The organism is Mycobacterium simiae (assembly GCF_008370645.1).
In the GTDB taxonomy this organism is placed as follows: domain Bacteria; phylum Actinomycetota; class Actinomycetes; order Mycobacteriales; family Mycobacteriaceae; genus Mycobacterium; species Mycobacterium simiae_A.
In genome coordinates, this window is sequence record NZ_VTZN01000021.1 from 1 (window position 1) to 46,439 (window position 46,439).

The window sequence follows — 46,439 nt, forward strand, 5'->3', positions numbered from 1 at the left end:
ACCACGCCCACCGACCAGGATCCCCGCCGCCGACTACTACGAACCGACCGTGACACAAGGCATTTGCTCGAATGACGAATGACCCTACCGAGCCACGACAACACCACCGTAACGTCCCAGCGCGTGGAGACCAAGGTGCTCAGAAAGGCAGTGCTGCTGGCCTGCCGGGCGCCGTCGGTGCACAACAGCCAACCCTGGCGGTGGGTAGTCGAAGGTAACGCCAAAGACCGCACCGCTCACTTGTTCGTCGATCGCCACCGAACCGTCCCAGCCACCGACCATTCCGGCCGTGAAGCACTCATGAGCTGCGGCGCAGTGCTCGACCACCTCCGCATCGCCGTGACTGCCGCGCACTGGCAGGCCAGCATCACTCGCTTCCCCGATCCGAAGAACTTCGACCATTTGGCCACAGTCGAATTCAGCCCCATCGATCACGTCAGCGACGCCCAGCATAAGCGCGCCCAGGCGATTCTGCAGCGGCGCACCGATCGGCTTCCGTTTGACCGCCCCAGCTATTGGCACCTCTTCGAACCCGTCCTGCTCGGCATCGTCGACAATGACGCTGCGCTGCTGCATGTCCTCGCCGACGAGCAACGGCCACACTTGGTGCAGGCGTCACAGCTCAGCGAAGCACTGCGACGCGATGATCCGTCGTACCATGCCGAACTTGATTGGTGGACTTCACCATTCGCATTAGCTGAGGGCGTGCCACCAAGCGCGCTGGCATCCGACACCGAACGCCTCCGCGTCGACGTAGCCCGGGATTTCCCGGTCCGCAGTCACCAGGATCGCCGTGCCGGAATCACCGCGGACTGGTCGAAGATCCTTGTACTGTCGACACCTGATGACACCCGGGCTGACGTATTGCGTTGCGGCGAAGTGCTATCCAGCGTGTTACTCGAATGCACCATGGCCGGCTTGGCGACCTGCACGTTGTCCCATCTGATCGAATCGAGCGAAAGCCGCGACATCGTCCGCAACATGATCGGCCAACGTGGCGAGCCCCAAGTCTTGATCCGCGTCGGCATCACACCGCCGATCGACGACCTTCTTGCTCCCACCCCGCGGCGGCCACTAGACCGCGTCCTGGAAATCCGCCAAACGACCGAGAAAGGTTAAGTCGATGCTCGACGACCCAGTTACGTATCTGTCAGACGACGAGAGTTGGAAACTGCTGAGCGGCGCCGCACTAGGCCGGCTGGTTACCAGCATTGCCGGCCAGCCCGAAATCTTCCCGGTCAATTATGTTGTGCAGGATCGCACCGTGCTTTTCCGAACAGCGGAGGGTACCAAACTCTTTCTCGCCGTGACGAATAGCCCAGTGGCGTTCGAGGCCGACGATCACACCACCACCGAAGGCTGGAGCGTGATCGTCAAAGGGCGGGCACAGGTACTGAAAACTGACGCCGAGATCCAGCGGGCCGAACAGGCCAAATTGTCGCCGTGGATCGCGACATTGAAGCTCCACTACATGCGGGTGATCCCGTCCGAAATCACGGGCCGTCACTTCAAGTTCGGACCGGAGCCGGACCGCGCCGAAACGTTTGCGTGACGCAGTTCAGTGAGCGCAGCTCAACGACGATCAGCGCGTCGAGTTCGCGAGTGTCAAAGCCGTTGAGCCGGCGGTGCAGGGCCCAGGCGATTCTGGCGCCCTGCACTTTCGTACGCTCGACCGCCGGGCCCCGATACATCGCATCAACTGTGTCGTTCGAGATGGTCAGCCAGCGGACGAAGTGGTGATCGCGCAGTGGAGTCCGCTCGTGGAGGTCTCGGTGCGCAGTCAAAGCGCAACCCGGTAAAGTCCGGCACCGAATAGGACGGTCTACCAGAAGTCGCACATGATCGGCAGGTGCGCCTCCAGGCCGCTAGCCCGCAGTTCGGCGAACGGCTCCCGCAGCAGCTGGTCGGAGCAGGCCCGGCCGTAGAAGCGCCGCGGCAGCGCCTCGACGTCGGTTCCCCGATCACCGAACCGTTGGAGATCGAGAAGACGCGCGAAGCCGTGCGGGCGGACGTGTTCGGCGCCTGTAGCTACCCACAGATGCTGCTGCGAGTGGGCTGGGCGCCGATCAACGCCGACCCTTTGCCGGCAACGCCGCGACGCGAACTCGCCGAAGTCGTCGAATGGCCTCCGCAGCTATGGGAGGAGCGGGGCTGACCAGCGCAACACGGTCCCGTTGCCGGCTGTGCTCTCGACGGTGAAATCACCACCGACCTCCTCGGCGCGACGACGTAGGTTAGTCAGGCCGCTGGCGGTGAATTCAGCGGGCATCCCGCAACCGTTATCGCTCACCTCGATGCAGAAGTCGTCGTCCACCTTGACCCGAACCGTCAACGTGGTCGCGTGTGCGTGCCGTACCGCGTTGCTGACCGCTTCCCTGACCACCGCCTCGGCCTGATCAGCCAGCGCGCTGTCCACTACCGATAGCGGCCCGACGAATTGGACTGTCGTGCGCAACCCGGAGCCGGCGAATTGGGCGACGGCGGCGTCGATTCGCTGCCGGAGCCGCGTGATGCCCTGTGACGCCCCGTGCAGGTCGAAAATCGTCGTCCGGATCTCTTGGATGACGCCCTGCAAGTCGTCTATCGCCTCCGAGAGTCGTTGCTGGACTTCGGGAACACGTGCCCGCGGCACGGCACCTTGCAACGCCAGACCGATGGCAAACAGCCGTTGGATCACTTGGTCGTGTAGATCACGCGCGATGCGGTCCCGCTCGGTCACTACGTCGAGTTCGCGCATCCGACGCTGGGAGCTGGCCAGCTGAAGGGCCAGGGCAGCCTGATCGGCGAAGGCACCCATCATCTCCAGCTGTTCATCGGTAGCGGGTCCTGGACTGCTGTGGCGCAGCAACACAACGACGCCGGCGACGGTGTCGGTAGCCCGCAGCGGCAGCAGCAGAGCCGGACCCGCCACGTCAAGACCGTCCAAGCCGATCTCGTCGACCTGTTTCGGCGTGCTGTTGCCGAAGACATCTTCGAGTGCGGTGCCCGCCACTGGAACGGTTCGCCCGCCAGCGAAAGCCACAGCGCTGCCGACGGTTTCGATCACCAAAAGCTCCGACACGTCGACTGCCGGCGCGTTCTCGTCCAGCGGAATGGCCACCAGGGCCGCATCGGCCTCGGTCAGCTTGAGCGCTTCCTCGGCGACAAGCCGGAACACCGTTGCGGGTTCGGCGCCGGAGAGCAATTCGGTGGCGATGTCGCGGGTGGCCTCGATCCACGACTGCCGCGCGGTGGCCTGTTGGTAAAGCCGGGCGTTCGCGATGGCGATACCCGCGGCCGCCGCGAACGCCTGAACCAGCAACTCGTCGTCGTCGCTGAACGGCTGACCGTTGGTCTTGTCCGTCAGATACAACGTGCCCAGCGATACGTCACCCACCCGAACCGGCACCCCGAGAAAGGTGCGCATGGCCGGATGGTTCGACGGAAAACCCACCGAGGCCGGATGCAACGAGATGTCGTCCAGTCGCAAGGGCTTGGGCTCGTCGATAAGCAGGCCGATGATCCCCAAGCCTTGAGGTAGGTGGCCGATGCGCTGAACGGTCTGGTCGTCGACACCCTCGTAGACGAACTGCAACACCCGCTTGTCCCGGTCGTGCACCTCCAGGGCGCCATAGCGAGCGTCGACCAGATTGGTCGCCGAGTGCACAATCGTGCGCAAGGTGGCGTCAAGGTCTAAACCCGAGGTGACGACGAGCATCGCCTCCACTAGCCCGTCGAGGCGGTCGCGGCCGTCCACGATCTGCTCGACCCTGTGCTGCACCTCAACCAGCAGTTCACGCAGTCGTAGCTGGGAGAGCGTCTGGCGCAGCGGACGCATATCGTCTAAGGCGGTGCTCGCCTCGACGGGAAGACTGTCTTCAATCATGCTGCGCGTTATCTAATCACCAGGCAAGCGCGAGCGCTTCAATTGCGTTGCGAAGACCGCGGCCTGCGTTCGGCGCTCCATACCCAGTTTGGCCAGCAGTCGCGACACGTAGTTCTTCACCGTCTTTTCCGCCAAGAACATCCGATCGGCGATCTGCTTATTGGTGAGACCCTCGCTTAGCAGGCTCAGCAGCGTCCGCTCCTGATCGGTGAGACCTGACAACGGGTCCGGCTGCCTGACGGTGGCACCGCGTAACTTGGACATCAGCGCCGCCGCGGCCTTATTGTCGAGCAGTGACCGCCCCGCACCCACATCTTTAACAGCGCGAGCCAATTCCATTCCCTTGATGTCCTTGACCACATACCCGCTGGCCCCAGCCAGAATCGCATCCATCATCGCCTCGTCGGAGGTGTAGGATGTCAGAATCAGACAGCGTAGATTTGGCATGCGGGACAACAAATCTCGGCACAATTCGATGCCGTTGCCGTCGGGCAAGCGGACGTCGAGCACTGCCACCTCCGGCTTGACCGCCGGAATCCGGGCCATCGCGTCGGCGACGGAGCCCGCCTCTCCGACGATATCGAGTTGAGGGTCCGCGTCGAGCAGGTCGATCAGGCCGCGCCGCACCACCTCGTGATCGTCGACCAAGAAGACAGTTACCAAGGCCTTGCTCCTGACATCCGCTTGCCTACAGGTTGCCGCTCCGCACCGTGAGCACCGAACATCCCGCCACATAGACGTTGCACAGCTGCGCAGCGTGCGAATCCGTGACATAAAGCTGGTCCGGCTTTGCGTTGGCAGCCAGGTAACGGCAGGCATGTCCTCGAATAATGGCCGACTCGACCGCAACACCGGGGTACAGCCGCGTCCATCGAGCTAGGCGGCGGCTCAGTTGAGCTTGCGCCAAACGGTTTCCGTCGTCGGACTCGGTGGGTGTTTCGGCTATGCGCAAGAACAGGGCCCGCAGCGGGACTTTGCGCAGCCTTGCCTCTTCGAACGCATGTCGCAGCACCGAACCGTTGTTCACTTCCGCGACGACCCTGTTGACTTTGGGTGCTGCTAATGCGCCGGGGGATGCCTGGATGACAGCAACCGGACATAGCGCCGCCCCAGCCAGGGTCGCCGCGAGCGAGCCCTCGCCCCGGCGGGCGTGGTTGAGCCCGATCGACCCCACACAAACCATCACCGCCGATCGGGATTCCTCCATCAGCTTTGCGAGCGGCCTTCCCCGCAACACCTCGGTCTCAACCTTGACTGGATGCCCGGTAGCTTCGATAGCGCGGGAGACATCGAATAATGCCGCGTGCGCCGCGCCTTGGCGACCAGCGCGGCCATCGCCGCCTGAGGGCTCCAGCGGGTCGATGACGTAAACCAGACGCAGGGGAATATCCCGACCGACCGCCTCATCGATCGCCCACAGCGCCGCCTGGGTAGCCGCCTTCGATCCGTCGATACCGACGACGACTGCCGGAGCGGACGGATTGCTCATCGGGCCTCCTCTGCTGAGGGCGTTGGCTAACCAGCACGTTATTGGCCAGAAACCGGGAGTCTCCAGGGGCATTGGTCCCGATATCGGTGCCATTGGTCCCTATGAACGGCACGCGGCGAGCCTTTGCTATTACCAGTGCCTATTACCAGTGCTGCGTTAGACAAATTGGATGCTATGCGCCGACTCGGCATGTGAATCATGTGTGATGCGCCCGCCGACACCGCCAGTCGCCCCGACAGGCGCTTCAGGAGAGCTCAAAAAGGCTGCTCAGCAGCTATCGTCCGCATCCCAGTCCGGTCAACAATCATCGCGTCCCCTCGTGGGAAGAGGATGGGCGCAGGGCGTCGCCCCGTAGCACTACATCCGGTCATGGGCGCGAGATCAGCCGGGAGGTGCGGAATCGCTTGCTGCGTAGCCGCACTCGGAATCGTGCTGCCGTTGACGACGTTGATCGCCAGTCATTCGGTTGCCTATGCGCTGGTTTTGACCGGCACCACGGCAGTCGTCGTGCTGCTGGGGCTGCCGCTCGCCCGGCACCTGTCGAGCACCCCGTCCAACGCTGCCCGACCATCTGCCGCATCGCACCGCGATGGAGGACCAGATGGCCGCCGTTATTGACCGCTATTCCACCCGCTGGGGCGGATGGGAAGGCAAGGAGGACAAGTCATCATGACCGGTGCCGTGATCGGTGTCATCGTGCCAGGGGTTGTCGGCATCATCATGCTGGCTGCACTTGCCGTGCCCTTGCTGGCTGTGCTGCGCGAGTACCAGCGCGGAGTGGTGTTTCGGATGAGCCATGTGCGCCCACACTATCAGCCCGGGCTGCGGCTGCTGATTCCTCTGGTGGACAAGATGGTCCGAGTCGACCAGCGGCTGGTCACGTTGACCATTCCGCCTCAGGAGGTGATTACCCGCGACAACCTGCCAGCCCGGGTCAACGGCGTCGTCATGTACCAGGTGACGGAACCGATGAAAGCGATACTGCCGGTAGAGAACTACGCGGTGGCTAGCGTGCAGATCGCACAGACCACGCTGCGATCACTGCCGGGCCGGGTGGACCTAGATACGCTGCTGGCACACCGGAGGACCTCAACAACGATCTGCGCAGCATCATCGAAAAGACGACCGAACCATGGGATGTACAGGTGCAGGTAGTCGAAATCAATACGTAGAGCTCCCGGAGTCGATGCAACGGGCAATGGCCCGCGAAGCCGAGGCCGAACGCGAGCGACGCGCAAAGGTCATCACCGCCCGTGGCGAGCTACAGGCATCAGAGAAGTGACGGCAAACGGCCGAGATATTGTCCAAGAGCCCCGGATCGTTGCAATTGCGCTATTTACAGACGCTTCTCGAGTTGGGAGCGGATCCTAATTCAACGGTGGTGTTCCCGCTACCGGTCGACATCATCGCGCCGTTTTTACGCCACCCTGAAATCTTGGAGGGCATTACCAGGTTCGGCAAAGACAGCGTCAACCACAGTGGCTAAGCACATGCCAGCCGGCGGTGAGCGAACTCACCGACAAGACCAAAGTTCGGCTTAACGTCCCCGTGATCAAAAGTCCGCAGCTGCGGCGACCTGAAGCCCTACTGTGGCGCAGACCAGTTGTAACCTGCTGCTATGCGTCGGGCACGGGATGAAAGGCCCCCCGAATACTGATCCCTTAGATAAAGCTGCCCCTTGGCAACCGTTGATCTGTTGTAGGCTGGCCGCGGCCCGACTTGCCATATATGGCAACGCTTCTGGTGGTCGGCGCCCCACGCGGTCCACCCGCTTGTGACAACCCCGCGAGCCAGCGCCGGTTCTTGGGCGTTTACCGACATCCGCCGCAAGGTCACCGCCAGCCTAGGGGGGCTGTGAAGTAATGGATTACGCATTCTTGCCACCGGAGATCAACTCCGCGCGGATGTACAGCGGGCCCGGGCCCGGCTCCTTGCTGGCGGCTGCGCGAAGCTGGGACATGATCGCCGTGGAGTTGACGTCGGCGGCCGATGGCTATGGCTCGGTGCTTTCCTGCCTCACCGCGATGTACTGGTGGGGCCCGGCATCGGCGGCGATGCTGGCCACTGCAACCCCTTTGGTGGAATGGCTGCAGTCCACCGCCTCGCAGGCCGAGCAGTCCGCCAATCAGGCCAGAGCGGCGGCGGTAGCCTTCGAGCAGGCCTACGCGATGACGGTTCCGCCACCGGCGATCGCAGCAAATCGCGCTCAGCTCCAAGTGCTGATCGCTACCAACTTCTTCGGCCAGAACACCGCGGCAATCGCAGCTACCGAAGCGCAGTACGCGGAGATGTGGGCCCAGGATGCAGCTGCGATGTACGGCTACGCCACCAACTCTGCGGCCGCGACCCAGCTGACGCCGTTCTGCTCACCCCAACAGAGCACCAACCCCGACGGGCTACCCGCACAACGCTCTGCGGTCAATCAAGCCGTCAGCAGCTCCACCGGAAGCGCGGCAACGGTGTTGTCGAGGTTGTCTGCTCTGGTGCCCCAAGCACTGCAGGCCGTGGGGGATTGGCCAAACATCCTCCCGGAGGACTTCACGATCCTTGACGCCATCTTCGCCGTATACGCGACGGTCGGTGTCTCGCAGGATGTCGAGTCGTTTGCCGCCGGGATCATTGGCGCCGAAAACAGCCTGGGATTGTTAGGCACCGGGGAGAATCCGGCAGAGTTGGTGCCAGGCGGGCTCTCCCCGGTATTTTCTGCGGCGGAAAAGGGTGCTGGCGCCGGCCTGTCGAACGCGGTAACTGTCAGTATGAGCCGGGCGGGTTCGATCGGGCCGTTGTCTGTACCGCCGTCGTGGACCGCACCCTCGGCCGGCCCCGCCGCCGCGATATCGGGCAGCGGCTTGACCACGATACCGGGTACTGAAGTAGCCGATCACGGCATGCCAGGGGCACCCGGGATGCCAACGGGGACAATGAAGCGCGCCTCTAGTGTCGTACCCCGCTATGGGGTTCGGCTCACGGTGATGTCGCGCCCGCCGGCGGCCGGGTGACAGCTCTTTCTTAGACCCGCGCCTGCGCTACCTGGGCGCCGTGTCGTCCGGATACCCGCAGCACACCAGCATGGTACCGACGTCGACGCGCGACGCGGACGTGCCCAAGCACGCCGTGGTCGAACTTAATCTTGTCTTAGGAAATTCGACCTTGATTTTGTCGACCGTCGCTTAATATTCAGTGCAACCGGCCTGCGTGGTCGGCTGCGGCTTGCCAGTTCCAGGGCATCCGAAACCGAAAGTCACCCACATGCCCTCCGCGAATGGCCCGCCCCACCAGTCAGCAAGCGGTGCTGCCGGAAGCGAGTTCTGACGGCCGCGGGTCCGCAATAGCGCTGACCCACTGCTGTTTTGGGCTATGGATCGCCCGCATAGACCGAGCCTCCCCGCAATTCACGACACCGTCAATGCCGCACTCAGTCACGAAGACATCGAGCCGATCGCGGCCAGTTCATCACACGCAAGCAAGAAGGTAAGGAGCTGTGACACAATGGATTACGCCCTGTTGCCACCCGAGGTCAACTCCGCTCGGATGTACACCGGTCCGGGCGCGGCCTCAATGTTAGCGGCGGCTGGAAGCTGGGACATGCTGGCCGCCGAGCTGGACACCACCGCCCAGACCTACGAATCGGTGGTGTCTAGCCTGGTCGCCTTGGACTGGTACGGTCCCGCGGCGGAGTCGATGGCAGCCCAAACCGCACCCTACATAAGTTGGCTGTACGCAACCGCCACCCAGTCCAAGCAGACAGCCATGCAAGCGATGGCCGCGGCGGCAGCCTACGACCAGGCATTTGCGATGACGGTGCCACCGCCGGTGATCGCCGCCAACCGCATCCAGTTGATGGCCCTGATAGCGACAAACTTCTTCGGTCAGAACACGGCAGCGATCGCGGCCACCGAGGCGCAGTACGCCGAGATGTGGGCCCAAGACGCCACCGCGATGTACGGCTACGCCAGCAGCTCGACGGCGGCGGCGCAGCTAGTGCCGTTTTCCTCCCCGTCACAGATCACCAACTCGGCTGGACTGAGCGCTCAAAGCGCCGCGGTAGCCCAAGCCAACGCCAGCGCAGCCGCCGCCGACCCGGTGTCACAGCTGGTGGCGGTCGTAAGCCAATCCCTGCAGGGGTTGCAGGCATGGGCCACCGGCATTGTTCCGGAAGACTTCGCCGTGCTCGATGCCATCTTCGCCATCTACGCGACGTTCAGCGCGATTGACAGTGTCGAGTCGATCGCCGACGGCATCATCGGAGACGAAGCCGATTTGGCGCCGTTGTTGACCAGCGCAGCGGAGACCCTGCCAGCCGAGGCTTCGGTGCTTGCGGCGGCGCAACAGCCGGTCGGTGCAGGACTGGGGCCCAACGCTGTGCTCGCCAGCGCGGGCCGGGCAGGTTCGATCGGGCAACTGTCGGTGCCGGCGAGCTGGGCCGCGCCGGCGACGCGGACCGTGGCGGCATTGGCGCCCGCCGGCTTGACCACGATTACGGGAACCGAAGAGGCCGCTGCCGGCACGCCGGGTGTTCCGGGAATGGCGGTGCCGGCGCCCTCGCGAGCTTCCGGCGTGCTTCCCCGCTACGGGGTCCGACTCACGGTGATGGCACATCCGCCGGCGGCCGGGTGAGTCGGCTCCTTAGTCGGATGGCGGCTCGGCCGGCGCGAAATTCCAATTGTCGGGGTTCTTTGGCGAATACACCACCGGAAGCACCTGTCCCGTGGCCGGCCACTGGTCGACGTCGACGGCCATCCGCCGATACACGGCGTACTCGTTGACAGCGGGTCCGTTGATGACGCCGGAGATGGTGACGAATTGCTCGCCAGTTTCCTCCGGTCGCCCGCTGACACCGGTCACCAACAGCGTGCCGCTGGCCAGGGCGCCGCGCGGGCCGGGGCGAATGAACCGCGGAGCAAGAAACACCGCGAGGACCGCAACCAATATGAAGAGCACACCCCATTCCCATCCCACCCCGCCATGGTAGGACTGCTCGCATGACTGCGGAGGATCTGCGCCTTGCGCTGGACCTCGCCGACCGCGCCGACGCGGTGACGCGCGCCCGGTTCGGCGCTCTCGACCTGCATGTCGACACTAAGCCGGACCTGACCCCGGTTACCGACGCCGACCGCGCGGTCGAAACACAGCTCCGTGAAACACTCGGGCGAGAACGGCCCGGCGACCGTATCCTTGGTGAAGAGTTCGGCGGAACAACCACCTTCAGTGGGCGGCAGTGGATCATCGACCCGATCGACGGCACCAAGAACTTCGTGCGCGGTGTGCCGGTGTGGGCCAGTTTGATCGCCCTGCTCCAAGATGGCATCCCGTGCGTCGGTGTCGTGACCGCGCCCGCGCTACACCGCCGGTGGTGGGCCGCGCACAGCCACGGCGCCTTTGCGTCAGTCAACGGCACCCAGCCGCGCCGGCTGTCGGTTTCCTCAGTGGCAGAACTGGATTCGGCGAGCTTATCGTTTTCGAGTCTGTCGGGGTGGGAGCAGCGCGGCTTACGCGAACGTTTCATCGAGCTAACCGATGCGCTGTGGCGGGTGCGTGCTTTCGGCGACTTCCTGTCTTACTGCCTGGTGGCCGAGGGCGCCGTCGATATCGCTGTCGAACCTGAGGTGTCGGTGTGGGACCTGGCGGCATTAGACATCCTGGTACGCGAGGCGGGCGGGCAACTCACCGACTTGAACGGCACCCCCGGCCCGCACGGCGGCAGCGCCGTTGCGACCAACGGCCTGCTGCACAGACCGGTCCTGGGGAGGCTTTACGCGAACTAGCCTGACGGTTAGGAACCAGTACGGATCGACACTGGTCATCGCGACTGGTATGCCGTGCGGCGTTACGCCTCAACCGATGACGAACGCTGCTCAGCGTGCGGATTCCAGTTGGCGCGGTGGTATGCCGGCCCGGCCGGACAGCGGAGCCGGCGCCGGCTGCCTGGTTGACCAGCTTGTTGTGGTGTGAGGTATGCAACACGTGCTAGCTATCTTACTCCGGAGTAAGATAGCGTTCATCCGCATTGCCCCAACGACCGAGGCTGCTGACATGACCGACACACTTCCCGCTGCTACACCTGCTTCCGGCCCCGATTCGGGCTCATCGCGGCCGCCCAGCAAACAACGCGGCCGCACGACCGGTGTCGGCCTGCAGCCGCACAAACGGACCGGGATCGACGTCGCGCTGGCGGTCCTCACCCCGATCGTCGGCCAGGAATTTTTAGACAAATACCACCTGCGCGATCCACTGAACCGGTCCCTGCGCTACGGCGTGAAAACCGTATTTTCGACAGCCGGGGCGGCCAGCCGTCAATTCAAGCGGGTGCAGAACCTCCGGGGTGGCCCGACCCGGCTCCAGCCCAGCGGCAGCGACTACTTCGACCTCACCCCCGACGACGACCAGAAGATGATCATCGAGACCGTCGATGAGTTCGCCACCGAGATACTGCGTCCCGCCGCGCACGACGCCGACGATGCCGCGACCTATCCGGCCGACCTCATCACCAAGGCCGCCGAATTGGGCATCACCGCGATTAACATTCCTGAGGACTTCGACGGGATCGCCGAGCATCGCTCCAGCGTGACCAACGTGCTGGTGGCCGAGGCGCTGGCGTACGGCGACATGGGACTGGCGTTGCCGATCCTGGCCCCCGGTGGGGTGGCGGCCGCGCTGACCCGCTGGGGCAGCTCCGATCAGCAGGCCACCTACCTCACCGAGTTCGCCGGCGACAACGTCCCGCAGGCGTGTGTGGCTATGGCCGAACCGCAACCGTTATTCGACCCCACCCGGCTACAGACCACCGCGGTGCGCACCCCCTCGGGCTACCGGCTCGACGGCGTGAAATCGCTGGTCCCGGCGGCGGCCGAGGCCGAACTTCTTATCGTCGCGGCCCAGCTGAACGGCAAGCCAGCGCTGTTCATCGTCGAGTCGTCGACCAAAGGGCTGACCGTGAAAGCGGACCCGAGTATGGGCATTCGGGCCGCCGCGTTGGGCCAGGTCGAGCTCTCCGGGGTGTCTGTCCCACTGAGCGCCAGACTGGGCGAAGACCAGGCCAGCGACGACGACTACTCCGAGGCGATCGCGCTGGCCCGGCTGGGCTGGGCCGCGTTGGCGGTCGGCACGTCACACGCGGTGCTCGACTACGTCATCCCATACGTCAAGGAACGCCACGCCTTCGGCGAGCCCATCGCGCGTCGGCAAGCCGTGGCATTCATGTGCGCCAACATCGCGATCGAGTTGGACGCACTACGGCTCATCACGTGGCGCGGCGCGTCCCGCGCCGACCAGGGCCTGCCCTTTGCTCGCGAGGCTGCGCTGGCCAAGCGGCTCGGCACCGACAAGGGCATGCAAATCGGCCTGGACGGGGTGCAGCTGCTCGGCGGTCACGGCTACACCAAGGAGCACCCAGTCGAACGCTGGTACCGCGATTTACGGGTCATCGGCCTCGCCGAGGGTGTTGTCGTCATCTGAATCGTTATCTGAAACGAGCCGAAAGTCTAGTTATGGCAATCAATCTGGAACTACCTCGCAAACTGCAAGCCGTGATGACACTGACGTATCAGGGCGCCGCCGAAATCATGCGGCCGGTCTCACGCAAGTACGATCTGAAGGAACACGCGTACCCCGTCGAGCTCGACACGATGATGAGTCTGTTCGAAGGCGTGGCGGACGCCAAGTCGACTGCCTTCGCCGGCGCCGACGCGCTCGGCGACACCGAGTCCAGCGGGGACAACCACAACGGCGGCAACATGGCCGCGCTGCTGCAAACCCTGGAGGCTAGCTGGGGGGACGTCGCGTTGATGTTGACGGTCCCCTACCAGGGTCTGGGCAACGCGGCCATCTCCGCGGTAGCCACCGAAGAGCAACTTGAGCGGCTGGGCAAGGTGTGGGCCGCGATGGCTATCACCGAACCAGGATTCGGCTCGGACTCGGCCGCTGTGTCGACGACCGCCACGCTGGATGGCGACGAGTATGTGATCAACGGCGAAAAGATCTTCGTCACCGCCGGATCGCGCGCCACCCACATCGTCGTGTGGGCAACCCTGGACAAGTCAAAGGGCCGCGCGGCGATCAAGTCGTTCATCGTGCCGCGCGAGCATCCCGGTGTCACGGTCGAGCGGCTTGAGCACAAACTCGGTATCAAGGGTTCCGACACTGCGGTAATCCGTTTTGACAACGCCCGCATCCCCAAAGGCAACCTACTAGGCAACCCTGAAATCGACGTCAGCAAAAGCTTTTCCGGGGTCATGGAGACCTTCGACAACACCCGGCCGATCGTTGCCGCCATGGCCGTCGGGGTTGGACGCGCCGCGTTGGAGGAGATCCGCAAGATTTTGACCAACGCCGGGGTCGAGATCGACTACGACAGACCCTCGTGCGTCCAAAGCGCAGCCGCAGCCGAGTTCTTGCGGATGGAGGCTGACTGGGAGGCCAGCTACTTGTTGGCCTTGCGTGCTGCATGGCAGGCCGACAACAACATCCCCAACTCCAAAGAAGCGTCGATGAGCAAAGCCAAGGCCGGCCGGATGGCCAGCGACGTCACCTGTAAAAGCGTCGAATTGGCCGGCACCACGGGCTATTCCGAGCAGACGCTGCTGGAGAAGTGGGCGCGCGACTCGAAGATTCTGGATATTTTCGAGGGGACTCAGCAGATACAGCAGCTGGTAGTCGCCCGTCGACTGTTGGGTTTGTCGTCGGCTGAACTCAAGTGACCGAGAGCCACACTGACCCCTTGAGGTCGGCGCCGCGAGCAACTGTCACTGTAGTCACAGGACTCTCTGCGGGCCAGGGTGTCCGTTCTGCCCACCTCATCGCGACAAAGTCGTTGCCGGCGTGGATTTGTCGTTTGCAGACGGGCGTCGATCTCTCACAGTCCGACCAGACGATCGCACTGCTCCCGCAACTGCTGCCCCAAGGAATCGTCGAGGGCCAGCGCGGACGGCTCCCGAGTCGTGTTGTCCTCGAAGTACTGTCCGGTTGTGGCCGCCAAGCCGGCGTCGGCGGCCAAATACGCTAGACGGCGACCGCCCTCCTCGGGCGAAATCATGGTGAATCGTTTCACCAGCGCCAGAACTGGTCGCGCGAACCACGGTGCTCTGTCCCAAATATTGGTGGCCACCATCCCCGGGTGCAGCACGTTCACCGTCACCCCGGTGTCGGCCAACTCGCGAGCCAGGTCGCGGGTGTACAGCACGTTGGCGAGTTTGGATCGCGAGTATGCCTTGATCGTGCTGTAGCCATGGCGGTACCCGAGATCGTCGAAGTCCAAGGTGCCCCGATAGTGAGCGGTCGATGCGGTGATCACGATCCGCGCGGGCGCGCTGGCGATCATCAGCGGCTTGAGCAGCTCGGTGAGAAGGTACGGCGCTAGGTGGTTGACGGCGAAGGTAGCTTCGTAACCGTCCTGCGTCTCGGTTCGTGTGGCATAGACCGTGCCAGCATTGTTGATCAGGACGTCGATATGGTCATAGTTATCCCGCACCTTAGCGGCAAGTGCGCGAACGGAATTCAGCGAGGCGAAGTCGCAGGCCAGGGTGTCCACGCGGGCTGCGCCGGCGCTGGACACTCGAGCCGCCGCGGCTTCGAGTTTGCTTTGACTGCGTCCCGTGAGCACCAGGTGATTTCCCGAGGCCAGCTGTGTTGCGCATTCCAGCCCGATGCCCGCAGTGGCTCCGGTAATGAGGATCCGCGTCGGTTGAGTCACCGCACCGCCTGAGCGCCGGTGTGGACAACAACGGTCGCCACGACAGTTTCCTCCTGCCCGCCGACCTTATGCGACGGCCAGCCTCTTCGAGCAGGGTACGCCGTCGATGTGATCGCGGGCGGCGGCGTCCACGGCGCTGCTCCTGGTCTGCCGGTCGACGAGCCGACGCGTTCGCGGGGCGGCCTGTGGCACGGGTAGCGGTGCGTTCTAGATTGGGACGTCGGGGCTGAAAGCGGTTGACGCGGCTTGACAAGGAGGCGGCATGCGCGCGATACGGGTAACTCGACTGGACGGCCCGGATGCGGTGGAGTTGGCAGAGATCGACGAACCCGCCGGCAACGGCGTGGTGGTCGATGTCCATGCTGCCGGCGCGGCGTTCCCGGACGCGTTGCTTACCCGCGGCCGGTACCAGTACAAGCCAGAGCCACCGTTTGTACTCGGAGCCGAGATCGCTGGGGTGGTTCGATCAGCCCCGCACGGTGCTCGCGTGCGCGCCGGCGATCGAGTCGTCGGCCTCACCATGCTTACCGGCGGTATGGCCGACGTCGCAGTACTCTCCCCCGACCGGGTGTTCACGCTACCGGACAATGTGAGCTTCGAAGCCGGCGCCGGCCTGCTGTTCAACGACCTGACGGTGTATTTCGCCTTGAGTGTCCGTGGCCGGTTGCAGCGCGGCGAAACTGTACTGGTGCATGGGGCTGCCGGCGGCATCGGCACGTCGGCGCTGCGGCTGGCGCCAGTGCTCGGGGCGTCGCGCACCATCGCGGTGGTCAGCACCGAAGACAAGGGTGCCATCGCGACGGCGGCCGGGGCGACCGATGTGGTTTTGGCGGAGGGATTTAGGGACGCGGTCAAGGAGTTAACCAGCGGTCGCGGCGTTGACGTCGTCGTCGACCCGGTCGGTGGCGACCGGTTCACCGATTCCCTGCGCTCACTAGCCCCAGCGGGACGCCTGCTGGTCATCGGCTTCACCGGCGGTGAGATACCGACGGTCAAGGTAAACCGGCTGCTGCTCAACAACATTGACGTGGTTGGCGTTGGCTGGGGGGCGTGGACACTGACCCATCCCGGCGCGTTGGCGCAGCAGTGGGGCGCACTCGAACAGCTGCTCAGTTCGGGCGAGCTGACTCCCCCCGAGCCGGTGGTTTACCCGCTCGAGCAAGCCGGCGCGGCGGTCGCATCGCTGGAGAACCGCACCGCCCAAGGCAAGGTTGTGGTGCGCCTACGCGACTAGAAGTTGCAGAGCTTAAACAAGATTCGCGAAATCGCCGGCAATCGACTTGGCCGCCCCGTAGCAAGCGTAGAGGAAGAAGCCGAGAAATATCAGCAACCCCGTATTGGCAGCGATCGGATAGCCGCATGCGTTGACAATTCTGTCACCGTGCCGAGTGTTGCCAACGGATTTACCCCAGTCGTGTTCAGCCCGCCTGGCAGTGACGGCAAGCGCTAGCCACCGACATCGGCCGGGGCATCGCTGATGCCCTGTTGAGGCCGCCATTAGTTGTCGTTTTCGCCAACTTTGGTTGACAGACTGGCGCTCAGTGATTCAGCGCAAGGTCTTGCGCTCGTCGAAAACAAAAAGTAATGTCACTTTCACTTTCGTTGCTTCGCGGACCTCGTCGAAGGTCGTTCGATCCCTGGGAGCTCACGCATGGAATCCTTCGTCCACCTGCGAAAAGGCAGGACGCCACGGCGCCTGCACGCCGACCTCGACGGCCTCAAGGACGACGAGCTGGGCCGTGGTGGCTTCGTGGGCCGGACCGCAAACATCTACCGTCGCCATGATCCCACCGCGTACCGAGTTGTCGGCCCGTTGTGTCCTGTCGACATGTTGGCCGGCGAGCTGAAACCTAGTGACGCCGTCGATGCCAACGGCGGGCCGCTGCTGATGTTCAGCAACGACGAGTGCCGCGTGCTGCTGAGCCGCCGCCACGAACCGATGCCGTATTACGCCCGCCACGTCGACGGAGACCTGTTGTGCTTTGTGCACCGAGGCACCGGTCTGCTGGAAACCGAGTTCGGGCCGCTGCGCTACCGGGAGGGCGACTGGATCTACATTCCCAAGGCGTGCACCTGGCGCCACGCGCCGGATAACGAGACCACATTGCTGATGATTGAGGCCAGCAACGAGTTTCGGGTACCCCCACCCGGCCCGCTGGGACGCCACTTCCCCTTCGACCCGGCGCAGGCCACCATCCCCGAGCCGGCGCCGATCGACAACGCTTTAGGGCTGGACGGTCGCGACGAATATGAGGTCCGACTGGTCCACCAGGGCGGCCCCACAACGCTTTTCTACCAACACAATCCGATCGACGTCGAGGGCTGGCGTGGTGACAATTTCGCGTTCACGTTCAACATCGCCGATTACAACGTCATCACCTCCGACAGCGTCCACCTGCCGCCGACGGTGCATCTGTTCATGCAGGCCAGAGGTGTCTACGTGATGAACTTCCTACCCAAACCCGCTGAAGGCGTTGCCGGCACCGAGCGCTCGCCCTGGTATCACCGCAACGTCGACTACGACGAGGTCGCCTTCTTCCACGGCGGCTCGCTCTACGGCGTCCCGATGCCCGCAGGCATGATTTCCCATGCGCCGCAGGGAGTTCACCACGGCCTGCCGGAGCGGGCGCGCCAACATGCGCGCCGTAGCTTCGACGAGTATTCCACCGTCGACTGGCAAGTCGTCGCCATCGACACCCGCCGGCGGCTAACCCCGTCGGCTGAGGTGCTGGCCCACGATCTGGGGCAGCACTGATCATGACGACGGAACACGAATACGATCGAATCCCCTATCTCATCGCATTCCAGAATGATTCGGGTGTCCGTGACGCATATGGCGGGTTGGCCGAGATCACCGTGCTGGAGAGCTATCTGCTCAAGCCCACTACGCCCTCGGACACGGTGCTGGTGTTCATGCATCCGATCGGCGGCGGCGCCTACCTGCCGATGGTCAGTGCGCTAGCCCGGGCCGGCCATCACGTGATCTACTGCAACAGCCGATTCCGCGGCACCGATTCGGCGCTGGTGATGGAGAAGGTGGTCCAGGACCTCGGTGAGTGCATCAAGGATGCAAAGACTCGGTTGGGCTACCAGAAGGTGGTGTTGGCCGGATGGAGCGGCGGCGGTTCGCTCTCGGTGTTCTACCAGCAGCAGGCTCAACAGCCCACGATCAGGTCGAGCCCGTCGGGAGACGGTCCCGACCTCACCGCGCTAGACCTAGCGACAGCTGACGGCATCATGTTGCTCGCCGCCCACATCAGCAGACACGGCACCCTGACCGAATGGTTGGACGCGTCCATCCTCGACGAATCCGACCCCACCAAGCGCGATCCCGAGCTGGATCTGTACAACCCGGACAACCCCAACCAGCCGCCCTACAGCCAGGAATTTTTGGCCAGATACCGGCAGGCCCAGATCGACCGAAACCGCCGCATTACTGCATGGGTCAAAAGCAGGTTAGCCGAGCTGTCCGCCCAGGGCCGCCCAGATGACGAGTTCTGCTTCGTTGTGCACGGCACCATGGCCGACCCACGGTGGATAGACCCTAGCGTCGACCCGAACGAACGGACCCCGGGCAGCTGCTACCTGGGTGACCCGCAGGTGGTGAACATGAGTCCCACTACGCCGGGCCGCTTCTGCTCACTACGCAGCTGGTTGTCGCAATGGAGCTACGACGACGCGCGCGGCGACGGCGTGGCATGCGCGCGGGACCTGGCAGTACCCGCGCTGGTGATCGGTAACCTGGCTGATGACGCCTGCACGCCCAGCCACACTCGACGGCTCTTCGACGCCATCGGGCATTCCGATAAGGAGAAGTACGAAATCCCCGGCGCTACACACTATTACGCCGGTCCGGGCCAGCGCGACAAGCTGCGCCAGGCTGTCGACGTCGTCACCGACTGGCTGATCCGACACGACTTTGCGAGCACCGAATGACCGGACCGCTGACCGGCGTCCGGGTACTCGAGCTCGGCACCTTGATCGCCGGCCCGTTCGCGGGGCGGCTGCTTGGCGACATGGGCGCCGACGTCATCAAAGTGGAACCCCCAGCTGCCCCGGACCCGTTGCGCACCTGGGGCCAGGCCGAAGTCGACGGGCACCACGTCTTCTGGACAGTGCACGCGCGCAACAAGCGGGCCATCACTTTAGACCTGCGCCGGCCCCGTGGACGCGAGCTGTTTCTCGACCTGGTCGAGAAATCCGACATTGTCGTGGAAAACTTCCGGCCCGGAACGCTGGAGAAGTGGAACCTGGGCTACGACATCCTCAGCGCGCGCAATGCGGGCATCATTCTGGTTCGGGTATCGGGCTACGGCCAGAGCGGACCCGACGCGCACAAAGCCGGGTACGCCTCGGTGGCCGAGGCGGTCAGTGGGCTACGTCATCTCAACGGCTTCCCCGGCGGGCCGCCGCCCCGGCTCGCGCTGTCGCTGGGCGACAGCCTGGCCGGCATGTTCGGCGCCCAGGGCGCACTGGCTGCCCTCTACCGCCGTACAGTCACCGGCAAAGGCCAAGTGGTCGATGTCGCACTGACCGAATCCTGTTTGGCTATGCAGGAATCCACGATTCCCGATTACGACGCCGCCGGGGTGGTGCGCGGACCGTCAGGCACCCGTCTGGAGGGCATCGCGCCGTCCAACATCTACCGCAGCGCCGACGGGTCTTGGGTGGTGATCGCGGCCAATCAGGACACCGTGTTCGACCGCCTGTGCACCGCAATGGGGCGCGCGGAATTGGTCACCGACCAGCGATTCGCCAGCCACGGTGCCCGGGGACGCAACCAAGATGAATTGGACAAGATCATCGGCGCCTGGGCAGCCGAGCGCCAACCCGGCGAGATTATCGAAACGCTTTCTCGCGCGGGAGTGATCGCCGGGCCGATCAACACGGTCGCGGAGGTGGTCAACGACCCGCAGCTGCGGGCCCGCGGCATGCTGGTCGAGCACTACGACGAAAGGGTCGGACGAAACGTTCTCGGGCCGGGGATCGTGCCGGTACTTTCCGAGTCGCCCGGCGGGGTCCGCCACGCCGGCCCCGCGCGACCGGGTCAACATAACGCCGATGTCTATCTCGGGCTGCTGGGTAAGAGCACCGCCGAGCTGGAAGAATTGCGGACCGAGGGGGTGCTGTGACCCAGCACGTGGCCATTCGTGAAGTGGCGCTGCGCGACGGCCTACAGATCGAGAAACCAGTCCCGTTGTGCGCCAAACTGGAATTGCTGGCCGCGGTAGCCGCCACCGGGGTCCGCGAGGTGGAAGCTTGCGCGTTCGTGTCACCGTCGAAGGTGCCGTCGATGGCGGATGCCGCCGAACTCGCGGCCGAACTGGGCCATTACCCCGACATCGAGTTTTCGGCGCTGGTGGCCAGTCCAAACGGTGCCAAACGCGCGATCGCCGCGGGCCTGCGCTCGATCGAATACGTGGTATCGGCTAGCGACTCGTTCAGCAAGGCCAACGTCGGGCGTGGCAGTGCCGAAGCAACCAACCAGATCAGCGAGATCTTGGCCATCGCCCATCACAGCGACGTCTCCGTCGAAATCGTCGTCGCCACGGCGTGGGACTGTCCGTTCGAAGGGCCTACCCCACCGCAGCGGGTCCTCGACATCGCGACGGTCGCCTGTGACCACGGAGTAGACCGGTTCTCCATTGCCGACACCATCGGTACCGCTACCCCGGGACGGGTGAGCTCCCTTATCGCACAAGTGCTTCCAGTGATCGGCGGCATTCCGCTGGGCGGGCACTTCCACAACACCCGCGGCACCGGGCTGGCCAGCGCGTATGCGGCGGTCAGCTCCGGTGTCACCCGGCTGGATGCCTCGGTCGGCGGACTAGGTGGTTGTCCGTTCGCGCCCGGCGCCACCGGCAATATCGCCACCGAAGATTTGGTGTATCTGCTGACCGACAGCGGTTTCGAAGTCGACGTCGACCTGAAGGCGGCAATCGGGGCCGCTGAAGTCGCCAGAGCCGTTGTCGGCCATGATTTGCCGAGTGCACTGCTGCGCGCGGGAGACCGGATCCGCAACTGATGCCCGTCGAACTGCTCAGTTCCAAAGGCCGCCAAACTCGGCAGGCCATCGAACAGGCGGCCCGGAAGCTGTTCGCCGAGCGCGGCTTTCACGGCACCACGCTCGCCGATATCACAGCTGCGGCGGGAAAATCGCCAGCTGTGTTCTACCGGTACTTCACCGACAAGGAAGATCTTCTGGCGGCCCTGGCGGAATCGTTTCTGCACGACGTCGTCGCCCCTTCCGGGCTGAGCGTGCACCTGCCGGATACCCCTGACGACGACGCGTTCTTCACCTCGGTGGTCACCGGTTACTGGAGTATTTTCAAACACCACATCGGCATCATGATTGCCGTTGCTCAGCTGGCCGCCACCCAGCAGCGCTTCGCCGATGTCCAGAACCAATTCCGGCGCTTAGGTATAGACATCGTGGCCGCTTCGGTGCGCCGCGCCCACGAGCAGGGTTACGCTACGGAGCTCAACGCGGAGCACACCGCGGCGGCCATCGCGTTGTTGTTCGAAAACTTCACCACCGTGTTCGTCGGCACGCCGAGCCCTCGGGGACTCGGCCTGGACATCAGCGATGAGGAAGCGATCAGGACCTTGTCGACGATCTGGAAGAAAACCTTGTACGGTGCCTAAGGAGATATAGACGTGGATTTCACTCTGCCCGAACACCTTCCGAGTCTCCTTTGCGAGATCGATGAGTTTATCGAGGCCGAGATCAAGCCGCTGGAGCGCGAACATATCCAGTACTTCGACCAGCGCCGCGAGCATGCCCGCACCGACTGGGACAACGGTGGTATTCCGCGGCGGGAGTGGGAGGACCTGCTTGCCGAGATGCGCAGACGCGCCGACCAGGCAGGCTGGCTGCGCTACGGCCTGCCGTCCCAGTTCGGCGGTCGCGATGGAAGCAACGTCGACATGGCTGTCATCCGGGAGCACTTGGCGCACAAAGGCTTGGGCCTGCACAACGACCTGCAGAACGAGTCCTCCATAGTCGGCAACTTCGCGCAGGTGATCATGATGGACCGGTTTGGCACCGACGCGCAGCAGCAAGAATGGACCGAGGCGCTCATCACCGGCGAGCGGTCGCTGGCATTCGGGCTGACCGAGCCAAGGCACGGATCGGATGCCACCTGGCTTGAGACCCACGCCGAACGGGACGGCCAAGGTTGGGTGATCAACGGCGCCAAGCGGTTTATCACCGGCGTGCACCGCGCCACCCATGTCCTGGTGTTTGCCCGCACCTCGGGCGAGCCCGGTCAGGCCCGGGGCATCACCGCGTTCCTCGTGCCCACCGCCGCCCCCGGCTTCACCGTGCCGTACTACTGGTGGACGTTCAACATGCCTACCGATCACGGAGAGGTCGAGCTCACCGAAGTTCGAGTGCCCAACAACGCGGTGCTGGGCGAGGTGGACCGCGGCCTCGACGTTGGCCAGAATTTCCTGCACGAGAACAGGATTCGGCAAGCAGCCAGCAGCCTAGGCGCCGCGCAGTACTGCATCGACCGGGCCGTGGACTATGCCAACGAACGCACGGTGTTCGGTAAGCCGCTGTCGGCGAACCAGGGGATCCAGTGGCCCCTCGTCGAACTGCAAACCGAGGCCCAGATGGTGCGGCTGCTGGTGTATTACGCGGCCGACCAACTGGACGGCAATCACCACATGGAAGTGTCGGACAAAGTTGCGATGGCCAATTATCGGGCGAACCGGCTGGTGTGTGAGGCCGCCGACCGGGCCATGCAGGTCTTCGGCGGCGTCGGCTACAGCCGGCATGAGCCGTTCGAGCACATCTACCGTCATCACCGTCGCTACCGGATCACCGAGGGCGCCGAGGAGATTCAGATACGCCGGGTGGCGCAGCGGTTGTTCAAGTTCGGCAAAAAGTGACCGGCCTGGACGGCTTGCCCGCGCTGTTGCACCCGGTGCTGGGCGCCCCGGTGACCGTCGAGGGCCTGCAAGCACTCACTGGCGGGGCCAGCAGGACTACCTGGGCGTTCGACGCGGTCACAGAGCACGGCCGTCGGTCGCTGATCCTGCGCATCGGGCCGCCCGACGATGTGCACGCCGGCATGGAGCTCGAAGCCCGCATGCAGGCCGCCGCCGCAGCCGCCGGGGCGCCGGTGCCGACCATCCTGGCAGCCAGCGACTCCGTGGCGGCACTGGGCAATCCATTTCTGATCTGCGAAGCGGTCGCCGGCCAGACCATCGTCCGGCGCATCCAGCGCCGGCTGGATGGCTCAGGACGGCAGCGGCTGCTGCGCCAGTGCGCACAGGCACTGGCCGCGATTCACCGGGCCGACTCGAGTGATGCCGGCCTTACCCGCGAGGACCCGATGGTGCAGTGGCGCCAGCGCCTTGATGACATGGGCGACACCACTGCCACCTTCGAATGGGCGTTCCGCTGGCTGGTGGCCCATCGGCCACTGCCCTCCGCGCCGGTCCTGGTGCACGGCGACTACCGGATGGGAAACCTCATTGTCGACGGATCCGACCTGGCCGCCGTTTTGGATTGGGAGTTGGTACACGTCGGTGAGGCATACGAGGATTTGGCCTGGTTCTGTGTGCGAGCGTGGCGGTTCGGGGCTCCGGCCAGCCACGCCGCCGGCGGCTTGGGCAGCATCGAGGATTTCCTGCAGGCCTACCAGCAGGCCGGCGGGGCTGCCGTCGACCGAGAGGTGTTTCGCTGGTGGCAGGTGCTGGCCACGCTGCGTTGGGGAGTCATCTGTCGTTACCAGGCGGAGCGCCATTTGAGCGGGCAGACCCGTTCGGTGGAGTTGGCCACGATCGGCCGTCGGGTTTGTGAGACCGAATGGGACCTGCTGGAGCTAGTCCAGGAGGTGAGTCATGACCGGGCTCTATGGCCGTCCGACCGCGGCTGAACTGGTGGCCGCTGTCGCGGAGTTCCTGGAGGGCGACGTGCGCGCAGCGACCACTGGACAGGTCAGCTTTCATACGAGGGTCGCCGCCAACGCCTTGCGCATGGTCGAGCGCGAGCTGCTCAGCCCTGGGGAATCGGGAGTTGGCGCCGCGCTGGCCGGTCTGGGTTTTGTCGACGAGGCCGGCCTTGCCGCTGCTATCCGCGCCGGCGATTTAGACGGCCGCGCCGAGGAGGTCACCGCCTGTCTACGCACTCTGGTAAGACATCGATTGGCGGTCGCCCACCCCGGATACGACAGCGGATAGGAACCAGCCAGATGCCCGCACTCACGGCCGAGGCCATTGCCGAGGTGGCCGACCAACTGTTCGCGGCCATCGAGAACAGCGACCGGGCGGCCGTGGACCGGATGTGGAGCGACGACATCGTGGTGTGGCGGGTCGGAGCCCGTCGGGACAATGACAAGGCCCGGGCATTACGCGTCATCGATTGGCTCATTTCGGTTACCACCGAACGTCGCTATCAGCTGCTGGACCGTCAAATCTTCGGCCCGGTCTCCGGTGGGCCTGGCGCCGGTTTCGTCCAGCAACACGTGCTACGCGCGACAGGCAGGGCCGGCCAGTCGATTGCCCTGCGGGTGTGCATCGTGATCAAGCTGAACGCGCAAGGCCGGATCAATCGCATCGACGAGTACTTTGACCCGGCCGAGCTGGCGCCCCTGCTCGGCTAGCCGCCGGGGTGGCTGAGCAGCGTGCCGCCGGTGCCGCCGGTGCCGCTGGCGCCGTTGCCGACCGGGCCGATCCCGCCGTCACCGCCAGCCCCGCCGTTGCCAAACAAGATCCCGCCCGGCCCACCATTAGCCCCGCTCCCCGCAGCGCCGCTGACCCCGTCACCGATCAGCGGGCGGCCCAACAACATCTGGGTGGGCGCATTCACCACGCTCAACACATTCTGCTCGACGTTAACCGCCTCGGCGCTGGCATATGACCCCGCACCCGCGTGCAGAACGCTCACAAACTGCTGATGAAACAAGCCCGCCTGGGCACCAAGCGCCTGATAGCTCTCAGCATGCGCCACGAACAATGCTGCGATCCCCCACTGACACCTCGTCAGCGCCGGCCGCCAGCAACCCCGTCGTCGAAACCGCCGCAGCCGCGTTGGCTCCGCTGAGCGTCGAACCAATCCGAGCTAGTTCTGTCGCTGCTGCCGCGACGAACTCGGGAGCCACGATCACAAACGACATGCTCTCAATCCCCTCACCCCAGCATCGAAGGCCCGCGGTGACCGGCCAACTGGGTGTCTCGCTAGTGGAACAAGCCTGACTCTTGGTTTTGCGCATTGAACAACCCGGATACCTGATTGCCCAGGTTCGCAAAGCCCGAGTTGAACGTGTCAACAACTCCTTCCGTGATGGTGCCCGCGTTGAAGAAGCCGGAAATGTACTGTCCTGTGCTGTTGACGAATCCGGACATATGGGCCGGGCCGGTGTAGGTGGGGCCGGTGTTTCGGAAGCCTGAGCTATAGGCCCCCGAGTTGAGGAAACCAGAACCGAAGTTGCCATGATTCTCAAAGCCCGAGGAGCCAATGGTGCCCTGGATGACTTGGCCCCCGATGATAGTGGTGATGTTGTCGGCAGAATCGATGCCGGAGTTATTGAGGCCTTGGTTGGCGAAACCCGATTGATTGACTCCGCCACGGCCAAAGGCTCCATCGGCGGCGTTGGAGAAGCCTGAGTTCAATACGTGTTGATCGAAGGGGCTGACCGGACCGGTGTTCAGGTTGCCCGCGTTCAGAATGCCGGTATTGACACCGCCGGAGTTTCCGTAGCCGGTGTTGATGTCGCCCGAGTTGAAGTCACCCGTGTTGGTGCTGCCGCCGTTGAAGCTGCCGAAATTCGCGGTACCCGAGTCGAAGAACCCGGTGTTGGTGGCGCCGGAGTTGAACAGGCCGGTGTTGGTAGCGCCCGAGTTGAACAGGCCGGTGTTGGTGGCGCCGGAGTTGAACAGGCCGGTGTTGGTGATGCCCGAGTTGAAGAAGCCGGTGCTGAAGCTTCCAGAGTTCGCTACGCCCGTGTTGAGAAAACCGGAGTTTCCGACGCCGGTGTTCCACACGCCCGAAGTGCCAAATTGTAGGCTCAGTGGCCCGACGCCCTGACCCGAGTTCGCGATTCCCCAGTTGCCGTCGCCGGAGTTGAAGAAGCCGATATTATCGTTGCCAGAATTGAAGAGCCCGATATTTCCGGTGCCGCTATTGAGCCCGTTGAAGTTTATGCCGATTTGATTGTTACCGGACAGCCCGAAGCCGATGTTGTTGTTTCCCTTGTTTCCAAAGCCGATGTTGGTGTTGCCATGATTGCCGGAGCCAAGGTTAGCGACGCCGAGGTTGCCGCTGCCGACGTTGTTAGAGCCCGTGTTTCCGCTACCGAAGTTGGTGTTGCCGGTGTTCCCGAGGCCCAGATTGGCGCTGCCGGTGTTCCCGCTGCCCAGGTTGCTGTTGCCGGTATTGCCGGAGCCGAAGTTTTCGCTGCCCGCGTTCCCGCTGCCCAGGTTGAGGTGCCCGTGGTTGCCTAAGCCAACGTTGGCATTGCCGGTGTTTCCGCTCCCCAGGTTGGTGTTGCCGTAGTTGCCGCTGCCCAGGTTGTAATCACCGATATTGCCGCTGCCCAGGTTGAACCTAGCCAGGAGTTGGGCCCCGGCGTCTCCCCTTCCCGACGCTCCGTTTCCGCTGCCGAGGTTGAGCAGGCCGAAGTTGCCGTTGCCCAGGTTGTAGCTGCCGGTGTTACCGCTGCCCAGGTTCAGTAAGCCGATGTTGCCGAGGCCCAGGTTGAAGGCGCCGAGGTTGCCGGGGGTCAGGTTAATGGTGCCCCCGATGTACGGGACGTTGATATACAGGCCTCGCGGCGTCAGGTCGAACGGAGACAACGACGCGGCCGCTGCCGACGCGCCCGCGTAATAGTTCGACATTGCGGCCACATCCTGGGCCCACATCTGTTCGTAGTTGGCTTCGGAAGCGGCAATCGCCGGTGCATTCTGACCGAACACATTCGAGAGCACCAACGACATCAGCTCGGAGCGATTGGCCGCCACCAACGCCGGATGCACCGTAGCTGCGCGCGCCACGTCGAACACGGCCACGACCGCGTTGGCTTGGCTCGACGTCCGCCCAGCCTGTGCCGCTGCAGCGTTCAGCCAAGCAGCGTAGATCGCCGCGGCGCCCGTCATCGCCCGCGCCGCCGGTCCCTGCCAGAACTGGGCCACCAGCTCCGACGTCGCCGAAGAAAAGCCGGCGGCCGCCGACTCGAGTTCGCTGGCCAACCCGTTCCAAGCTTCCGCGGCCGCCACCATCGGCCCTGAGCCCGCGCCGGCGAACATCAACCCCGAGTTGACCTCTGGCGGCAATACCGAGAAATGCACTAGAGCCCTTCCGTTCACCACGCGTTACGACCGAAGCGAGACGTACTTGCCGGCGAGATCGCCGATGTGCTGCAGCGCTCTTCCGGTCGCGAAGCCACATTATGCCTCCCCAAAATAGGCGTCTAGCAGAAGATTAAGAACAGATTCTTGCTTGATGCGAAACTTTGCACTTGCGGACCGTGGCATCATCGGACGTCGTAGACGCAGTTTCGAGCAAGAGGGGCAGCGATGGCGACGTACACCCGCTCCACTGTCTGGACCGGCGAAGAACATCCACGACACCGCGTGCAGGCCACCACACTGACCGTTGCCGACGGTGGACGATTTCGGGTGACGCGAGTCGGTGACGGCCACGGGGTGCCAGTGGTGATGGTTCCGGGCATGTTCGACAACCGCCGGCTCTACTTGTGGGCCGACGGCGGTGGGTTGGCGGTAATGTTGGCGGACAACGGGTTTGACGCATGGATTGTCGAGCGGCGCGGAACCGGTGGTATTACGGCAGCAGCGGGGACTCGGGCGGGCTGGGAGCAGCTGGTTTACGTCGACATGCCGGCTGTGCAGGAGCTGGTGGCGGCAGCCAACGACCGCCCAGCGTTTTGGATAGGTCATTCCTTCGGCGGTGTAGCGCTCGCCCGCGCGGTCGCCGAGACGATGCAGCAAACTCAGCTCGCGGGGCTTGTGTTGTTCAACGCGGCCATCGATATCCCGCTGCTGGCCAACCCGATCGTCGCCGCGACAGTGCGAGGGCGCATCTGGGGAGGTTCTTTCCCGGCGCGGCGGTTGCGGCTGGGGCCGGAAAACGAACCGGTCGCCGCCCTTCAGGATGCGATTTGCTGGGGACGAGCGGAGCGGAGCTGGGGCGAGTTATCGGAATCGCTGAGCATGGTCGATTTACCGGTGCTCGCATTCACCGCTCCGCGGGACGTGATTGCTCCGCCCAGCCGTTGTGATCGGCTCGCCAATTTGTTTGCCAGCACCGACCGGCGGGTGCAATCGGCCGGGCGCCGCCAAGGATTTGGCCGCAACCACACGCATGAAAGCACACTGCTGCACCCCGCCGCCGCCGCCGATGTGTTTCCGTTTCTCCAAGACTGGCTGACCACACGCACCGGTGAATTCCCGTCGGTAAACACCGATACACTCGACTCGACACGTCGTCATCGACTTGACTACACCGTCGAATTCGATGCACCGGCCGTTCGGGTCTTTGAAGTCCTCAGTCGCAAATGGTCGACGTTGTGGCCGGTACGCCAACGGCGAGTGCGCGACGGCCTGGACCGCTGCGAACCCGACGGCCTGCGCTCAGTCAGAGCGCAGCGCGTGCTTGGACTCTGGCCAATCCAAGAAGAGATCGTCGGCTACCGACCGTGCCGGTTGATCGAATACCGCGTCGTCCGCGGACCCGTCCGCAATCACATCGGTCGCATCGAACTCGTTGACCGCCCCGATGGCGGTACCCGCCTGCACTACCGCATCGACTTCGATACCCCACCATGGCTGCCCGGGTACCTGGTGGCCGCTGCCATCGACAGGACCTGGCGACGCTGGAGCCTGCTCCGCCTGCACCGGGCGGTAGCTCACAACACGCAGCTTCGCGGTACAGGTATGGGAAAATGATCAAGCAATACGCGGGGGGCTGCTCGGTCAAGTAGACAGTAAGGCACGATGACGACGCTCGAAACGCTGCTCAACGATCCCGATGCCGTCGGGGCATGGACGGTCGCTCCAGATCACTCGGCCGTCCGCTTCACGATTAAGAACATGTGGGGCTTGTTCGCCGTCAAAGGCAAATTCACCGAGTTCAGCGGCCGCGGCGAGCTGTCCGACGACGGCGCGGTGTCCGGGCATTTGGAAATCGACGTCGCATCCTTGCGCACCGGCGTAGGCCCGCGCGACAAGCACCTGCTGTCCGCTGACTTCTTTGACGCCGACCGCTGCCCCGAAATCCGGGTGGTGGTGACCGCACTGCATCCGCTCAAAGGCAGACACGCGGAGCTGCGGGCGAACTTCACCATCAAAAGCATCACCGACCCGGTGCCAATGCGTGTCGCCGTGACCGACTTCGAAGACGGCTCGGTGCGGATATCCGGTGAAGCCGAAATCGACCGCACTCAATTCGGGCTGGGCTGGAACAAGCTGGGCATCATCGCTGCAACGGCGACCGCGTCGGCAGAGCTCGTTTTCGTGAAGGCGTCCTAGCTTGGGGCTAGGCCCCAGAAAGCCGCCCAACCCAGCGACCACGGGTCCAGTCAAGCACACCACATCACCAAACAGTCAGTGCCACAGGCTAACCCGAGGTCGACTCGCCCCCCAAGGCAACTGGCATGCAAAATCGAGGCTAAAGCAGCCGGTTATCGGCTGGCCGGATACAGTTTGGCCTCATCGAGCCGATAGAAAGGTTCCGAGTTGTTCTCCATACACACTTAGAGATTCAGCCGTCAGCATGTCAGCATGTGCGCAATCGACCGAGCACTCGGTGATTTCGCCGTTGACGTACGGACGCCAGCTCTGCCGAAGGGGTGAATCGCATTCACTCACGCTGCGTGCGGCCGAAAATATGACTACCCCGCCGTTGAATACGCCGGGTGTACGTTCTTGTAGACACAAATCGCGGTTGGCGTTCATGTTTTTCATTAGTGCCCCAACCAGCCGCCTGGACGGGAGTACAACGTCTCCCGCACGCCCACTGGATCGCGAGATCTCTTCCAGGACTTCACGTTCAACGAGCTCATCATCGTGCTCCAGCGCGCTGCCGTTGAGGCGAGGAGCAGAGTCAAGGAGGATCAAGCGCGGGACCGACCCTCCTCGCCGCTGAAGTTCGACGGCCACCTCATGGGCCACGAGTCCACCAAAAGACCAACCGAGGAGGTGGTACGGACCGGAAGGACGAAATGCTTGGATCCGGTCGGCATAATTTTTCGCCATGTCGGAAATTGATTGAGGTTCAACTTCTCCATACTGCGCGACTTGCTGGATGCCGATGATCGGGCACTGCAAATACTGGGCCAATCCCCGATACGACCAGCTAACGCCACCGCCGGGATGAATGCAGAACAACGGCGCACCGGTGCCCTCGTTCAGGGTTTCAAGTGGGAAGAGTTCGTCGACTGGCCCCCCGTATTCGCCCAGTCGACGGCTCATGCCTCCCACCGTTGAGTCCGCGAAGAGCATGCGTACCGAAAGATCGGTATCGAATTTGGTGTTGACCGCGGCGATCACCCGCATCGCTGATAGCGAATCCCCACCCAAATCGAAAAACGAGTCGTCGACCCCAACGCGTTCTAAGCCCAATACCTGGGCATAGATGTCGGCCATTATCTCCTCGGTCGGGGTGGATGGGGCCCGGTACCGACCGGTGTCGGAGTACTCCGGGGCCGGCAAGGACCGAGCGTCAAGTTTGCCATTGCCTGTCAGTGGCAACGCCGGCAACGCGGTCACCGCGGAAGGAACCATGTACGCCGGAAGCCGCTCGGTCAACGCCGCGCGCAACTGGACCGGATCTGCAGTTCCGGTCACGTAACCGACCAAGCGCTTTTGCCCGGGGAGGTCCTCTCGGACAACCACCACCGCCTGGTCAACCCCGGTGAATTCGGCCAGGGCTGCCCGAATTTCGCCGAGTTCGACCCGGTACCCGCGGATTTTCACCTGCTCATCGGCACGCCCCAGGTACTGCAGTTGACCGTCAGCACCCCAACGCGCCAGGTCCCCGGTGCGATACAACCGAGTGCCGATCCCGCCGAATGGATTAGCCACAAACCGCGACCCGGTTAAGCCCGCCCGGCGCCAGTATCCGCAGCCGACCCCGGCACCAGCCACATACAGCTCCCCGGCCACACCAACCGGCACGGGACGTAACCATTGATCCAACACAACCAACGCCGCCCCCGATACCGGCGAACCGATCGGCGCATCTCCTGAACCTGCCGTCAACGGCGCACTCACCGTCACACACATTGCGGTTTCCGTTGGGCCGTAGGCATTTATCATCTTGCGCCCAGGCGCCCATCGCCGTACCAGCTCAGCCGGGCATGTCTCACCTACCACTACCAACGTCGGAGTCGCCAACTCCTGCGGGGACAACTCCCCCAGTGCCGATGGTGTCTGCGTGAGCACGTCAACGTGTTGGGACTGCAGCAGGGCATGAAACGCCTCAGCCGAGCACACGACGGCCTCGGGTACCACTACCAGCCGCCCTCCGTGGAGCAACGCACCCCACATCTCCCACACCGAGACGTCGAACGCATACGAATGACACTGCGTCCACACCTGCCCAGCCCTCGGTACTATGCCCGCGTCCAGGGATGCAAACAGCTGGATGACATTGCGGTGGGTGATTCCCACGCCCTTGGGGACACCCGTGGTGCCCGAGGTGTAGATGATGTAAGCGAGGTCGTCAGGGGTCGGCGATGGCAAGCTGTCGCAGGGATAACTCGAAATCCGGGGATCTTCGGCGTCGATGACAACAACATCATGGCCGTCCAACCGGTCGCGCAGCGTTGCGGAGGCAATCGCGATCACCGGCGCGGCATCCGCGATCATGAAAGCAATGCGGGTATCGGGGTGGTTGGGATCAATAGGCAGGTAGGCGGCCCCGGATTTGAGTACGGCCAGAATCGATGCGATGGCCTGGATGGAAGGCTCCAGCAGCACTGCCACCACATCGCCGGGGCCCACACGATTGTCGGTCAACAGCCGCGCCAACTGATTAGCCGCCGCATCAAGTTCACGGTAGGTAAAGGAACACTGCCCGCACACCACGGCGACCGTCTCGGGGGTCCGCACAGCCTGGCCAGCAAACAACTCCGGAATCGACGCCGCGGTGGACACCGGGCGGGTCAACACCGCTCGGTTGCCGATCGCGTCTAGGTGAGCGCGCTCGGCATCATCGAGCACATCGATTGATGACAAGCGCTGGTGGGGATCGGTGGTCATCGCCTCCAACATCCGCTCGATCCGCTCGATGAGAGTCCGGATAGTAGCGGGGTCGTAGACATCGGTGCGAAACTTGACGTCGCCCGCGATCCCGGCAGGTCTACCGGTGTCGGTGAAGCGTTCGGCTACGGAAAGTACCAGGTCCATCGGGGAACTCTGGGTGTCGATAGGTATGGGCGTGACTTCTAGATCGCCTATCGCCGGCTCCGCGGCGGCGTTGTTTTGCCAGGCCAACACCACCTGGACCAACGGGTGATGGCTGAGGCTTCGGACGGGGTTGAGCCGATCCACCAGCACCTCAAACGGAACTTCTTGATGCTCGTAGGCCGCTAAGCTGCCCGAGCGTACCTGGGCTAGCAGTTCGCTGACGGTGGAATCACCGGCCAGAGCGACGCGCAACACCAGGGTGTTGACGAACATGCCCACCAAGTCGTCGAGGGCGTGGTCAGCGCGGCCGGCTACCGCGATGCCGATTGGCACATCGTCGGTGGCGCACAACTGGGCCAGCAGTGCGGCCAACGCGGCCTGGATCACCATGAAGCTGGTCGCATTGTGTTCCCGAGCCAGCCGGGCCACCCGCTGCTGCAACCCCGCCGACCACTCCACACCCACGCTGGCGCCGCGGTGATCAGCCACTGGCGGATAGCGACGATCAGTGGGCAACGACAACCGTTCGGGTAACCCTGCTAGCGCACGTTCCCAATAGGCCAACTGGGCAGCGATACCGCTGTGGGGATCCTCCAGCTCACCCAGGCGCTCGCGCTGCCACAACGTGTAATCGACATACTGCACCGCCAACGGCGCCCAACCCGGCGCCTGTCCCGCACACCGGCTGGCGTAGGCCACCCCCAGATCGGCCATCAACGGCCGCAGCGACCAACCATCCGCGGCAATATGGTGCACCACGAGCACCAGCACATGCTCGTCGTCGGCCACCGCGAAAAGCATTGCCCGCAAAGGGATCTCGACCGCCAAATCAAACGCATAACCGGCGACGTCGTCAACGGCCGCACGCACCCCTTCCGCGTTGCACCCCGTGGCGTCAATGACCTGCCACCCGAAATCAGCCTGGTCAGCGGCCAGCACCACTTGTTGCGGTACCCCCTCGGCGGCGACGAACACCGTCCGCAGGCTCTCATGACGGGCCACCACATCGGCCAACGCCGCCTGCAACGCCTGCCCATCAAGCTCGCCGGCGAGCCGCAGCGCCACCGCAATGTTGTAAACCGGTGAGGGCCCCTCGAATTGATCGAAAAACCACAACCGGCGCTGCGCAAACGACAACGGAATTACCGCGGGCCGCACCCACGGGCGCAACGCCACCGGGGTCTGCCCTTGGCTATGTGCGGCAAGCCAATCGGCCAACTGGCATACGGTGGGTGCTTCGAATACGGCCCGCAGCGGAACCTCATTTTGCAGTTCGGCTTGTATCCGTGCCACCAACCGGGTCGCCGACAATGAATGCCCGCCCAGGTCAAAAAATCCGTCATCAATCCCGACCCGGTTCAGCCCCAAAACCTCGGCGAACAACGCGGCCAACATCTGTTCCTGCTGATCACGCGGTGCCCGATGCGCCGTCCCACTGGCAAAGTCCGGAGCCGGCAACGCCTGCCGATCGAGTTTGCCGTTCGGGGTCAGCGGCAACGCCTCGACGATCATGATCGCCGCAGGGACCATATACCCCGGCAACTGGGTTGCCGTATACCGGCGCAGCTCCGCGGCCCGGTCTAGTGACGACGGGTCGTTGACATAGTCGCCTAGGTGCCTCGGTGCGGTGGCTGGCAGATACAAGTCGGACAGTGCCGCAGACGGTTCGTTACTGGGTGAGTCGCCAACTCGGGTGAATATGAGATCGATCAGACCGGCGACGGGCGACAGAGTCACCGCGACGGCGTATCCCAGTTTCTTCCCGAGCAAAACACACTGGTGCGGCAGCACCGCGTCACTGGTGGGCGTGGCGACACACCGTTGCGCGGCCCGGACCCGCTCGCTGGCCGCGGCCAAGGCCTGTGCCATCGCCACATCCGGCCCTATCCCGCTGTGCGGCACTCCGGTCACCCGCAACCCGCCGGGTGGCTGCTGGGACTGTAGATACTCGCCTAACGCGGTCAGACTTGCGAACCGCTCCCACGGTTGGGCTGGGAGGTCAGCTAGCGAGCGCACGACTACCGGTGTTTTGCGTAACACCACCTCGTATCGGTAGCCGCTGAGTTCGTTGACTGACTCCATCTGTTTTAGCTGCACGTCAACGGCCGCAATGTCGGGAAGATGCTGCGGCAGGGCGACAAAGAATTCCGGCGCCAACAACAGTTCTTGCTCGGCGACCATCTCGCGAAGCACCCGCTCATGCGTTAGCGCGAGGGCCTGTTCGCCATCAGCGCCATCAGCGCACAGCATTCCGGTGGTGAACGCTTCCAACAGCGTCAGGTTGCGGACATCACCGATAAGAATGGCCCCGCCCGGCGCCAGTAGCCGCATCGCCAGCTGCAGGACATCAAGCAGATACCTGGCGCTCGGAAAGTACTGGACCACCGAGTTGAGTACCACCGCATCGAAATGACCCACCGGCAACCCGTCGGCAACGTGTGCTGGCTGCACCCGCAACTGCACCTTGTTGGACCACGGCACCGAGGCCAGTGCCGCTTGCAGTGACTGGATCGTCGTCGCGGAGAAGTCGGTGCCCCAGTACTCGACGCAGTCGGGGGCCAGCCGGGCAAGTAACAGTCCGCTACCAACACCAATCTCCAAGATCCGCGCGGCGCGCAGCCCGCGAATGCGGTTCACCACCGCCGCCCGCCATTCCTGCATTTGCTCCAAAGGAATCGGCGCCCCGGAGTAACTGCTGTTCCAACCCCGGAAGTCCTCGCCCAGCTGGCTCGGCGCCTCATCCGTCAACCCCGAGGAATCTTCGCCGCTGTACAGCCGCCGCCACTGCTCCACCAGCTCCGCTTCCCGGCCCGGTTCCCTGGTCAGCGTCGCCTGCCTATCAAGCACGACGTAACCCACCAAATGCTGCTCGCTCGCGCCGGCGAAGGTGCGAGCGGTGACTACCGCTTGGGCTACCCGAGGATGGCTCGCCAGCACCGCCTCGACCTCGCCACATTCGATCCGATATCCGCGGATCTTGACTTGTTCGTCGGCGCGGCCCACGTAGTGGAGCTGTCCATCGCCACGCCACAGCACCACGTCTCCGGTCCGGTACATGCGCATACCGGGCGCTTCCGCGCCACCGAACGGGCAGGCCAGAAACCTGGATGCGGTCAGGGCTGGTCGGCGCCAATAGCCGGCGCCGACTCCGGTACCAGCCACGTACAACTCTCCGGGCACGCCGACTGGCACCGGCCGCAACCAGCGATCGAGCACAAACAAGCCTGCTCCGGGAAGCGGGGTGCCAATTGGCGGTACTCCTGAACCGGCGACCAACGGTGCACTCATGGTCGCGTTGACCGTCGTCTCGGTGGGGCCGTAAGTGTTGATCATGACCCGGCCTGGCGCCCACTGATCTATCAGTTCTGCCGGACAGGCCTCCGCTCCGACCACCAGCGTCAGCGCCTCCAAACCTTGCGGCGACAACGCCCGGAGAGCCGACGGGGTCTGACTTAACACGTCGACCTTTTCGGCCACCAGCAACGCATGCAGATCCTCCGGCGAGCGCGCAACCGGTTCAGTTACCACCACCAGCCGCCCGCCGTGTAACAGCGCGCCCCAGATTTCCTCGACAGAAGCATCGAAGGCATAGGAATGCCATTGCGCCCATACACCCGCTACCGGCACATGCGTGCTCAGGTTCCCCGTGAATTGGGTGACGTTGTGGTGGGTGACGGCTACGCCCTTGGGGACGCCGGTGGTTCCCGAGGTGTAGATCAGGTAGGCGATATTCTCTGCAGCGGGTATGGGCAATTCGGTTGCCGGATAGTCCTGAGTGGCGGGATCGTCGATATCGATTACCCGCAGTTCGTGCTCGGCGAGCCGGTCGCGAAGGGCGGCGGTGGTGGTGATCGCCGCCGCCGGCGCGGTATCGCGGAGCATGAATGCGATCCGTGTGTCGGGATACGCCGGGTCGATTGGCACATACGCGGCGCCGGTCTTGAGCACCGCCAGCAGTGCGATGATGGCTTGCCCGGACCGTTCAAACAACAACGCCACGGCATGACCAGGTCCCACACCCACACCGACCAATCGATGCGCGAGGCGGTTGGCCGCCTCGTCGAGCTCTCGATAGGTCCACGATTGCGCCGCACACACCAACGCGACAGCATCCGGTGTTTCGCCCACGCGGGCTGCGAACAGCCCCGGAATCGACACCGGCCCGGCGGCCGCGGCCTGGGCCAGCGCCGCGCGGTTGCCCCACCCATCCAGCTGGGCATGCTCAGATTCGTCCAGCACATCAATCGACGACAGCGACCGTCCAGGATCAGCGGTCATCGCTTCCAACAGCCGCTCCAACCGCGCAACTAGGGTCTGGATGCTCCCCGCATCAAAAACATCGGTGCGAAACTCCACTGCCCCACCGATCCCGGCCGGCTGGCCACTGCTGGTCCAGCGTTCGCCCAGGTAGAAAACCAAATCCATCCGGCCCGCGTGGGTATCCGCCGGCAGCGGTGTGACTTCTAGATCACCCAGACTCAATCCCGCCAGCAAATCGCCGGCAGTGTTGGCCCCGGTGAAGTTTTGCCAGGCGAGCATGACCTGGATGAGCGGGTGATGGGTTAGCGATCGGGTGGGGTTGAGCCGCTCGACAAGTACTTCGAAAGGCACGTCTTGATGGTCGAAAGCCTGCAGACAGCGTGCTCGTACCTGGGCAAGCAGCTCGCTGGAGGTGGGGTTGCCGGTCATCTGAATCCGCAAGACCAAGGCGTTGACGAACATGCCCACCAAGTCGTCGAGGGCGTGGTCAGCGCGGCCGGCTACCGCGATGCCGATTGGCACATCGTCGGTGGCGCACAACTGGGCCAGCAGTGCGGCCAACGCGGCCTGGATCACCATGAAGCTGGTCGCATTGTGTTCCCGAGCCAGCCGGGCCACCCGCTGCTGCAACCCCGCCGACCACTCCACACCCACGCTGGCGCCGCGGTGATCAGCCACTGGCGGATAGCGACGATCAGTGGGCAACGACAACCGTTCGGGTAACCCTGCTAGCGCACGTTCCCAATAGGCCAACTGGGCAGCGATACCGCTGTGGGGATCCTCCAGCTCACCCAGGCGCTCGCGCTGCCACAACGTGTAATCGACATACTGCACCGCCAACGGCGCCCAACCCGGCGCCTGTCCCGCACACCGGCTGGCGTAGGCCACCCCCAGATCGGCCATCAACGGCCGCAGCGACCAACCATCCGCGGCAATATGGTGCACCACGAGCACCAGCACATGCTCGTCGTCGGCCACCGCGAAAAGCATTGCCCGCAAAGGGATCTCGACCGCCAAATCAAACGCATAACCGGCGACGTCGTCAACGGCCGCACGCACCCCTTCCGCGTTGCACCCCGTGGCGTCAATGACCTGCCACCCGAAATCAGCCTGGTCAGCGGCCAGCACCACTTGTTGCGGTACCCCCTCGGCGGCGACGAACACCGTCCGCAGGCTCTCATGACGGGCCACCACATCGGCCAACGCCGCCTGCAACGCCTGCCCATCAAGCTCGCCGGCGAGCCGCAGCGCCACCGCAATGTTGTAAACCGGTGAGGGCCCCTCGAATTGATCGAAAAACCACAACCGGCGCTGCGCAAACGACAACGGAATTACCGCGGGCCGCACCCACGGGCGCAACGCCAGCGCGCGGGATTTGCCCACTCCGATATGTGCGGCCAGCAGACCCACCGTGGGTGCCTCGAACACCGTACGCACCGACAGGTCTGCATCCAGGGTGGCGTTGATTGCGGTGATCACTCGCATCGCCAGCAGCGAGTCGCCGCCCAAGTCGAAGAAGGACTCGTCGATGCCAACTCGCTGTAAGCCCAGCACCCTGGCATAGACGGCGGTGAGGATCTCCTCGGTGGGGGTGGTCGGCGGGCGGTAACGATCGGTGTCGGTGTAGTCCGGTGCCGGCAGCGCGCGGGTGTCGAGTTTGCCGTTGACCGTCAGCGGGAAGCTCGAGATGACCACGACCGCCGCCGGGACCAGGTATGCCGGCAGTTTGTCGGCCAGGGCCGCACGCACCTCGACCGGCGCTGCGGTACCGGTCACATAACCCACCAAGCGCTTGTCCCCGGGACGGTCCTCGCGAGCGATTGCGACGGCGCGCTCAACCCCGGCTACCTCCGCCAAGGCGGCCGTAACCTCACCGAGCTCGACGCGGTATCCGCGAATCTTGACCTGGTCGTCGGTGCGCCCCAGATGGTGCAGCTGCCCGTCAGTGCCCCATCGCACCAAGTCCCCCGTGCGATACATACGTTGTCCTAGCATTCCGCCACCACCAAATGGGCACGCCACAAATCGCGACGCGGTCAACCCCGCGCGTCGCCAGTAGCCACACCCGATCCCCGTGCCGGCCACATACAGCTCGCCGGCCACACCCACCGGTACCAGCCGCAACCGCCCATCCAAAACAAAAAACGCCGTTCCCGCCAGGGGGGTACCGATCGGCGGTTTTCCTGAACCCGCGGTCAACGGCGCGCTCGCGGACGCATACCACGTCTCGGTCGGACCGTAGGCGTTGATCATCACCCGGCCCGGGGCCCACTTGTCCACGAGCTCTGCTGGGCACGCCTCCCCCGCAACGATCAAGGACACAGATTCCAGCCCGTCGGGCGTTAAGGCGCGAACCGCTGAGGGGGTTTGGTTGAGGATGGTGACCCGCTCCGACACCAATAGGGCGTGCAGTTCTTCGGGCGAGCCCACCACGGCCTCGGGGACGACGACCAACCGCCCACCGTTCAGCAACGCGCCACAGATCTCCCACACCGAGACGTCGAAACCGTACGAATGCCACTGCGTCCAGACCTGTTCGTCGGCCGGCTCCGGCAGGCCGAAAAAGAGAGTCTCCATGGCTCGGGTGACGGTCTGATGGGCAACTGCGACCCCTTTGGGCGCGCCGGTGGTGCCCGAGGTGTAGATCAGGTAGGCAATATTGTCTGCGGCCGGGATCGGCAACCCCACGCCCGGACACTGCTGAATCGCCGGATCCTCGATATCGAGCACCATCAGGTCGTGCCCATCCAAACGAGAACGCAGCCGCGCGGTGCTAATCGCGGCCACCGGCGCGGCATCGGCAAGCATGAACCCGACCCGCGCATCGGGATACAGCGGGTCGATCGGCAAATACGCCGCCCCCGTCTTGAGCACCGCCACAATCGCGATCACCGCCTCCGCGGAACGCTCAAACAGCAACGCCACCACATCACCACAACCCACGCCCACCCCAACCAACCGGTGCGCCAACCGGTTAGCGGCCTCATCGAGCTCCCGATATGTCCACGATCGCCCCGCAAACACCAGCGCCACCGCATCCGGAGTCGCCCCCACCTGAGTGGCGAACAACCCCGGGATCGACAACGCCGCCAACCCCGCCGCGACCGGCCGGGCCAACACCGCCCGGTGACCCCACTCGTCCAACCACGCAAGCTCACCGGCATCCAACACATCGATCGACGACACCAATCCCCCCGGATCGGCAGCCATCGCCACCAACACCCGCTGCCACCGCCTGACGAGCGTCTCGATGCTGGCGGCAGTGAAAACGTCGGTCCGAAACGCCACCCAAACACCCAGCTGGTCGCCTGGCACGACTTGGATCGACAGCGGGTAGTGGGTGGAAGAGTGATGGCTGACCTCGGTGACGGCCAGGTCCGCAGCGCCGAGGGATGCGGTGGTGTCGACGGGATAGTTCTCGTAGACGAAAAGGGTGTCGAACAGCTGTTCATGACCGGTTACCCGGTGGATCTCACTCAGTGCCAGGTGCTCGTACTCGAGGGTGCTGTTGTGCAACGTTTGCAATTGGTTCAGTAACTGCGCCGCAGTGGTATTCGCGGTGAAGCGGGCCCGCACTGGCACGGTGTTGACGAACAGACCCGCCATCGATTCGACATCGGCCAACTCCGCCGGTCTACCCGCGACTGCCATACCGAACACCACGTCGTGCTGGCCGGTCAGCCACACCAACAGCTGCGCCCAGGCAGACTGCAGCACCGTGCTCACCGTGGTGTGGCAGCAACGCGCCAGCTCCGTGATTGCTCGCATGACGTAGGTGGGCAGCCGGAAAAATTGCATTTCGCGGGGGCCCACCCCGAGCCGGTCCGGCGGGCCCACCAACGTTGGAGATACCAGGCCGTCCAACGCCGAATGCCAAGCAGCGCAGGCTGATTCGTGATCACGGCCGGCCAGCCAGGTAAGGTAGCTGCGAAATTGCCCGGCGACCTCAAGCCGCTCACCGCGGTAGCTCGCCATGATTTCCCGCAGCAAGATGGGCATCGACCAGCCGTCGGCGACCAGGTGGTGAGTGGTCAGCACCAGCTGGTGCTGATCCACGGCGCTATTAATCAACGCCGCGCGAAACAACGGCGCATCGCCCACATCACACACCGCGGCACGTTCCACCGCGCGCACCCGCTCAGCCAGTTCGTCGGAGCTGGCTTCCGCACAGCGCCACGGCGCCGACGGGTCCTCAACCAAGATCTGGACGGGTTCGTCGAATTGTCGCCAGAACCGCGCCGTTAGCTGCGGATGGCGGCCGACCACTGTCTGCACGGCTGCGCGCAGCCGCTCCCGGTCAACTGGGCCGGCCAGATCGATGGTGAGCTGCACCGCGTACGGATCGTCACCCCGCTGCGCTGTATCGGCATGAAACAGCAGGCCTCGTTGCAGCGGGGTCAGTGGCAGCACGTCAGCAATCCGGTAGCGGTGTTCAAGCTCGTCGATCTGCTGCTGGTTCAACCTGGCAGGGACAAAGTCGGAGGGCGTGAACCCACCCCCGCCGCGACGCACGTGGGTGCAGATCCCGCCCAGCGCAGCGAACCACAACCGGTTCAACTGGCTGATCTGCTCGGAAGCCAGGGCTGATGTTGCCCATGTCCAGTCGGCGCGCAGTTGTAGGCCGGCATCGGTGTCGGTGACGGCGGCGTTGACCTCCACGGTGTGCGTCAGCGGCATGGGCAATCCGGCGCTGCCGTGATCGGTGAATAGCGAACCCCACCGATCGATCCGCCAACTGTCAGTGGCTGACGGTCGTGCCGGTGGCGTGCCGGTGCGCCCCAAGTAGTTGAATCCGATCGCGGGGTCCGAATCGGGCAGGGCCACATCAGGATTGAGATATCGCATCAGGCCGTAGGTTAGGCCGTCCGGCAGGGCGCGCAGCTTCTCTTTGGCGTCTTTGATCAGTGCGCCCAGCGCCACCTCACCGCCCGCTACTTGGGTCCACGCTAAACCCTGCTGATCCAGCGCCAACGCGATGGGGTATTTGGTTGTGAACCACCCCACCGTGTGCGATAGATCGATCCCGGAGGCCACCTCCTCGTGGCGGCCGTGACCTTCAACATCGATCAGCATCGGGGCATTGCCGGATCCCAAGAACTGCGTCCACGCCAACGCGAATCCGATCAACAGGATGTCTTGCACCCCAGCGTGAAACGCCGCCGGCACCTCGCCTAGGAGCATGCGCGTCGTCGCGGCATCCAACAGGAACGACGACTGTCCGGCGGTGGCGAACGTGTCCGCCGGACGCACCGCAAGTAGACCGGCAGGAACCGCAGCCACCTGACGCCAGGTGTCCGCCAGCTCGCTCACCGCCGGATTTCGCGCATAGTCGTTCAGCAGTTCGGCCCATTGCCGAAACGATGTGCCCTGGTCGGGCCAGGTCAATTCCAGCCCTGCCCGGTGGCGCTCCCAGGCGGTGTTGAGGTCGTCCAGCAGAATCCGCCAGGAAACCGCGTCGACGGCCAAATGATGAACGATTAGCACTAATTCGGCGCTATGAGCGATCCACAACGCACTCAGCATTGCCCCGGTGGAGGGATCCAACCGCGCCCGCGCCGTCGCCAACGCCGCATCGGACAAGAAATCCACCCGCTGCAGACAACTGCGGGCGTCCACCAAACCTCGTTCGGCCACCGACAGTGACCATTGTCCGGCCGCATCGTTGTCCACACGCAATCGCAGCATGGCGTGTCGATCCAGCAATGCCTGCAACAACACCACCACGTCGGTCTCATCCACTCCAGCGGGAGCCGACACCAGCGCCATCTGGTTGAACTCATCCACCGGTCCCGGCACAGATTGCAACCACCGCATGATCGGCGTCGGCGAGATCATCCCGATACCGTCTTCAGCCGGATCACCTTGGCCGCCAACCGCTTTGCACACACGAGCCAGCCTAGATACGGTCTGCTCGACGAAAATGTCACGCGGCCGACACACCACCCCGGCGGCACGGGCCAACGCCACCACGTGTGTTGCCAAAATGCTGTCGCCACCCAAGTCGAAGAACGAGGCTTCGACACCGACACGCTCGACACCCAGTACGCGGGCGTAGATCCCAGCTAGGATCTGCTCGGTAGGGGTCGACGCTGCCAGGTAGTGATCGGCATTGGTGTACTCCGGCGCCGGCAGCGCGCAGATGTCCAGTTTGCCGTTTACCGTCAATGGCAGCGCCGCAAGCGCCACCACCGCGGCCGGGACCAGGTAACCTGGCAGCCGGTCGGCCAGCGCCGCGCGCACCTCGACCGGATCTGCCACTCCGGTGACGTAACCGATCAAACGTTTGTCACCGGGGTGGTCCTCCCGAACGATCGCAACCGCCTGATCAACCCCGGCTACCTCAGCCATGGCCGTTCTTACTTCACCGAGTTCGACCCGGTATCCGCGGATTTTGACTTGATCGTCAACCCGCCCTAGGTACCGCAACTGACCGTCGGCGCCCCACTGCACCACGTCTCCGGTGCGATACATACGTTGACCCGGCGTCCCGCCTCGCTGGAAAGGGCACGCTATGAAACGCGATGCCGTTAGACTCGAGCGCCGCCAATATCCACACCCGACTCCGGCGCCGGCGACGTACAACTCCCCGGCCACCCCTGCCGGCACCGGTTGCAACCACCCGTCCAGTACGAAGAACGCGAGATTGGGCAAGGGCGCTCCGATTGGGCTATCGGTGCTACCGGTGTCGCTTGCATCGATCTGCCGGTGCGACGCGTGCACCGTCGTCTCGGTGGTGCCGTACATGTTGACTAGCTTTGGCGATCCTGGGTGGTTGTTCAGCCACGGTCGAAGGCGTTGCGGTTCAAGGGCTTCCCCTGCCAGCACCACTGTTTGCAGGGCAAGCTGGCGCCCAAGCTCAGGCGCGAGTCTGTCGGCGGTTTGCAGCGCATAAAACGCCGACGGCGTTTGGCTTAGCACACCGACTTGTTCAGCGACCAATAATGCGTGCAAGTCTTCGGGGGATCGGGCCACCGATTCGGGCACTACCAGCAGCCGGCCACCGTGCAGCAGCGCACCCCAGATCTCCCACACCGAAACGTCGAATGCATACGAGTGCCACTGCGACCACACTCCCCCGGCTGGCAGTTTCGAATCCAGTTCCGAGAACAGTTGGATGACGTTGAGGTGAGTGATGGCCACGCCCTTGGGGATACCGGTGGTGCCCGAGGTGTAGATCAGGTAGGCAATATTGTCTGCGGCCGGGATCGGCAACCCCACGCCCGGACACTGCTGAATCGCCGGATCCTCGATATCGAGCACCATCAGGTCGTGCCCATCCAAACGAGAACGCAGCCGCGCGGTGCTAATCGCGGCCACCGGCGCGGCATCGGCAAGCATGAACCCGACCCGCGCATCGGGATACAGCGGGTCGATCGGCAAATACGCCGCCCCCGTCTTGAGCACCGCCACAATCGCGATCACCGCCTCCGCGGAACGCTCAAACAGCAACGCCACCACATCACCACAACCCACGCCCACCCCAACCAACCGGTGCGCCAACCGGTTAGCGGCCTCATCGAGCTCCCGATATGTCCACGATCGCCCCGCAAACACCAGCGCCACCGCATCCGGAGTCGCCCCCACCTGAGTGGCGAACAACCCCGGGATCGACAACGCCGCCAACCCCGCCGCGACCGGCCGGGCCAACACCGCCCGGTGACCCCACTCGTCCAACCACGCAAGCTCACCGGCATCCAACACATCGATCGACGACACCAATCCCCCCGGATCGGCAGCCATCGCCACCAACACCCGCTCCAACCGGCGTACCAATTCGGAGACGTCGAAATCCGAAAACGGCTGCCCGGCACCGGCGGTTTGCAGGAACAGCTGGTCGCCGTATCTAAAGAAAAAGAACCCGAAGTGATCCACGTGAGTAATATTCGTAACCACCAACGTCGCCGGAGCACTACCGAAAGGTGCAACGCTGAACTCGGGAATCAGATTGACGTTGACCCTGGCCGCCGGCTGACCCACATTAGCGGGATTGCCGGCGTTTTGCCATTCATATACCGGAAACCTCTGATGCCGCAGCGCGCTTTGTATCTGCGTGTCGACGTGCTCACAGAAGCCGGCAATGGTAGCCAGCGGCGACATTTTCAATGCCAGTGGCACAATCCCGGCGACCATTCCCGGAAACAATTTTGACTGTCGGCTTACCCGCCTGCTGACCGGGAAATCGAGGACCACTTCTGGGCCGCTAACCGAACTGTTGCGCACCACGATCGCGCACGCCGCAGTAATCAGTGATGAGCGCCGAATATCCAGTACATCGCACAGATCGTGCATTCGCGACAAAATCGCCGGGTCCAACTGAATTCGCGTCGAACCGGTACCCGGCTGACACGCAGTAGGTTGCAGCGGATAAGCCGGCGCGCAGTGCGGCAGTGGAGCCTCGGTCCAGTATGACCGGTCTTCGGAGAAATCGACGGACGCCTCATACTCCAGCTCTGAGTCAATCAAGTCTTGTAACGAGCCAAACAACGCTCTTGGAATTGAGTCACCACATTCAAGCGCGGAATATACTGCCGCAATCCGATTGACTATCAGTGCCGCAGTAAATCCGTCGGCGACCAAATGATGGATGCAGACGAATAAGTAGACCTGATCAGGGCGAGTCCTGAACAATGCAAACTTGAACAACGGTCCAGCCAACGGCATGGGCACGCTATGGATCAACGACGCGTGCTCGCGGGCCCGCTGCACGGCATCGTCGAATCCCGCCAGATCATCGAAGTCAACCTCGAAATTGGGGTGGTCAATCACTTGCTGGTAAACGCGGCCACCAACTTCAAAGAAAGCGGCCCTGATAGGTTCGGCCTCGTCCACTACCTGGCGAATGGCCTGCTCTAGCAGGCTTCGCGGCACTGCGCCTTCGATAATCACGAATTGGCCGATTTGCCACTCCGTGGGCGAACAACCGGCTTCCTGCGACAGCCATATGCCCAGCTGTCCGCGGGTCAGTGGAAACTTGGGTTCATCAAACATCATTTGAATCCCGCAACCCGGAATTCTGAGTAATCACATGGCTGTGAGTCATTCCAGCTCGTAGCCCCTAAGTAATTGCGCCGGCCGTGGGCGACGGTGAGCGAGCTTGGCGCCTATGCACAGATTGCGGGCCGAGGGGCCCGGCAGTGATACGACTTCGCAGACATCGCGCCAACATAGCTGGGTCTTTGCTTGGGCGTCTAGAGGCAGTTTGGCTAGGAAATCTGCGTGTTCTCGACATTGTGCACACAGATAGGATGACCGTCGGGATGGCGGAGCTGGCCATTAGCCATCGACCACTGCGATAACACGGCTGCGACGTGGAAAAAGTCGTTTCGGCACCATCCGTTGTTGGCGTTCTTGGATCGTCCAGAGAGCGCCGGGGGCGAGGCGATGGCCGGATTACTGCGCGCCGACAACGCCGGCAACAACACCGCAGCCGACCACATCACAGTCCTGGTGCAGGCTGAGGCCACCGGGCTGGTCGACTTGCCCGCATGGCCTGGCGGGACCCGGTTGATCCTGCGCAAGGAGCGCCCGAACCCCGGCGCGCAGTTGCAGTTCACCGACGCCGACGGTACGCGGGTCACCGCGTTCATCGACACAGCGCACGGCGTCATCGCAGGCCAGCTTGCCGGGCTCGAGCTGCGACACCGCCAACACGCCCGCGTGGAGGACCGCCAACCTGCCATGGCTTCCACGCGAATGCCGCATGGCTCGAAATCATCCTGGCTGCCCCCGGTCTGGTCGCCTGGGCCAAACTCTCGGGCTCA

25 protein-coding genes and 7 pseudogenes are annotated in these 46,439 nt (G+C 63.8%); 23 read left to right on the plus strand and 9 right to left on the minus strand.

What is annotated here, in order from left to right; genetic code table 11:
* Positions 1-135: 135 nt before the first annotated feature.
* Both F0Q45_RS05690 and F0Q45_RS05695 read left to right on the plus strand, forming a co-directional pair.
* A complete protein-coding gene (locus F0Q45_RS05690) occupies positions 136-1,119 on the plus strand; it encodes an Acg family FMN-binding oxidoreductase (RefSeq protein WP_149653042.1) in 984 nt (327 codons plus the stop codon).
* Between the two features lie 4 nt (positions 1,120-1,123).
* Positions 1,124-1,552, plus strand: a complete 429-nt coding sequence (locus F0Q45_RS05695; RefSeq protein ID WP_149653018.1) for a pyridoxamine 5'-phosphate oxidase family protein — start codon at positions 1,124-1,126, stop codon at positions 1,550-1,552.
* On the opposite strand, the pseudogene F0Q45_RS29055 reads toward F0Q45_RS05695, so the two are convergent.
* A pseudogene (locus tag F0Q45_RS29055) lies at positions 1,509-1,939 on the minus strand (group III truncated hemoglobin). The gene F0Q45_RS05695 and the pseudogene F0Q45_RS29055 overlap by 44 nt on opposite strands.
* A gap of 18 nt (positions 1,940-1,957) precedes the next feature.
* Here F0Q45_RS29055 and F0Q45_RS05705 point away from each other — a divergent pair.
* A pseudogene (locus tag F0Q45_RS05705) lies at positions 1,958-2,155 on the plus strand (Acg family FMN-binding oxidoreductase); the annotation flags it as partial.
* Here the strand turns inward: F0Q45_RS05705 and F0Q45_RS05710 are convergent.
* The 3 genes from F0Q45_RS05710 to F0Q45_RS05720 are packed head-to-tail and all read right to left on the minus strand — an operon-like array spanning position 2,135 to position 5,354.
* Positions 2,135-3,817, minus strand: a complete 1,683-nt coding sequence (locus F0Q45_RS05710; RefSeq protein WP_373424927.1) for a sensor histidine kinase — start codon at positions 3,815-3,817, stop codon at positions 2,135-2,137. The pseudogene F0Q45_RS05705 and the gene F0Q45_RS05710 overlap by 21 nt on opposite strands.
* Positions 3,818-3,877: 60 nt before the next feature.
* Positions 3,878-4,528 carry a hypoxia response regulator transcription factor DosR/DevR gene (gene dosR / locus F0Q45_RS05715; protein ID WP_149653020.1) on the minus strand — a complete coding sequence of 217 codons (651 nt, stop codon included), beginning with the start codon at positions 4,526-4,528 and terminating at the stop codon, positions 3,878-3,880.
* Positions 4,529-4,553: 25 nt separating this feature from the next.
* A complete protein-coding gene (locus F0Q45_RS05720) occupies positions 4,554-5,354 on the minus strand; it encodes a universal stress protein (RefSeq protein ID WP_149653021.1) in 801 nt (266 codons plus the stop codon).
* 356 nt (positions 5,355-5,710) lie between these two features.
* Here F0Q45_RS05720 and F0Q45_RS29890 point away from each other — a divergent pair.
* The 4 genes and pseudogenes from F0Q45_RS29890 to F0Q45_RS05740 form a co-directional block, all read left to right on the plus strand.
* A pseudogene (locus tag F0Q45_RS29890) lies at positions 5,711-6,027 on the plus strand (nitric-oxide reductase large subunit); the annotation flags it as partial.
* Positions 6,024-6,840, plus strand: a pseudogene (locus F0Q45_RS05730) (SPFH domain-containing protein). The pseudogenes F0Q45_RS29890 and F0Q45_RS05730, both read left to right, overlap by 4 nt.
* Positions 6,841-7,216: 376 nt before the next feature.
* Positions 7,217-8,353, plus strand: coding sequence for a PPE family protein (locus tag F0Q45_RS05735; RefSeq protein WP_149653022.1), 1,137 nt, complete (start codon positions 7,217-7,219; stop codon positions 8,351-8,353).
* A 490-nt stretch (positions 8,354-8,843) separates the two neighbouring features.
* Complete coding sequence (locus F0Q45_RS05740; RefSeq protein ID WP_149653023.1) at positions 8,844-9,971, plus strand: PPE family protein; 1,128 nt, start codon at positions 8,844-8,846, stop codon at positions 9,969-9,971.
* Positions 9,972-9,980: 9 nt separating this feature from the next.
* On the opposite strand, the gene F0Q45_RS05745 is transcribed toward F0Q45_RS05740, so the two are convergent.
* Entirely contained in the window at positions 9,981-10,313 is a 333-nt protein-coding gene (locus F0Q45_RS05745; protein ID WP_149653024.1) for a hypothetical protein, read from the minus strand.
* A gap of 23 nt (positions 10,314-10,336) precedes the next feature.
* Between F0Q45_RS05745 and hisN the strand changes: the two genes are divergently transcribed.
* The 3 genes from hisN to F0Q45_RS05760 all read left to right on the plus strand — a co-directional run bounded on the left by hisN (position 10,337) and on the right by F0Q45_RS05760 (position 14,050).
* Entirely contained in the window at positions 10,337-11,119 is a 783-nt protein-coding gene (hisN, locus tag F0Q45_RS05750; protein ID WP_149653025.1) for a histidinol-phosphatase, read from the plus strand.
* A 268-nt stretch (positions 11,120-11,387) separates the two neighbouring features.
* The gene (locus F0Q45_RS05755) at positions 11,388-12,809 is read left to right on the plus strand and encodes an acyl-CoA dehydrogenase family protein (RefSeq protein WP_149653026.1); all 1,422 of its coding nucleotides are present in this window, start codon (positions 11,388-11,390) and stop codon (positions 12,807-12,809) included.
* 32 nt (positions 12,810-12,841) lie between these two features.
* Entirely contained in the window at positions 12,842-14,050 is a 1,209-nt protein-coding gene (locus F0Q45_RS05760; RefSeq protein WP_149653027.1) for an acyl-CoA dehydrogenase family protein, read from the plus strand.
* A 155-nt stretch (positions 14,051-14,205) separates the two neighbouring features.
* On the opposite strand, the gene F0Q45_RS05765 is transcribed toward F0Q45_RS05760, so the two are convergent.
* Positions 14,206-15,042: an SDR family oxidoreductase gene (locus tag F0Q45_RS05765; RefSeq protein ID WP_262490885.1), complete on the minus strand. Its 837-nt coding sequence runs from the start codon at positions 15,040-15,042 to the stop codon at positions 14,206-14,208.
* 262 nt (positions 15,043-15,304) lie between these two features.
* Between F0Q45_RS05765 and F0Q45_RS05770 the strand changes: the two genes are divergently transcribed.
* From F0Q45_RS05770 to F0Q45_RS05815, 10 genes are all read left to right on the plus strand, one after another.
* Positions 15,305-16,276 carry an NADPH:quinone oxidoreductase family protein gene (locus F0Q45_RS05770; RefSeq protein WP_149653028.1) on the plus strand — a complete coding sequence of 324 codons (972 nt, stop codon included), beginning with the start codon at positions 15,305-15,307 and terminating at the stop codon, positions 16,274-16,276.
* Between the two features lie 417 nt (positions 16,277-16,693).
* Positions 16,694-17,797 carry a homogentisate 1,2-dioxygenase gene (locus F0Q45_RS05775; RefSeq protein ID WP_149653029.1) on the plus strand — a complete coding sequence of 368 codons (1,104 nt, stop codon included), beginning with the start codon at positions 16,694-16,696 and terminating at the stop codon, positions 17,795-17,797.
* A gap of 2 nt (positions 17,798-17,799) precedes the next feature.
* Entirely contained in the window at positions 17,800-18,978 is a 1,179-nt protein-coding gene (locus F0Q45_RS05780) for an alpha/beta hydrolase (protein ID WP_149653030.1), read from the plus strand.
* Positions 18,975-20,174, plus strand: coding sequence for a CaiB/BaiF CoA transferase family protein (locus F0Q45_RS05785; protein WP_149653031.1), 1,200 nt, complete (start codon positions 18,975-18,977; stop codon positions 20,172-20,174). The genes F0Q45_RS05780 and F0Q45_RS05785 overlap by 4 nt, the downstream gene beginning before the upstream one ends.
* A complete protein-coding gene (locus tag F0Q45_RS05790; RefSeq protein WP_149653032.1) occupies positions 20,171-21,067 on the plus strand; it encodes a hydroxymethylglutaryl-CoA lyase in 897 nt (298 codons plus the stop codon). The genes F0Q45_RS05785 and F0Q45_RS05790 overlap by 4 nt, the downstream gene beginning before the upstream one ends.
* Positions 21,067-21,687: a TetR/AcrR family transcriptional regulator gene (locus F0Q45_RS05795; protein WP_149653033.1), complete on the plus strand. Its 621-nt coding sequence runs from the start codon at positions 21,067-21,069 to the stop codon at positions 21,685-21,687. The genes F0Q45_RS05790 and F0Q45_RS05795 overlap by 1 nt, the downstream gene beginning before the upstream one ends.
* Before the next feature lie 12 nt (positions 21,688-21,699).
* Complete coding sequence (locus tag F0Q45_RS05800; RefSeq protein WP_149653034.1) at positions 21,700-22,938, plus strand: acyl-CoA dehydrogenase family protein; 1,239 nt, start codon at positions 21,700-21,702, stop codon at positions 22,936-22,938.
* Positions 22,935-23,930, plus strand: a complete 996-nt coding sequence (locus F0Q45_RS05805; RefSeq protein ID WP_149653035.1) for a phosphotransferase family protein — start codon at positions 22,935-22,937, stop codon at positions 23,928-23,930. Before F0Q45_RS05800 ends, F0Q45_RS05805 begins: the two co-directional genes overlap by 4 nt.
* Positions 23,896-24,234: a DUF6285 domain-containing protein gene (locus F0Q45_RS05810; protein ID WP_149653036.1), complete on the plus strand. Its 339-nt coding sequence runs from the start codon at positions 23,896-23,898 to the stop codon at positions 24,232-24,234. The genes F0Q45_RS05805 and F0Q45_RS05810 overlap by 35 nt, the downstream gene beginning before the upstream one ends.
* 11 nt (positions 24,235-24,245) lie before the next feature.
* Positions 24,246-24,656, plus strand: a complete 411-nt coding sequence (locus F0Q45_RS05815) for a nuclear transport factor 2 family protein (protein ID WP_149653037.1) — start codon at positions 24,246-24,248, stop codon at positions 24,654-24,656.
* Positions 24,657-24,658: 2 nt separating this feature from the next.
* Here F0Q45_RS05815 and F0Q45_RS05820 read toward each other — a convergent pair.
* Positions 24,659-25,169, minus strand: a pseudogene (locus F0Q45_RS05820) (PE family protein); the annotation flags it as partial.
* Positions 25,170-25,230: 61 nt separating this feature from the next.
* Positions 25,231-27,339, minus strand: coding sequence for a PPE family protein (locus F0Q45_RS05825; RefSeq protein ID WP_149653038.1), 2,109 nt, complete (start codon positions 27,337-27,339; stop codon positions 25,231-25,233).
* A 228-nt stretch (positions 27,340-27,567) separates the two neighbouring features.
* Between F0Q45_RS05825 and F0Q45_RS05830 the strand changes: the two genes are divergently transcribed.
* Both F0Q45_RS05830 and F0Q45_RS05835 read left to right on the plus strand, forming a co-directional pair.
* A complete protein-coding gene (locus tag F0Q45_RS05830; protein WP_149653039.1) occupies positions 27,568-28,956 on the plus strand; it encodes an alpha/beta fold hydrolase in 1,389 nt (462 codons plus the stop codon).
* A 48-nt stretch (positions 28,957-29,004) separates the two neighbouring features.
* The gene (locus F0Q45_RS05835) at positions 29,005-29,538 is read left to right on the plus strand and encodes a YceI family protein (RefSeq protein ID WP_149653040.1); all 534 of its coding nucleotides are present in this window, start codon (positions 29,005-29,007) and stop codon (positions 29,536-29,538) included.
* A 249-nt stretch (positions 29,539-29,787) separates the two neighbouring features.
* Here the strand turns inward: F0Q45_RS05835 and F0Q45_RS05840 are convergent.
* Positions 29,788-45,669 (minus strand): annotated as a pseudogene (locus F0Q45_RS05840) (amino acid adenylation domain-containing protein); the annotation flags it as partial.
* 282 nt (positions 45,670-45,951) lie between these two features.
* Between F0Q45_RS05840 and F0Q45_RS05845 the strand changes: the two are divergent.
* Positions 45,952-46,439, plus strand: a pseudogene (locus tag F0Q45_RS05845) (IS1380 family transposase); the annotation flags it as partial.

What these genes read in the sequence shown, in the direction of transcription:
- F0Q45_RS05710 (WP_373424927.1), bottom strand. Translation starts at nt 3,817, where the DNA reads ATGCGTCCGCTGCGCCAGACGCTCTCCCAGCTACGACTGCGTGAACTG.
- F0Q45_RS05780 (WP_149653030.1), top strand. Translation starts at nt 17,800, where the DNA reads ATGACGACGGAACACGAATACGATCGAATCCCCTATCTCATCGCATTC.
- F0Q45_RS05740 (WP_149653023.1), top strand. Translation starts at nt 8,844, where the DNA reads ATGGATTACGCCCTGTTGCCACCCGAGGTCAACTCCGCTCGGATGTAC.
- F0Q45_RS05835 (WP_149653040.1), top strand. Translation starts at nt 29,005, where the DNA reads ATGACGACGCTCGAAACGCTGCTCAACGATCCCGATGCCGTCGGGGCA.
- F0Q45_RS05785 (WP_149653031.1), top strand. Translation starts at nt 18,975, where the DNA reads ATGACCGGACCGCTGACCGGCGTCCGGGTACTCGAGCTCGGCACCTTG.
- F0Q45_RS05760 (WP_149653027.1), top strand. Translation starts at nt 12,842, where the DNA reads ATGGCAATCAATCTGGAACTACCTCGCAAACTGCAAGCCGTGATGACA.
- F0Q45_RS05810 (WP_149653036.1), top strand. Translation starts at nt 23,896, where the DNA reads ATGACCGGGCTCTATGGCCGTCCGACCGCGGCTGAACTGGTGGCCGCT.
- F0Q45_RS05775 (WP_149653029.1), top strand. Translation starts at nt 16,694, where the DNA reads ATGGAATCCTTCGTCCACCTGCGAAAAGGCAGGACGCCACGGCGCCTG.
- F0Q45_RS05695 (WP_149653018.1), top strand. Translation starts at nt 1,124, where the DNA reads ATGCTCGACGACCCAGTTACGTATCTGTCAGACGACGAGAGTTGGAAA.
- F0Q45_RS05735 (WP_149653022.1), top strand. Translation starts at nt 7,217, where the DNA reads ATGGATTACGCATTCTTGCCACCGGAGATCAACTCCGCGCGGATGTAC.
- F0Q45_RS05795 (WP_149653033.1), top strand. Translation starts at nt 21,067, where the DNA reads ATGCCCGTCGAACTGCTCAGTTCCAAAGGCCGCCAAACTCGGCAGGCC.
- F0Q45_RS05830 (WP_149653039.1), top strand. Translation starts at nt 27,568, where the DNA reads ATGGCGACGTACACCCGCTCCACTGTCTGGACCGGCGAAGAACATCCA.
- hisN (WP_149653025.1), top strand. Translation starts at nt 10,337, where the DNA reads ATGACTGCGGAGGATCTGCGCCTTGCGCTGGACCTCGCCGACCGCGCC.
- F0Q45_RS05755 (WP_149653026.1), top strand. Translation starts at nt 11,388, where the DNA reads ATGACCGACACACTTCCCGCTGCTACACCTGCTTCCGGCCCCGATTCG.
- F0Q45_RS05720 (WP_149653021.1), bottom strand. Translation starts at nt 5,354, where the DNA reads ATGAGCAATCCGTCCGCTCCGGCAGTCGTCGTCGGTATCGACGGATCG.
- F0Q45_RS05815 (WP_149653037.1), top strand. Translation starts at nt 24,246, where the DNA reads ATGCCCGCACTCACGGCCGAGGCCATTGCCGAGGTGGCCGACCAACTG.
- F0Q45_RS05770 (WP_149653028.1), top strand. Translation starts at nt 15,305, where the DNA reads ATGCGCGCGATACGGGTAACTCGACTGGACGGCCCGGATGCGGTGGAG.